The 57,671-nt window shown below is 41.8% G+C and carries 46 protein-coding genes and 3 pseudogenes (1 of these 49 running past the window's edge); 33 read left to right on the top strand and 16 right to left on the bottom strand.

What is annotated here, in order from left to right:
* Positions 1–626 precede the first annotated feature (626 nt).
* The 4 genes from RRG12_RS21335 to RRG12_RS21350 all read left to right on the top strand — a co-directional run bounded on the left by RRG12_RS21335 (position 627) and on the right by RRG12_RS21350 (position 4,974).
* Positions 627–1,814 carry a glycosyltransferase gene (locus RRG12_RS21335; RefSeq protein WP_420758821.1) on the top strand — a complete coding sequence of 396 codons (1,188 nt, stop codon included), beginning with the start codon at positions 627–629 and terminating at the stop codon, positions 1,812–1,814.
* Positions 1,815–2,065: 251 nt separating this feature from the next.
* Complete coding sequence (locus RRG12_RS21340) at positions 2,066–4,096, top strand: FAD-dependent oxidoreductase (RefSeq protein WP_420758820.1); 2,031 nt, start codon at positions 2,066–2,068, stop codon at positions 4,094–4,096.
* A gap of 216 nt (positions 4,097–4,312) precedes the next feature.
* Positions 4,313–4,639 (top strand): ATP-dependent Clp protease adapter ClpS, encoded by a 327-nt coding sequence (gene clpS / locus RRG12_RS21345; protein WP_069073336.1) that lies wholly within the window; start codon positions 4,313–4,315, stop codon positions 4,637–4,639.
* 5 nt (positions 4,640–4,644) lie between these two features.
* Positions 4,645–4,974: a DUF2103 domain-containing protein gene (locus RRG12_RS21350; protein ID WP_420758819.1), complete on the top strand. Its 330-nt coding sequence runs from the start codon at positions 4,645–4,647 to the stop codon at positions 4,972–4,974.
* Positions 4,975–5,059: 85 nt separating this feature from the next.
* On the opposite strand, the gene RRG12_RS21355 is transcribed toward RRG12_RS21350, so the two are convergent.
* From RRG12_RS21355 to RRG12_RS21365, 3 genes are all read right to left on the bottom strand, one after another.
* Positions 5,060–5,380 (bottom strand): hypothetical protein, encoded by a 321-nt coding sequence (locus RRG12_RS21355; RefSeq protein WP_069073338.1) that lies wholly within the window; start codon positions 5,378–5,380, stop codon positions 5,060–5,062.
* Between the two features lie 667 nt (positions 5,381–6,047).
* The gene (locus RRG12_RS21360; protein ID WP_420758818.1) at positions 6,048–6,476 is read right to left on the bottom strand and encodes a hypothetical protein; all 429 of its coding nucleotides are present in this window, start codon (positions 6,474–6,476) and stop codon (positions 6,048–6,050) included.
* Positions 6,473–7,327, bottom strand: a complete 855-nt coding sequence (locus tag RRG12_RS21365; RefSeq protein ID WP_420758817.1) for an FAD-binding domain-containing protein — start codon at positions 7,325–7,327, stop codon at positions 6,473–6,475. The genes RRG12_RS21360 and RRG12_RS21365 overlap by 4 nt, the downstream gene beginning before the upstream one ends.
* Before the next feature lie 104 nt (positions 7,328–7,431).
* On the opposite strand from RRG12_RS21365, the gene bcp reads away from it, so the two are divergent.
* The 4 genes from bcp to RRG12_RS21385 all read left to right on the top strand — a co-directional run bounded on the left by bcp (position 7,432) and on the right by RRG12_RS21385 (position 10,503).
* Positions 7,432–7,911 (top strand): thioredoxin-dependent thiol peroxidase, encoded by a 480-nt coding sequence (gene bcp / locus RRG12_RS21370; protein WP_420758834.1) that lies wholly within the window; start codon positions 7,432–7,434, stop codon positions 7,909–7,911.
* 70 nt (positions 7,912–7,981) lie between these two features.
* Positions 7,982–8,638 carry a type I restriction endonuclease gene (locus RRG12_RS21375; RefSeq protein WP_420758833.1) on the top strand — a complete coding sequence of 219 codons (657 nt, stop codon included), beginning with the start codon at positions 7,982–7,984 and terminating at the stop codon, positions 8,636–8,638.
* Positions 8,639–8,713: 75 nt separating this feature from the next.
* On the top strand, positions 8,714–9,340 hold the full coding sequence (locus tag RRG12_RS21380; protein ID WP_420758816.1) for a restriction endonuclease subunit R: 627 nt from the start codon (positions 8,714–8,716) through the stop codon (positions 9,338–9,340).
* Between the two features lie 5 nt (positions 9,341–9,345).
* Complete coding sequence (locus tag RRG12_RS21385) at positions 9,346–10,503, top strand: cysteine desulfurase family protein (protein ID WP_420758815.1); 1,158 nt, start codon at positions 9,346–9,348, stop codon at positions 10,501–10,503.
* Between the two features lie 25 nt (positions 10,504–10,528).
* Here the strand turns inward: RRG12_RS21385 and RRG12_RS21390 are convergent, their stop codons facing one another.
* A complete protein-coding gene (locus RRG12_RS21390) occupies positions 10,529–11,479 on the bottom strand; it encodes a 1-aminocyclopropane-1-carboxylate deaminase/D-cysteine desulfhydrase (protein ID WP_420758814.1) in 951 nt (316 codons plus the stop codon).
* A 210-nt stretch (positions 11,480–11,689) separates the two neighbouring features.
* Between RRG12_RS21390 and RRG12_RS21395 the strand changes: the two genes are divergently transcribed.
* The 3 genes from RRG12_RS21395 (at position 11,690) to RRG12_RS21405 (ending at position 16,050) form a co-directional block, all read left to right on the top strand.
* Positions 11,690–13,420 carry a diflavin flavoprotein gene (locus RRG12_RS21395; RefSeq protein WP_069071583.1) on the top strand — a complete coding sequence of 577 codons (1,731 nt, stop codon included), beginning with the start codon at positions 11,690–11,692 and terminating at the stop codon, positions 13,418–13,420.
* Between the two features lie 110 nt (positions 13,421–13,530).
* Positions 13,531–14,043, top strand: coding sequence for a phosphate-starvation-inducible PsiE family protein (locus tag RRG12_RS21400; protein WP_069071584.1), 513 nt, complete (start codon positions 13,531–13,533; stop codon positions 14,041–14,043).
* 270 nt (positions 14,044–14,313) lie between these two features.
* A complete protein-coding gene (locus RRG12_RS21405; protein ID WP_069071623.1) occupies positions 14,314–16,050 on the top strand; it encodes a diflavin flavoprotein in 1,737 nt (578 codons plus the stop codon).
* A 305-nt stretch (positions 16,051–16,355) separates the two neighbouring features.
* Here the strand turns inward: RRG12_RS21405 and RRG12_RS21410 are convergent.
* Positions 16,356–16,617: pseudogene (locus RRG12_RS21410) on the bottom strand (hypothetical protein); the annotation flags it as partial.
* 452 nt (positions 16,618–17,069) lie between these two features.
* Positions 17,070–17,942 (bottom strand): DUF4397 domain-containing protein, encoded by an 873-nt coding sequence (locus RRG12_RS21415; RefSeq protein ID WP_069071585.1) that lies wholly within the window; start codon positions 17,940–17,942, stop codon positions 17,070–17,072.
* An 845-nt stretch (positions 17,943–18,787) separates the two neighbouring features.
* Here RRG12_RS21415 and RRG12_RS21420 point away from each other — a divergent pair.
* Complete coding sequence (locus RRG12_RS21420; protein WP_420758813.1) at positions 18,788–19,789, top strand: ABC transporter ATP-binding protein; 1,002 nt, start codon at positions 18,788–18,790, stop codon at positions 19,787–19,789.
* Positions 19,790–20,602, top strand: a complete 813-nt coding sequence (locus RRG12_RS21425) for an ABC transporter permease (protein WP_420758812.1) — start codon at positions 19,790–19,792, stop codon at positions 20,600–20,602. It abuts the gene before it with no gap.
* A gap of 42 nt (positions 20,603–20,644) precedes the next feature.
* Here the strand turns inward: RRG12_RS21425 and RRG12_RS21430 are convergent.
* A pseudogene (locus RRG12_RS21430) lies at positions 20,645–21,019 on the bottom strand (four helix bundle protein).
* A 153-nt stretch (positions 21,020–21,172) separates the two neighbouring features.
* Here RRG12_RS21430 and RRG12_RS21435 point away from each other — a divergent pair.
* From RRG12_RS21435 to RRG12_RS21450, 4 genes and pseudogenes are all read left to right on the top strand, one after another.
* Positions 21,173–22,863, top strand: a pseudogene (locus RRG12_RS21435) (GldG family protein).
* A 285-nt stretch (positions 22,864–23,148) separates the two neighbouring features.
* Positions 23,149–23,772: a DUF4340 domain-containing protein gene (locus RRG12_RS21440; RefSeq protein ID WP_420758832.1), complete on the top strand. Its 624-nt coding sequence runs from the start codon at positions 23,149–23,151 to the stop codon at positions 23,770–23,772.
* Positions 23,773–23,905: 133 nt separating this feature from the next.
* Positions 23,906–24,760 carry a formyltetrahydrofolate deformylase gene (purU, locus tag RRG12_RS21445; protein WP_420758811.1) on the top strand — a complete coding sequence of 285 codons (855 nt, stop codon included), beginning with the start codon at positions 23,906–23,908 and terminating at the stop codon, positions 24,758–24,760.
* Positions 24,761–24,876: 116 nt separating this feature from the next.
* The gene (locus RRG12_RS21450; protein ID WP_420758810.1) at positions 24,877–25,722 is read left to right on the top strand and encodes a GNAT family N-acetyltransferase; all 846 of its coding nucleotides are present in this window, start codon (positions 24,877–24,879) and stop codon (positions 25,720–25,722) included.
* Between the two features lie 215 nt (positions 25,723–25,937).
* On the opposite strand, the gene RRG12_RS21455 is transcribed toward RRG12_RS21450, so the two are convergent.
* On the bottom strand, positions 25,938–27,224 hold the full coding sequence (locus RRG12_RS21455) for a hypothetical protein (protein ID WP_420758809.1): 1,287 nt from the start codon (positions 27,222–27,224) through the stop codon (positions 25,938–25,940).
* 141 nt (positions 27,225–27,365) lie between these two features.
* On the opposite strand from RRG12_RS21455, the gene RRG12_RS21460 reads away from it, so the two are divergent.
* Positions 27,366–29,933 (top strand): dynamin family protein, encoded by a 2,568-nt coding sequence (locus RRG12_RS21460; protein ID WP_420758808.1) that lies wholly within the window; start codon positions 27,366–27,368, stop codon positions 29,931–29,933.
* Positions 29,934–30,002: 69 nt separating this feature from the next.
* On the top strand, positions 30,003–30,686 hold the full coding sequence (locus RRG12_RS21465) for an ATP-dependent Zn protease (RefSeq protein WP_420758807.1): 684 nt from the start codon (positions 30,003–30,005) through the stop codon (positions 30,684–30,686).
* 146 nt (positions 30,687–30,832) lie between these two features.
* Here the strand turns inward: RRG12_RS21465 and RRG12_RS21470 are convergent, their stop codons facing one another.
* Positions 30,833–32,098, bottom strand: coding sequence for a glycoside hydrolase family 10 protein (locus RRG12_RS21470; protein WP_420758806.1), 1,266 nt, complete (start codon positions 32,096–32,098; stop codon positions 30,833–30,835).
* Positions 32,099–32,457: 359 nt separating this feature from the next.
* On the opposite strand from RRG12_RS21470, the gene bchI reads away from it, so the two are divergent.
* Both bchI and RRG12_RS21480 read left to right on the top strand, forming a co-directional pair.
* Entirely contained in the window at positions 32,458–33,582 is a 1,125-nt protein-coding gene (gene bchI / locus RRG12_RS21475) for a magnesium chelatase ATPase subunit I (RefSeq protein ID WP_420758805.1), read from the top strand.
* Positions 33,583–33,749: 167 nt separating this feature from the next.
* Positions 33,750–34,046, top strand: coding sequence for a hypothetical protein (locus RRG12_RS21480; RefSeq protein WP_069071595.1), 297 nt, complete (start codon positions 33,750–33,752; stop codon positions 34,044–34,046).
* A 327-nt stretch (positions 34,047–34,373) separates the two neighbouring features.
* On the opposite strand, the gene RRG12_RS21485 is transcribed toward RRG12_RS21480, so the two are convergent.
* Together RRG12_RS21485 and RRG12_RS21490 are read right to left on the bottom strand one after the other, a co-directional pair.
* The gene (locus RRG12_RS21485) at positions 34,374–35,468 is read right to left on the bottom strand and encodes a DNA polymerase beta superfamily protein (protein WP_420758804.1); all 1,095 of its coding nucleotides are present in this window, start codon (positions 35,466–35,468) and stop codon (positions 34,374–34,376) included.
* A gap of 179 nt (positions 35,469–35,647) precedes the next feature.
* Positions 35,648–35,881, bottom strand: coding sequence for a Nif11-like leader peptide family natural product precursor (locus RRG12_RS21490; protein WP_069071597.1), 234 nt, complete (start codon positions 35,879–35,881; stop codon positions 35,648–35,650).
* A 502-nt stretch (positions 35,882–36,383) separates the two neighbouring features.
* On the opposite strand from RRG12_RS21490, the gene rplU reads away from it, so the two are divergent.
* From rplU to RRG12_RS21510, 4 genes are all read left to right on the top strand, one after another.
* A complete protein-coding gene (rplU, locus tag RRG12_RS21495; protein ID WP_420758803.1) occupies positions 36,384–36,791 on the top strand; it encodes a 50S ribosomal protein L21 in 408 nt (135 codons plus the stop codon).
* A 34-nt stretch (positions 36,792–36,825) separates the two neighbouring features.
* Positions 36,826–37,122, top strand: a complete 297-nt coding sequence (gene rpmA / locus RRG12_RS21500) for a 50S ribosomal protein L27 (RefSeq protein WP_069071599.1) — start codon at positions 36,826–36,828, stop codon at positions 37,120–37,122.
* 432 nt (positions 37,123–37,554) lie between these two features.
* Entirely contained in the window at positions 37,555–39,180 is a 1,626-nt protein-coding gene (locus RRG12_RS21505; protein WP_420758802.1) for a pyruvate kinase, read from the top strand.
* A gap of 122 nt (positions 39,181–39,302) precedes the next feature.
* The gene (locus RRG12_RS21510) at positions 39,303–40,019 is read left to right on the top strand and encodes a molybdopterin-dependent oxidoreductase (RefSeq protein ID WP_420758801.1); all 717 of its coding nucleotides are present in this window, start codon (positions 39,303–39,305) and stop codon (positions 40,017–40,019) included.
* 13 nt (positions 40,020–40,032) lie between these two features.
* On the opposite strand, the gene RRG12_RS21515 is transcribed toward RRG12_RS21510, so the two are convergent.
* The 4 genes from RRG12_RS21515 to fusA all read right to left on the bottom strand — a co-directional run bounded on the left by RRG12_RS21515 (position 40,033) and on the right by fusA (position 44,870).
* A complete protein-coding gene (locus RRG12_RS21515) occupies positions 40,033–40,800 on the bottom strand; it encodes a Uma2 family endonuclease (protein WP_420758831.1) in 768 nt (255 codons plus the stop codon).
* Between the two features lie 62 nt (positions 40,801–40,862).
* Entirely contained in the window at positions 40,863–41,744 is an 882-nt protein-coding gene (locus tag RRG12_RS21520) for a GNAT family N-acetyltransferase (RefSeq protein ID WP_420758800.1), read from the bottom strand.
* 116 nt (positions 41,745–41,860) lie between these two features.
* The gene (locus tag RRG12_RS21525; protein WP_420758799.1) at positions 41,861–42,736 is read right to left on the bottom strand and encodes a GNAT family N-acetyltransferase; all 876 of its coding nucleotides are present in this window, start codon (positions 42,734–42,736) and stop codon (positions 41,861–41,863) included.
* A 64-nt stretch (positions 42,737–42,800) separates the two neighbouring features.
* Positions 42,801–44,870 carry an elongation factor G gene (gene fusA / locus RRG12_RS21530; RefSeq protein ID WP_420758798.1) on the bottom strand — a complete coding sequence of 690 codons (2,070 nt, stop codon included), beginning with the start codon at positions 44,868–44,870 and terminating at the stop codon, positions 42,801–42,803.
* A 288-nt stretch (positions 44,871–45,158) separates the two neighbouring features.
* Here fusA and RRG12_RS21535 point away from each other — a divergent pair, with 288 nt between their 5' ends.
* The 8 genes from RRG12_RS21535 to RRG12_RS21570 all read left to right on the top strand — a co-directional run bounded on the left by RRG12_RS21535 (position 45,159) and on the right by RRG12_RS21570 (position 56,657).
* Positions 45,159–46,370 carry an endonuclease gene (locus RRG12_RS21535; RefSeq protein ID WP_420758009.1) on the top strand — a complete coding sequence of 404 codons (1,212 nt, stop codon included), beginning with the start codon at positions 45,159–45,161 and terminating at the stop codon, positions 46,368–46,370.
* A gap of 568 nt (positions 46,371–46,938) precedes the next feature.
* Positions 46,939–48,861 (top strand): hypothetical protein, encoded by a 1,923-nt coding sequence (locus tag RRG12_RS21540; protein ID WP_420758797.1) that lies wholly within the window; start codon positions 46,939–46,941, stop codon positions 48,859–48,861.
* 180 nt (positions 48,862–49,041) lie between these two features.
* Entirely contained in the window at positions 49,042–49,815 is a 774-nt protein-coding gene (locus tag RRG12_RS21545; protein ID WP_420758796.1) for a nucleoside phosphorylase, read from the top strand.
* 785 nt (positions 49,816–50,600) lie between these two features.
* Positions 50,601–51,170: a retropepsin-like aspartic protease family protein gene (locus RRG12_RS21550; RefSeq protein ID WP_420758795.1), complete on the top strand. Its 570-nt coding sequence runs from the start codon at positions 50,601–50,603 to the stop codon at positions 51,168–51,170.
* A gap of 125 nt (positions 51,171–51,295) precedes the next feature.
* Positions 51,296–52,660 carry a tRNA (N6-isopentenyl adenosine(37)-C2)-methylthiotransferase MiaB gene (gene miaB, locus RRG12_RS21555; RefSeq protein ID WP_420758794.1) on the top strand — a complete coding sequence of 455 codons (1,365 nt, stop codon included), beginning with the start codon at positions 51,296–51,298 and terminating at the stop codon, positions 52,658–52,660.
* Positions 52,661–52,687: 27 nt separating this feature from the next.
* The gene (locus RRG12_RS21560) at positions 52,688–53,308 is read left to right on the top strand and encodes a hypothetical protein (protein WP_420758793.1); all 621 of its coding nucleotides are present in this window, start codon (positions 52,688–52,690) and stop codon (positions 53,306–53,308) included.
* Between the two features lie 573 nt (positions 53,309–53,881).
* Complete coding sequence (locus tag RRG12_RS21565; protein WP_420758792.1) at positions 53,882–54,646, top strand: N-acetylmuramoyl-L-alanine amidase; 765 nt, start codon at positions 53,882–53,884, stop codon at positions 54,644–54,646.
* A 442-nt stretch (positions 54,647–55,088) separates the two neighbouring features.
* On the top strand, positions 55,089–56,657 hold the full coding sequence (locus tag RRG12_RS21570) for a glucosaminidase domain-containing protein (RefSeq protein ID WP_420758791.1): 1,569 nt from the start codon (positions 55,089–55,091) through the stop codon (positions 56,655–56,657).
* A 49-nt stretch (positions 56,658–56,706) separates the two neighbouring features.
* Here the strand turns inward: RRG12_RS21570 and RRG12_RS21575 are convergent, their stop codons facing one another.
* Positions 56,707–57,671, bottom strand: partial view of a hypothetical protein gene (locus RRG12_RS21575; RefSeq protein ID WP_420758790.1) — the 3' portion only. Its footprint extends 382 nt past the window's final position; only the last 965 of its 1,347 coding nucleotides appear in the window; its start codon lies off the right edge, out of view — the gene reads right to left on this strand; the stop codon is at positions 56,707–56,709.

A 57,671-nucleotide genomic window follows, 5' to 3' on the forward strand; every position in this document is an offset into this window, starting at 1 on the left:
ATTTTTGGCTTAAGTTGACACGCATGAGCAATGTGCTTTAACCCCTACATCTGACCATCGAAGAACGATTAATAAAAGGCTGAAACGACCCATTCTCGTATATTCATACGATGATTAAGTTGTACAGTGCGTAAGTTCTAATATATATGACTATTTATTTGAAATACTAGTAGGGTAAGTCGTAGCTCTGGTTTTTGTAACAAAAAATTAACTACGAAAAATTAATTTATTTCAATATCATAAATAAGGTGTGTAGATTATCTGTCAATAGTTTAATGAGGGAGTAGGGAGTAGGGAAGAGGGAAGAGGGAGTAGGGATGTTTCTCCCAAGGGCAACTTTATTGCCTACTCGATCGCAACCCAGCTTTCGCCGTGGCCAATGACTGTAGGGATGTTCCTCCCAAGGGCAACTTTATTCCTACTCCCCACTCCCTGTTTTGGTGACACAGATTAAAATTACACTTTACAGCTTGATGTAGGGGAGCCAGCACGCAAGGTCTTTTCCCCATTTTGGCAAGAGGTGTGAGACGATTTAGTGCATAGCGCAGCCTCTTGCCATCTCGGCACAAAATAAAAGTTGGTCACTACAGCAAGCAAAAAATCCGAACCCAGAATTTATTGGCAATATGAAACTCAGTCTGTGCATGATTGTGAAAAATGAAGCATCAACACTGCCTAAATGTCTGAGCAGTGTCAGAAAAGTAGTAGATGAAATGGTAGTTTTGGATACAGGCTCAATCGATCGCACTCCCAATATTGCCCAACAACTCGGTGCAAAAGTCTATCATTTTAAATGGTGTAATGACTTTAGTGCTGCTCGCAATGCAGCTCTAAAATATGTCACTGGTGATTGGATTCTGGTATTAGATGCTGATGAAACTCTGAATCCAGCAATTGTACCGCAGTTACAAGAGGCGATCGCAAGAGATGAATACCTGCTAATCAACCTCGTTCGCCATGAAGTTGGTGCAGAACAATCTCCCTATTCTTTGGTTTCCAGGCTATTCCGCAATCATCCAGATATTCGTTTTGACCGTCCTTATCATGCCTTAGTGGATGATAGTGTGGCAGCAATTTTAACTAAAGAACCCCATTGGCAAGTGGGCTATTTACCAGGGGTGGCACTTTCACACGTAGGATATCAAAAAAGTGCGATCGCTCAAAATAACAAATATGCTAAAGCCGCTACGGCGATGGAAGGATTTCTCGCAACTCATCCTGATGATCCCTATGTTTGCAGTAAATTAGGGGCATTGTATGTACAAACTGGGAAAATTACCCAAGGTATGGAGTTACTGAGACGAGGAATCACCGTTGTTGAAGACAACTACGATATTTTATATGAACTCCACTATCATTTAGGTATTGCCTACAATCGGTTGAAAAAATTCCCACAAGCGATTTCTCACTATCAAGCTGCCATCAAATTGCCAATTTATCCCATACTCAAATTGGGAGCATACAACAACTTGGGCAACTTACTCAAAGCAGCAGGGGATTTCAACGGTGCAAAAACCGCTTACGCCACAACTTTGAAAATTGACCCTACTTTTGTTGTTGGACATTATAATTTGGCGATGACATTTAAGGCTTTGGGTTTATTTATAGACGCGATCGCATATTATAAAAATGCCATCGGGTTAAATCCCAACTATGCCGAAGCTTATCAAAATTTAGGGGTAGTGTTGCTCAAAGTTGGTAATCATCAAGATAGTTTAACAGCTTTTAGAAAAGCGATCGCCCTTCATGAAAGGTATAATCCCGAAGAAGCGAAGAGACTACGCCAGGGGTTAAAAGAGATGGAACTGATGTAGATGTGAGGGAGATGAGGTTAAAGGTTAAAGGGTAAAGGTTAAAGGGTAAAGGGTAAAGGTTAAAGGTTAAAGGTTAAAGGGTAAAGGTTAAAGGGTAAAGGGTAAAGAAACAAACCCCTTCCCCCTTCCCCCTTCCCCTTTACCCTTCTTCATAATTCCCAATGCCCAATGCCCAATTTAGCTTGTAATGAACATTTGCTGAATGCTACCTTCTACAAGGTGACACAGGATTTGGAGTGATTTTTTTTAATATGATACGTAGACACGAAGTAGCTTTTAGCTTGACATCGCTGATCAGTCTCAATTTAATATCTAGTTTAGTTGCATTTGATTCTGCGATCGCCACACCACCCAGAACCCCAGATAAAAGTGTAAATTGCGAGATTTTAGTTGTGGGTGGTGGACTGTCTGGTGTAGCCACAGCTTACGAGGGGTTGCTAGCAGGACGAACAGTTTGCCTTACAGAAATTACTGACTGGCTGGGGGGACAAATTTCTGCTCAAGGGACATCTGCATTAGATGAACGACCAACTCAACGTTCCCAACAATTTTATTCTCGCGGTTATCTGGAATTGCGAAACCGCATTCAGCGTAAATACGGAGAACTTAATCCAGGTGACTGTTGGGTAAGTGACTCGTGCTTTCTTCCCCGTGATGCTCACACCATTTTGACCCAGATGCTCAAAGATGCCGAAAAAAAAGGCAAAGGCAAGTTGCAATGGTTTCCCAATACGGTAATTAAAGATTTAGAAATCGCTGCTGATGGCAAAATAATTAATGGTGCGATCGCAATCCAACATCAACCACCAAAAGGCGCACCACCCCTCAATACTTTGACGTTATCTCAAAGTATTGAAGATGCCTATCGCTACGAAAACTCATCTCGGTTTACTAAAACTATTGTCCGTTTCATCCCCAAAGCCGCAAAAGAGAATGCTCCGAAATGGTACGTTGTAGACGCTAGCGAAACCGGGGAAATTATCGCCCTTGCTGATGTTCCTTATCGATTAGGCATTGATGCCCGTTCCTACCTAGAACCTTCTGCATCCAGCGCCAATAATGACCCCTATTGCACTCAAGGGTTTACCTACACCTTTGCAATGGAGGCAACCAAGGAAGCGCAACCGCAGACAATGCCCCCATTTTATTTACAATATGCGCCATATTTCAGCTATGAATTAGCACGACTAGCTAACTTTGATTTAGTTTTTACCTATCGTCGCATTTGGAGTCCAAACAAAGGCCAACCAGCAAAATTCGGCGGTGTAAGTTTTACTGCGGCGACACCAGGGGATATTTCCATGCAAAACTGGACTTGGGGTAACGACTACCGCCCCGGAACAGCCCAGGATAACCTAATTTACACTCGCCAACAGTTACAAGGTACTGGGCAATTACAGCCAGGGGGGTGGATGGGAGGACTGCGGACAGAAACTCTCCGCAGAGGTGAGGAAAATGCCCTATCTTTCTATTACTGGTTGGTAGCCGGGACTACAGATTCTCAACTAGGGGAGGGTGTAAAGCAGCAGCGAACTAATAATCGCTTTGTTTCGGGTTTAAATTCGCCAATGGGGACAGCACATGGCTTATCGAAATATCCCTATATGCGAGAAGGACGCCGCATTATTGGCCGCCCTAGTTGGGGACAACCAGAAGGCTTTGCTATCTGGGAAATTGATATTTCCCGCCGAGATTACAATGATGAGTATTATTCAAAGACTCTGCCAGCAGATATGTATCGTCGGCTACGAGCAGCAGTTGCAGGTTTGGAAGCAGTATCAGTAATTGACGGTCAAGTTACACCAGACAAAGCAATGCGACGGACTCGTTCTACCATCTTCCCCGATTCTGTGGGTATTGGTCACTACGCAATAGATTTCCATCCTTGTATGCTGAATAGTCCCCCAGAAGCCCCTGGTAATATAGAACGTCCAGGCGAAAGACGCGGTGCAGGTCAAGCTTATCCCTTCCAAATTGCTCTCAGGGCGATGATTCCCCAGAAAATCGACAATTTGCTAGTAGGAGGCAAAAGTATTGGTACTAGTCATATTGCCGCTGCTGCCTATCGGGTACATTCCTTTGAATGGTCGGCTGGCGCAGCCGCGGGGACTGTCGCTAGTTTTGCCATCAAAAATGCGATCGCACCTTACCAATTAGTCGATGACTTACCCAAACAAGAGCCACAGCTAGAAGCACTCAAACAGCTTTTACAAAAAAATGGCAACCCTACCGCTTTCCCAGATACATCTATTTTTAACCAAAACTGGGATAATTGGAAATAGGGCATTGGGCATGGGGCATGGGGCATTGGGCATTGGGCATTGGGCATTGGGCATTGGTTATTAATTCTTTTCCCCATTCCCCATTCCCCATTCCCCATTCCCCATTCCCCATTCCCCATTCCCCATTCCCCACTCTCCATTCCCCACTTCCCAGACAATAAACTAAACTAATTACTTATAGTGTAGTTTTGTAAAATACTCTTGACCAATTGTTGTATGGTTATGACACTTTCAGCAGATGTTTACGGGATGGCCACAGCACCAACTGTAGCTCCTGAACGGTCTAATCAAGTTACCCGTAAGACTTATCCGAATTACAAAGTGATTGTATTAAACGATGATTTTAATACATTCCAACACGTGTCTGAATGTTTGATGAAATATATTCCGGGGATGACTGGCGATCGCGCGTGGGATCTGACTAATCAGGTACACTATGAAGGTCAAGCAATCGTCTGGGTTGGGCCCCAAGAACCTGCGGAACTCTATCACCAGCAGCTGCGCCGAGCAGGTTTGACAATGGCACCTCTAGAAGCAGCTTAATTATCATGGGCAAACCCCCCGTAGATCCTCTCGGAACGGCTTCGCAAAAAGCAAAAGCTGCCAGACTGGTTTGGAATCACTCGACACACCTTTCTGGTCTTATCCCTATTTTAGAACGTCTTTGTCAGCACGATGGTATCCAAACAGTTACACCGGGAGTGATTGGGCGGTCAAAAGGTCATTGTCCAAAAATGCAACTGCGTGTCTCAGTTCCGATTCGGGGGGGCTATAAAGTCATTGCACGGCAGGGGAAAACAGTACAAGAGGTGTTTATCCTAACGACCTTATCCCAAGATCAACTAGAAACGTCATTAGCGATCGCCATGAGATGTTAATCATGCCCGATAGGAGTGCTGAATTGAGAATCTCACTTTTTACCCAATGCCCCATGCCCAATGCCCCATGCCCAATCCCCAATAACTATTCCTCAACCCGATGTACTGCAAATTTGTGTAGCGGCAGACTAACGATGCAAGAAAAAGTTAAGAAATATGACAGAGCCGTAGTTATTTTCAAAGTCATCAGCACAGATTCCCAATCGGGTAAAACCATTTTCTCTATGCCAAAAGCTACACAGTAAACCAACCAGTAACTAAAGCTCATTCTAAACAGAATCCGCTCTGTTTCTTCCATCTCATTTGTTTTTTGCTTACTATCCCACAGTAACACCAGTCCAATAATGCAAGCTACAAAGGAAACAGCAACTACAGATTCGTGACAAAATATATTTAACGAATGCATTTGTGTTTATCCCCACATTTTCCAGTTGAAACTCAGTCTAAAGGAATATTCCTTCCAGAAATACAAATTATTTACAAACCTCAATAGATTGAAGAGTGCTGAGTGAGAAATCTCACTTGCAACTCAGCACTCATAACTCAGTTAACCTTCAAGGCTAGTTGCCAAAATTGAAGTGTTTGCAACAATTGCTCCTTCATGTATAAGAAAGGTTTAAGTATTTCCAAGAAATGTATAAGCAATTACTGCAAATGCTTAATACTTTGCAACAATTGCTCCTTCATGTATAAGAAAGGTTTAAGTATTTCCAAGAAATGTATAAGAAGTTGCTGCAAATGTTTAATACTTTGCAACAATTGCTCCTCCATGTATAAGAAACGTTTAAATGATTGCAGCAATTGTTGTAATTAACTTATGAGTTAATCTTACTTAAAAAATCAATCAAAATCTTTTAAGTAAAATTAATTGCCCTCAACTCCCTTCTCTCAATTTGGGCTACGGTGTACACACAAGTTATCGAATCACTACAAGTTCTCAAATTACCCCACCCTAACCCTCCCCTTAGAAAGGGGAGGGAACTAGATTTTCTTGTTTCCCCCCAATGCATCGGGGGGATTAAGGGGGGTAATTATACTTGTGTGTACACCGTAGCCCAATTTATAAGAGGAATTTAGGGTAAGGGCTTTTGATAAACATAATTTTGAGCCACTTTCCAATAGCGCGAGAAACGTTTCAAGTCAATATAGCCGTCATAGTCAAAAAATGGTTCTACCTCTAGCACTTCCATTGCTATAGAACGCTCCATTTGATTACAGATATCATCAAACCGGGGACTGGGACTATCGGCTGTGACAACTAAATTGGCATCATGTTCTTGAGCAAAAGCCAAAATTTCCAGTGCCACATTGCCACGGCGAATAACAACAGGTAACTCTAGTAAACATTCGTAGATAAAAGTCAGACGTTTAAGACTCAATTGCCATTCCTCTATCAAAGCCTCATCCCAAACCCAGATAGCCGGGGCATTGGGGTATTTTTGCAATGTGGGATTATATGGACTGAGACAATCTCCATGTACCCAAACAATTGGTTTATTCATTTTTTACCTTTCTTTCCACGCTGCCAACTTTGGCTATTAGGTTGTTTACTAAATTCACCTTTAGGAAAAAGTCGCTGTTCTAATTCTTCATAACTGCCTTCAAAATCACAATGACCGTAAAGGGGACATTTCTGGCAATAAACGCCTTTGGTGTAGCGTTCTAAATTTTCACGGTTGAAAAAATATGGTTTATGACTAAAAGTGCTGGCAACCCACTGCCATGACATATTATTACTAGCAGGATCTCCATCTAAAAGATGCTCAAGAAACCACTTGGCTCCTGCTTGCCAACGAATACGCCGCCAATGAATAATATAAGCCGCTAACCACATTCGTGCGTGGTTATGTAAATAACCAGTTTCTCTCAAATCACGACTGAAATTGTCAATGCAAACTCTGCCTGTAGTTCCTTCTCTCACATCTTGCGGCAATTCGGGTGCATATTCAGCCACAGTGTAACCAGTTTTGTACTCTTCCTGGTCTTTCCAGATTTCATCCCCCAACTTCATATACAACCGTTGCCAATAGTCGCGCCAGCCTAATTCGTTAATTAGTTTTGTAGCATCATCTTGGTGCTGTACTTGGTTGAGGATATAATCTCGAATTTCTCGCAAACTCAAAACGCCATAGCGGATGTAAGGCGAAAGTCGCGTGACTGCGCCTGTGAAGAAATTACGTGTTTGGGCATAGCGAAGGGGATCGATTTTTTGCAGCGCTGTTTGTGCCGCTTTGCGTCCCCCCAGAGTTTCGCTGATGTGGCGATCGCGTTGTGCTGCACCTGGGAATTGTTCGCGCAAGTAGGCTACCAACTCATCGCGGTTGGTAAATTCGCGTTGCATATCTTTAGTCATTGTCAGCAAATAGGAATGGGTGCGTAGGCATAGCTCAATCTATGTACAATTGTAAAGCGATATCTACGATGGGCTACGTCTACACAATCTCTCACACCCTCATCATGAGCAACATTCCCCAAGTCGGACAACCAGCGCCAGATTTCTCCACCCCTGACCAAAATGGCAATTCGGTCACTCTCGACGACCTCGGCAGTCAGTGGGTTGTCCTCTACTTCTACCCTAAAGATGACACACCGGGCTGTACCACCGAAGCGAAAGATTTCACCGAGTTGTATCAAGACTTCAGCGCACTGGGAGCGAAAATCTTAGGCGTAAGTCCAGATTTGGCTAAGTCCCATTGTAAATTTATCAGCAAACATAACTTGTCAATCACCCTTTTAAGTGACCCAGAACATATTTTAATCGAAGCCTACGGCGCTTGGCGCTTAAAGAAGTTTATGGGCAAAGAATATATGGGTGTTGCTCGGTCAACCTTTCTAATTTCACCTGATAAAATCATTGTATATACTTGGCCTAATGTGAAAACCAAAGGTCATGCTCAGGCAGTTTTAACTAAATTACGGGAATTAGCAGCTACGTAACGCGGCTGGATGCTAGAAACTGCGTGATAATTAAAGTCAGGAATTAGACTTTTTGCAAGTTGAAATAAATATGATTCAAGTCATCCAAGCGCAAAATGTCACTCTTGCCTACTTAAAGAAAAAATTTGCTCTCTATAAATCTGAAGATGATAAATTTTTTACAGAGTGGTTTGACTATATCCCTGAAGTTTCCGAATTAGAAAAGCAATATTTAGACAGAGTTAAAAATAACTATCTTAACGTCCTTGAAAATGCTCCTCTTTTAGAAGAAGCAGTAAAATTGGTAGTATTATCTCCGTTGTTAGATTTAGCTGGTTTTTATCGTCCTCCTTTTTATATTGCTACTAAAGAAAGTGTAGAAATTAGTGAAGATTTTATCATTGATGATGAAGTAACTACCGAAGATACTAAAGAAATTATTAAAGGTAAAATTGATGTCTTAGTTCTCCAAGATCAGCTATGGTTACTGATAATTGAATCTAAAAGGTCTAGTTTTTCCTTGGCAAAGGCGATTCCTCAAGCACTAACTTATATGCTGGCAAATCCTCAGCCTGATCGTCCTACATATTCCTTGGTAATGAATGGAGAAGATTTCCAATTTATCAAGTTGATAAAACAAGATAAACTAATGTATGCTTTATCTGATAGATTCACTTTATATAGATGTGAAAATGAATTATATAAAGTTTTGAATATATTAAAAAAGATAGGTCAACTTTTAAGTTAATTTTCTTTGCTATTTTTATCTAGATTAATACTAGAACAGTTTCGTAATAGTTATATTGCATCTTGTAAATAAATTATGGTTCAATTTATCCAAGCACAAAATGTCGGGCTTGCCTATTTGGAGGAAAGATTTAGCCTACAGCTAGCCGAAAATGAGGCATTTTTTACAGAATGGTTTGAAAATTTACCGGAAATTACAGATTTAGAAAAGCAAGATTTAGACAAAATAAAATTTCATTTTCTCCGTTTAGTCAAGCGTCCTCCTTTGTCAGAAGAAACGGTGAAATTAGTAGTTTTATCTCCTTTACTCAATTTAGCTGGATTTTATGATGAGCCTTTTTATATGAGAGGCGAGGAATCAATAGAAATTTCTGCGGAAGATGAAGGAGAAATCATTAGAGGTAGAATTGATGTTTTAGTTATTCAAGAACAATTCTGGTTGTTAGTAATTGAATCTAAAAGGGCTAGCTTTTCTCTTTTAGAAGCTATACCTCAAGCACTTGTTTATATGCTGGCTAATCCTAGTCAAGACAAACCTACTTTTGGATTAGTAACAAATGGTAGTCATTTCATTTTTATAAAACTGACTAAACAAAATATACCAAAGTATGCATTGTCTGATGAATTTAGTCTGTTGAGGAGAAAAAATGAACTGTATCAAGTTCTAAGCGTATTAAAAAATTTGAGTCAAAGTTTGAGTTAATAATTATGTCGATTCGTCCTATCTACCTTGATTGTCACGCTACTACACCCGTAGATGAACGGGTACTGGCAGCAATGCTTCCCTACTTCACAGAAAAATTTGGCAACCCAGCAAGTATTAGTCATGTTTATGGTTGGGAAGCAGAAGCCGCTGTGAAGCAAACACGAGAAATTTTAGCAGCAGCAATTAATGCTAAACCAGAAGAAATTGTGTTTACGAGTGGTGCAACAGAAGCAAATAATTTAGCTATTAAAGGTGTTGCCGAAGCTTATTTTAAAAAAGGTCAGCATATTATTACTGTTGCCACTGAACATAATGCAGTTATTGATCCTTGTAATTATTTAAAAAGTCTCGGTTTTGAAATTACTATTCTCCCTGTCCAAAAAGATGGACTGATTGATTTAACTGAGTTAAAAAAAGCTTTCCGTCCTGAGACAATTTTAGTATCGGTGATGGCTGCAAATAACGAAATTGGCGTATTACAGCCTTTGGCAGAAATTGGAGAAATGTGCCATGAACACGATATCATTTTCCATACCGATGCAGCCCAAGCTATTGGTAAAATTCCCTTAGATGTGCAAGCGATGAAAATTGACTTGATGTCGCTAACAGCACATAAAGTATATGGCCCCAAAGGTATTGGAGCGCTGTACGTCCGCAGACGCGATCCCAGAGTAAAACTAGCTCCCCAGCAACACGGCGGTGGACACGAGCGGGGAATGCGTTCTGGTACATTGTATACACCGCAAATTGTCGGCTTTGGCAAAGCTGTAGAAATCGCTTTGGCTGAACAAGCAACAGAAACCCAACGCCTCACCCAGTTAAGACAAAGATTGTGGGAACAGCTTTCGCAAGTTGAAGGAATTCATCTCAACGGACATCCGCAACAGCGATTGGCGGGAAACTTGAGTATCAGTGTTGAGGGAGTGGATGGTGCGGCACTTTTGTTAGGATTGCAGCCAGTAATGGCCATATCTTCTGGTTCTGCTTGCTCGTCGGCAAATACTGCACCTTCCCATGTTCTCACAGCATTGGGACATTCAGAAAAGCTAGCTTATGCCTCAGTGAGGTTTGGCATTGGACGCTTCAATACCCAAGAGGAGATTGATATTGTGGCGAAACATGCGATCGCTACCATTCAAAGTTTACAAAATAAACGGTAAGAACCCTAGCAGAGATGTAGCATTGCTACGTCCATGAGATTTTAGTAAACTTCTGAAAACGCTCCTCCATACCGGCATTGCCTTGTAAGCCGCCTGTATGTACTAGCAACAAGCGATCGCCTTTACAAAAAAATCCCTGCTTTAGTAAATCCATCACTCCGTAAAACATTTTGGCAGTATATACGTAATCGAGAGGTACGCCATGTTCCTGTGTAAACTGCCGGCTGAATAGTAGTAACTCATCGTTCACTTTTGCATAGCCGCCAAAATGGTAATCACATACCAATTCCCAGGAAGCGGGAGAAGTATATGGTGCAGGTAAATCAGAGGTGAGGTAATTTGTCAATAAAGTTTCGATTTCTTGGGCAAGAAATGCCCCATTTTTCAATACGGGAAATGCGATCGCTCTTTGTGTTTGATCCAACGAAAGCGCAATCCCCGCCAGTGTGGTAGCCGTACCGCAAGCAACGCATATATGATTAAATGCAATCGCATCACCAATAATTATCTCTGTGCAGCCGCGCACACCATTTAAATTACTCCCGCCTTCGGGAATCATAAACACCTCGCCGAAACGTTGTTGCAGATATTCCTGTAATGCTGGTGTGTTGCGCTGTCGATACATCTCGCGGTTCAGGTACACAAGCTGCATACCCTGCTGTACAGCAAAACTCAGCGTTGGGTTTAATGGTAGCCTCTCCTCCCCACGAATTACGCCGATGGTGCGAAAACCAAAAAGATTACCAGCCGCCGCAGTTGCATAGATGTGATTAGAATAAGCACCGCCAAAGGTTAACAGCGTTGTGAAATTTTTCTCTCTGGCTTCTAAAAGATTGTATTTCAGCTTGAACCACTTATTGCCGTTAACCCACGGGTGCATGAGATCCAAGCGCAGCATATACAGAGTAACACCAGCCTGGAGAGCAATTTCGCTGTTGATTTGTTGTATGGGAGGAGGAAAAAATATTAACGACATCCATAAACATTTTAACTTAGTATTTATATCTTCTCACATTCATTATTGAAGATAAAAGTAATGATAAACATTGAGCAATTCAATGGTAAATGACGAATAAAACTTTCTGATGATTAGCTTTAGAAATTGGCATTTTACTAATTGAGTATTTCAAGTAAACATAAGAAACATAACGCTCTCTTCAGACAAAAATATTTTTGGAGAAAACAAATGGTTGCACTCATAGAGCTTACTCAAGCTACTCCCAACCCAGGACGTTTGACGATTCAAACTGTTGAAATTGCTCCTCAAACAACTGCTATTCGTTGTCTCGACTGGGATAGAGAACGTTTTGATGTCGAGTTTGGTTTACAGAATGGTACAACCTATAATTCTTTCTTAATTCAGGGAGAAAAAGTTGCCTTAGTTGACACATCTCACCGGAAGTTTGAGGAATTATATCTTGAGGTAGTGGCGGGATTAATTGATCCGGCTAAGATAGACTATTTGATTATTAGCCACACGGAACCAGACCATAGTGGGTTAGTGAAAGATATTTTACAATTAGCTCCCTCAATTACTGTTGTTGGTGCAAAGGTAGCTATTCAATTTCTAGAAAATATGGTTCATCAGCCGTTTAAATCAATGCAGGTGAAAAGTGGAGAGCGATTAGATTTAGGCAATGGACACGAATTAGAATTTATATCTGCACCTAACTTACACTGGCCTGACACAATCTTGACTTATGACCACAAAACTAGCACTCTCTACACCTGTGATGTGTTTGGGATGCATTACTGTGATGACCACACTTATGATGAAAATATCACCTTACTTGAGGAAGACTTTCAATATTATTATGATTGCCTGATGGGGCCTAATGCTCGGTCTGTCTTGACAGCTTTAAAGCGGATTGAAAACTTAAAAATAGAAACAGTTGCCACGGGACATGGCCCTTTATTACAACACTATATCTCTGAATGGCTGGGGCGCTATCAAAATTGGAGTTTAGAACAAGCAAAAACAGAGACATTAGTGGCTCTATTTTATGTTGAAGATTACGGGTATAGTGAGCATTTAGCCCGTACCATAGCTCATGGATGTGTGAAAACAGGTGTGGCAGTAGAATTAGTTCCTCTTAATAGTTCCGAGCCTCAAGAAGTTCGAGAATTAGTTGCACAATCTTCTGGTTTAGTAATTGCAATGCCACCCCAATCTCTGGTGATAGCTCAAGCGGCTTTAAGTACGATTTTAGCTGCTGTTCACAAGAAGCAGGCAATTGGTTTATTAGAGTCAGGAGGTGGAGAAGATGAACCTGTTTATCCTTTACGTAATAAGTTTCAAGAACTGGGATTAACTGAAGCTTTTCCACCTATTTTAGTTAAGGAAATTCCTACCCAAGCAACGGAACAGCTTTGTGATGAAGCGGGGACAGATATGGGTCAATGGTTGAACCGCGATCGCACCATAAAACAGATAAAATCTATCAATACCGAGTTAGAGAAAGCTTTAGGGCGGATTAGCACAGGATTATACATCATCACCGCCAAAAAAGGAGAAATTCAGAGTGCAATGCTGGCTTCTTGGGTGACACAAGCAAGTCTTGAGCCTTTGGGAGTGGCGATCGCAGTATCCAAAGATCGGGCAATTGAATCCTTGATGCACGTTGGCGATCGCTTTGTTTTAAATGTTTTAGAAGAAGGCAAATATCAAGGATTAATGAAACACTTTCTCAAGCGTTTTGCTCCTGGTGCAGATAGATTTGCTGGAGTGAAAACATATCCAGCTAAAAATGAATCGCCTGTTTTAGCTGAAGCTTTGGCTTACATGGAATGTGAAATTACTAGTCGCATGGATTGTGGCGATCATTGGGTAATTTATAGCACTGTTCAAACTGGAAGAGTTGCCAAGCTAGATGCACTTACCGCCGTCCATCACCGGAAAATTGGCAATCATTACTAATTTGTCATTTGTCATTTGTCATTGGTCGTTGGTCATTTGTCATTTATCATTAGGCTCCCCTGTTCCCCAACAGACGCGATGAATCGCGTCTCTACAACTCCCAAAAAACTATGTATAAATCTGTTGAGAACACCCCGATTAGTATGTATGAAATCAATCGGGGGCGCGTTGTGCGAACCTTGGAATTTATCCAAGATGTGATTGTGATTTGTTTGTGTATCGGTTTATTTAGCTTCATGGTGCTTCAGGTGAGAGATATGTTTCTCTCCTTGCTTCCACCTCTAGATTTTCATGCTGTTACTGCCGATATTCTCTTTTTACTTATCTTAGTTGAGTTATTCCGACTACTGATTATTTACCTACAGGAACATCGAGTATCTATTGGGGTAGCTGTTGAAGTTTCCATCGTTTCCGCTTTGCGAGAAGTCATTGTTAAAGGTGTTTTAGAAACAAGTTGGAGTCAAGTTTTAGCAACTTGTGCCTTTTTATTAGTGCTGGGAATACTACTGTTACTCCGAGTTTGGCTACCCCCTACTTTTGAAGGTATCGATCCCGAACAACAAGTATCTAAACGCTATAGAAGCCGAGTTAAGTCTGAATTAACACAAACCAATGGTCATTAAAAATAGGGAGTGGGGAGTGGGGAGTGGAGAGTAGTTAGGGAGATGAGGCAATACGGTTCGGATAAGCATTTTTCATTTTCCTTGTGGTCTGGGGAAAGGGTAAGGGGTAAAGGGTAAAGGATGTATTCAAAACCTTTCCCCTTTTCCCTTTCCCCTTTAACCGAACCGTATTGGGAGATGAGGGAGACAAGGATAATAACCAATGCCCAATTCCCCATTCCCAATTCCCAATGCCCAATTCCCAATCCCCCATTATTAACAGAGGTTATTATGTCTGCAAATACTTTAACTACCAGTCATCCTAGAGATGTACAAGTTGCTGAAATTGGTAAAAATACTCTGATTCTGCGATCGCGGACTTGGGACAGATTAAAATTTGAGGTGGAATATTCCCGCCAACGAGGGACTACAGCAAATTCTTATCTGATTCAAGCTGATAAAAAGGCTTTAATTGACCCTCCCGGCGAATCTTTTACCGAAATTTACCTTGAGCAACTTGCACAACATCTAGATTTCATCTCCCTCGATTACATTGTTCTCAGTCATGTCAACCCGAACCGCAGAGCAACCTTGCGAGTATTGCTCTCTCTGGTTCCTCAAGCTACTCTCATTTGTTCTCGCCCCGCCGCCAATGCTCTCAAAACCGCTTTTCCCGAATTTGAATCACCTATTCAAGCGATGCGATCGCAGGATACTCTAAATTTAGGACAAGGACATCTTCTATCATTTATCTCTGTACCGACTCCCCGCTGGGCGGATGGACTTTGTACCTACGATGCCGCTACAAAAATTCTCTACACTGATAAACTTTTTGGCGCTCATATTTGCGAAGATACTTTGTTTGATGAAGATTGGAAGGGATTAGATGCGGAACGTCGTTACTATTTTGAATGTCTCCATGCGCCCCAAGCGAAACAAGTCGAAGTAGCCTTAGATAAAATATCGCTTTTGGGAGCCAGATGTTATGCTCCAGCACACGGCCCGGTTGTTCGTTACAGCCTGAGTCGTTTTACCTATGATTACCGCCAATGGTGTCAAGGACAAAAATCTCAAGAATTAAGTGTCGCTTTGCTTTATGCTTCTGCTTATGGAAATACAGCAATTTTGGCGAATGCGATCGCTCAAGGTTTAGTCCAAAATGGAGTTAATGTAGAATCAATCAACTGTGAACTAGCCGATTCTGCGGAGATTAACCGCATTGTCGAAACCTGCGATGGCTTGATTATCGGCTCACCTACTTTAGGCGGCCATGCACCAACTCAAATTCAAACTGCTTTAGGAATAGTTCTCTCTGTGGCGGCTAAAACTAAGTTAGCAGGGGTGTTTGGTTCTTACGGTTGGAGTGGCGAGGCAATTGATTTACTAGAAAGCAAGCTCAAAGATGCAAATTATCAACTAGGGTTTGAAACGATTCGGGTGCGTTTCAGTCCGACTCCTGAGATTCTCCAACAGTGTCAAGAAGCAGGTGCTTTTTTTGCCCAAAACTTGAAGAAAACTAAAAAACTGCGGACTTCCCGCCAGATTGTCACAGAAACCCATGTAGATCGTACCGAACAAGCGGTGGGGCGGATCATTGGTTCTCTGTGTGTTGTGACAACTCGTGATGAAGAAGCCCACAAAGGCGTTTTAACTTCTTGGGTATCCCAGGCAACTTTTAACCCGCCAGGAATTATGATTGCGATCGCTAATGAGCAGAATGCAGATTTAATGCATCATCCTGGTGATAAATTTGTGCTAAATATCCTCAAAGAAGGAAGAAATGTCCGACGCTATTTTTCTCGTCATAGCACTTTAGGCGATAATCCCTTTGCAAATCTTGCCACAAAAACGGCTCTAAATGGTTGTTTGATTCTGAATGAGGCATTAGCCTATTTAGAATGTACAGTGCAAAATCAGCTTGAATGTGGCGATCGATGGTTAATTTATGCCGTCATCAATCATGGTGAAGTTTTGGAAAACGATGGTGTCACTGCTTTAGAGTATCGGAAATCTGGCAGCTATTATTAATCTGACTTTTTACGGTATTTGAAAAACCTCTCTCTAAATCTCTCTCCTAAAAGGAGAGAGACTTTGAATTTTCCCCCTTCCCGCGACGAGTTGGGGGTTAGGAAGTTTTTCGTGAGGGACTTCCAGAGAATAAAATATACAGTTAATAAAAATGATAATCATTCTGAAAGGGAGAGAGCAGTTGCCGACAGCAACTGCTCTCTCCTAACAAAATATATGCAAGATAAATGTCTGCACTCAACAATAAAAGAGCGCAGTGAGGAGAATGGCTATTGCACGAAAAACTGTTATTTAACTTCTAACAATTACGTTGCTCCGTAACAAATATCAACAAACCACTTGCCTACGTTTGGTAAATTCTCTTGACCCAAATTAGTCAAACGTGAAATTTTATTTTCAATTTCTTGCATAGCTTCTTTAGTTAAACGCACCCCATTAGCATAAGTTTGAGTGACTAACTTATCGCCAACGTTGTGACTTTCAAAAATCCTCTAAAATATCAACTATAAGATCACTAGTTGCTTTAGATTCTGTAAAATATAAAAATAGTTCATCTAACTCTGGAAGATTTACCTCTAAGATTGATTTGAAGAATATCAGCTAATTTTGTGATTCCAGTATCTGCTGATATTTTGTTAGCACTCAACCCCAAACAAGCAGTAATTAGAGTAACTGCAACGGCGATGTGGTCAGTTGCTTGGCAGTCACATTAATAACTACTAAAGCGGGTCTGATTGAATCAGCCGCTTCCGCTTCAATAGTTATACAGTTTTTTCAAAAATTAAATAAGTAGGACTTACGCATTGACAGAAAATACCAAATATGGGTTCTTTGAAAAAGCACGTCTGTCGTAGGGGTTTAGCATTGCTAAACCCCTACAGATGACCATCGAAGAACGATTAATAAAAGGCTGAAACGACCCATTTTCGTATATGCATACCATGATTAAGTTGTACAGTGCGTAAGTCCTAATAAGATTGATTCCTATGGCTAAAAATGCCTCACTAAGTTGATATTGCTTACTGCACAATCTGATAACACCCATTGGCATTAGGAGGCGCTGTTTGTGTTGAGGCAGTTGTGAGTAGCAGTGAGTTAGGTGCTTGGCCTAAGCCATTACCTGTAGCAATTACATCAAAAATGACTCCGGGCGGGACTTGTTGATTCGCAACTTCTACTGTGATTGGTGGGTTGAAGGCATTATTGATCAATGGGTCAAATTGGTCAGGTAGAACTGGATTGAAGTTATATGTACCAGCCGTAAGTTCTGGGTAAGGAATAGCAGTTTTGGGTGTTAGGTCTGTGATACGAGTTTCATCCACATTTGGGCTAGAGGATTTGCTAATACGGAAATCTATAACAGCGCTAGTTTCCGAAAAGCGATACCAACGTCCTTTAAATTTACCTGGATTAGGCTGTGTTAAATCCTCTGGAATCACAAAGGGTGATTGATTAAATAATGGTTGACCTGAGGGACCTTGTAGTGTTCCTGTGATCGCTACTGTATAAGCACTATTAGGCGCTCCTGTAAAGGTTCTAGAAGCAATTGTACTGGAAGTACCAGATTGCACAAAACGTACATTAATATTTCCTGGTGTTACATTTACATATTTACTAGCTTGACGAAAATCTACATTCTCCAAAACTTTTTGACCGTTGACAATCACATCAACTGGTGATGCAGTAGGAACCGCAGCGTTAATAACTCTTAATTTGGCAGGGCATCTATAAGGGTTTAGAAGAGAATCTAGTAGACTTAGGCTTCCAGTGGGCAATTTTTGTGAAGGCTCTGTAGATAGTTGAGAATAGGCTAAACCTTTGTATGGATAACTAGTCAAACTAATTAAAGATAATGTCAAAGCACCTAAGAATAATCGTCTTGTTAGAAACATATCTTCCTCCTATCGTGAGACAAAAATAACAAATGATCAAGCTTTGTTTTGCATAAAAAATGATGCGATAATCATCACAAAGATTTTTTATGTATGGGGATATAGATGCAGGTTTTGTCAACGTAAAAGACAACGGGCGCACAATAACGTTCGCCTCAAGACATTAGACTTGGGCAGAATATCATTGCAGCAGCACATATAGTGGCTGGCTTCAAGTGTCCAACGTGACAAATGCTTTGGTGGAGGCTGCTTGAAGTTTGTTGATAGCGCACTTCATAGTTCTAATATTTCACGATTTTTAGGAGAATGCAAGGACAATTAAGCGGTTAATAGCTGTCATTTAACCATTTAATAATGTATTAGTTGCTTGATAACGAATTTATATGTGTAGTTATATATGTAGGTAGTTGACATAGTGAGCAGTATTTACTTCTGCACCCCAAACCGCCGCATCATCTCCTGCAATTCCACCGCCTCCCCATCCGGCGTGTACACAACCTCACCCGACATCGCAATCACAATTCTCTATGAATTCTGAGTCTCATAGCTAAAGTCCACTCAAGTGGACTAAATGATCAATTCAGTCCACTTAAGTAGACTTCAGCTATCAGCCCTGAACTTCAGTTCTGGGCGGGATGTCGGTGAGTGTGACGGTTTCACTTTAACAAAGCCTTACAAGGAGAAAGGCTTTAATTTTTCCCCAACCCTTGTAAAGAAGCTTGCTCGGTAGTTAGATTTTCAGGAACTTTACCCGTTGTCGGCTAATCTTAGTGCCAGTCCCCCATACCCAATATCGTGATCTAAGATTGTTGGGTATTCTATAAATTGCGATCGCCACTATACGGATGATTGAAGTTGAACATCTGAGTAAAATATACGGCTCTACCCCAGCGATTACTGATGTCACTTTTAGCGTCGAGCCTGGGGAGATTTTAGGCTTGTTAGGCCCCAATGGCGCTGGAAAAACCACAACCATGCGGATTCTGGCTGGTTATTTACCGGCAACCAATGGAAATGCCCGGATTGCTGGTTATGATGTCCATGAAAATTCCCTGGCTGTACGCCAACGCATTGGTTATTTACCGGAAACACCACCGTTGTATCCAGATATGACGGTGGAGGGATTTTTGCATTTTGTCGCCCGAATTAAAGGAGTTTCAGCAGGCGATCGCCCCAACAAAGTAACAGCCGCCATCGAACGCTGCAACCTAGAAGATAAGCGAAAGGTAATTATCCGCAAACTCTCAAAAGGATACCGCCAAAGAGTCGGAATTGCTCAAGCGATCGTCCACGATCCACCAGCAATCATTCTCGATGAACCCACCGTTGGACTCGATCCTCGACAAATAATTGAGGTGCGGAATTTAATTAAAAGCCTTGCTGGGACTCACACAATTATTCTTTCCACCCACATTCTGCCAGAAGTGAGTATGACTTGTAGCCGTGTCGCCATCATCAATCGCGGCAAAGTCGTAGCAACTAATACACCAGAAAACCTAATGACCCAGTTGACAGGTGGTTCAGGGTATGAATTGGAAATAGAAGGAGAAGCTGCTCTAGCGAAACAGGTATTGCAAAAAGTCGCGGGTGTGAGTCTGATAGAATCAATTCCGACAGCCGGTCATCAACCCCAGGCAAATCGCGCTTACCTGCGGGTAATATCGCAACCGGGAAAAGAACCAGGAAAGGATATTGTCACAACATTAGTGCGTGCAGGATTTGGTTTACATGAACTGCGGCGAGTAAACGCTACCTTAGAAGACGTATTCTTGCAACTGACCACAGAAGAAAAGAATTTCGAGACTGAGGTAGACTTAGCAGCAGATAAAGAAGGAGAGGCAGCGTAAATGGGTGTAGTACTGAGTAATATCATTGCCATTTATCGCCGGGAGTTGCAGAGTTATTTTGTATCGCCATTAGCTTATGCGATCGCAGGTATATTTTGGTTTCTCGCGGGGTTATTCTTCGTGATGATTTTGCTAGGGCCAGATGGCATTTTGTTAGGAGTTGCGGCAATAGATGCACAAGGGCAACAGATGGGAGTACCAGTACCGCCGATAGATGTCCCTTACGAATTTGTCCGAGCATTTTTGGATCGCATGGGATGGCTATTGTTGTTTATCCTGCCAATACTCTCAATGGGACTCTATGCCGAAGAACGGAAGCGGGGCACTTTAGAACTATTAGCCACCTCACCAATCACCAATTGGGCGGTGGCGGTAGGTAAATTATTAGGCGTGCTAACATTTTTTACCACGATGGTTTTACCCATGCTAGTGTTTGAAGCGATCGCTATTAGTGCCTCAAATCCACCAATGGCGCCTTCAATTCCCTTACTGGGCCATTTTGGATTAATCTTGCTAGCAGCAGCAATTTTATCTGTAGGAATGTTTATTTCCTCATTAACAGACAGCACAATTCTGTCTGCCGTTCTTACCTTTGCAGTAATTTTATTATTGTTATTGATTGATTTAATCGGCAAAATTGTCCCTGGCCCCATCGGCGAAGCTTTAGGTTATCTATCTTTGCTGAAACATTACAACACATTAATCCAAGGCATTTTTGATACCAGCACCTTCATTTTATTCGGCAGTTATATTTTTTTGGGCATCTTTCTCACCGCTCAATCAATTGATGCACTGCGCTTTCAAAGGCAATAGTCATTTGTCATTGGTCATTGGTCATTGGTCATTTGTCATTTGTCATTTGTTATCTGGTACATTGCCAATTGAGTTTAGGTAGGAGTTTAATTTTGGTGCTAGTTCGTTAATGATTGTTTTGATTGCATTTATCTGTTCGGTAGTTAAAAGGTTACGAGTGTAAGCTCGTCTTAACCAATGTTGAGTTTCATTGAGAGAGCCTCTTGCTATTTTTATGAAACGTCTATTTTCTTGAAAACTACCTCTTCCTACACCTTCTGCTATATTCGCACCGATACTATCTGCCGAACGTACAATCTGTTTACCAATCGTATCTTTTGCAAAAAAATTCCATCCTTCAACAATTTTCCAAATGTCATCAGCTAATTGTTCTGATAATTGATAAACCTGTAATTATTGGAAACGCTTTGTTGCCATTTATTCAGTTATCTTGCTTACTTTACTTATTTTTAGTCACTCAATTCTCATCCATATATTTTTACTTGTCACCATTTTTAGAGAAATGACCAATGACCAACAAGCAATGACCAATGACCAACGACCAATGACAAATGACAAATGACAAATAATATGAAAATAGTTGCAAAAAATAAACTGTGGAAATATTTATTTTGGTTAGGCCCATTCCTAATTACTGTCGGCTTAACAGTTGGATTAGTCTCTGAACAGTGGGGACTAATTCCATTAATATTTTTAATTACGGGAATTGTGATTAGTGGGTTGGGGATAATATGGCAAAGCTATCAGACTAACTGGTGGAAGCGTCGTTCTACCCAAGCTGGGACTAATGCCCTAGTGGCAACTTTAGCAGTATTGGCAATATTGGGATTGATTAACTTTTTGGGAACTCGCTATCACTGGCGGGCAGACTTAACGGAAGCTCAATTATTTACCCTTGCGCCCCAGTCACGGGAATTAGTAAGTGCATTACCAGAGCCGGTTAAGGTGTGGGTGTTTGATATTAACCAGAATCCCCAAGACCAAGAATTGCTAGAAAATTATCAACGACAAAGCTCAAAATTTAAATATGAGTATATTGACCCCCAAACAAGACCAGGACTAGCAGAAAAGTTTGGCGTCAAAGATTACGGGGAAGTTTATTTAGAATCTGGCGATAAACGGCAATTAGTGCAAACAGTCAATCAAAATGAGCGTCTGTCAGAAATCAGATTAACTAGTCGCCTGCAACAACTAACAAGTTCAACCACAGCCAAAGTTTACTTACTCCAAGGTCATGGCGAACGCCAACTTTCGGCTGGTAAAGATGCAATATCACAAGCAGTTCAGGGATTAGGCGACAAAAACTTTACAACATCTCCGCTGAATCTAGCAGAAACCTCCAAAGTTCCTCAAGATGCCGCTGTCGTCATAGTAGCTGGCCCCAAGCGAGGGCTGTTTGAGGGCGAAGTCAAAGCTTTACAAGAATATCTGAATCGTGGCGGTAACTTACTGTTGATGATTGACCCTAATACCGATCCCAAACTTAACAGCTTGCTACAAGAGTGGGGTGTTCGTTTAGATAATCGTTTAGCAGTCGATGTTTCAGGTGAAAGCGTGATAGGACTTGGCCCTGCAACGCCCTTAATTACAGAATACGGACAACATCCAATTACCAAAGATTTCGGTAACGGTAATTCTTTTTATCCAGTTGCACGACCACTAGAAATTACCTCTGTACCTGGTGTTGAGGCTACTCCACTACTACGAACCAAACCCTACCCCAGCAGTTGGGCAGAAAGCGACCTCCAAAGCGAAAAATTGGAGTTTAATGCAGATAAAGACCTTCCAGGGCCTCTTACCTTGGGTGTTGCCTTAACAAGAAAACAAGCAGCTAAATCTGCTACCACTCCCCAAACTTCACCAACACCTTCACCCCTACCATCACCAACCACCCAAGCTCAAACTCCCCCCACCCCCCCCCCCTCCCCCACTCCCCCTCCCCCCCCCCTCCACACATCTCCCCATCACCCACACCCTCATCTCAAACAGCTACCGAGTCAAGGTTAGTAGTTTTAGGAAATTCTAACTTCGCTACCGATGGCTTGTTTCAACAGCAACTAAATGGAGATGTATTCCTCAACTCAGTTACTTGGCTGAGTCAACAGGATCAGCAACCCCTTTCCATTCGCCCCAAAGAACCGAAAAACCGTCGAATAACCCTGACTACTACCCAAGGCAATCTTTTAATAGTGTCGTCTTTATTGGTTTTACCCTTAATTGGGTTTGCGATCGCAGTTCTTCTCTGGTGGAAACGACGGTAAAAAGTGAGTTAGGAGGTAATTGGTCTTTGAAGACGCGATAAATCGCGTCTCTACATGAGGGTTTTGTTGCTCATTCTGAACCGTATTGATGTATAAATATTAACTCCTCACAAATGACAAATGACCAATGACAAATGACAAATGACAAATGACCAATGACAAATGACAAATGACAAATGACCAATGACAAATGACAAATGACCAATGACCAATGACAAATGACAAATGACAAATGACAAATGACCAATGACCAATGACAAATGACAAATGACAAATGACCAAAAAATGAAATTGCCACGAACGACTTTAATTTTGATAGTGTTAGCCTTGGGTTTAGGTGGTTTTGTTTACTTCTATGAAATTCGGGGCGCAACTGTACGAGAAGAAGCAAAGGAGCAAAAGCAGAAAATTTTCTCTTTTGCAGAAGATGATGTCCAGTCCTTAACGGTCAAGACAAAAAAACTCACCTTAAATCTGGAACGTAGCCCTGAATCTAGTAACCCCAAGTGGTTAATCAAATCTCCGATATCTGGCCCAGCAAATGACGCTATTGTTTCTTATTTAATGGATTTGCTGGTCAAAGGTAATAGCGATCGCACTTTATCAACTCCAGCAAAAGAGCTTGGACAATTTGCCTTAGATCAACCCCAAGCAACTATCAATATCACCCTGAAAAACCGACAAAGCCATCAATTAATTTTAGGAAAATCTAACTTTAACGGTCGTTTCTTATATGCTCATACTGACCCAGCTACAAAACCCGATGGAAATATAAATGTACTATTGGTATCTACAGATTTTGCAAATGCCGTGAATCGGGAATTATCAGAGTGGAAGCAACCTGTAGATAATAGTCAGAAACTACCTGGACTCAGCACCCCTTTACCAACTCCGACCAATGGTAAATGAGCAATTACGCTTTCTGTGGTATGTTTCGGTAACGCCCAGTCAACTTAGAGCCAAGGCGAATAGAATTGGAGGTTTATAGCCGTCTTTTTAACGTCAAGTTGACTTCAAATCTCACTAGTTTTTCTAAGTTACTATGACAAATCCGACAGCAACACTGCTAATTTCCTGCCCCGATCAACGGGGATTGGTGGCGAAATTTGCCAATTTCATCTACTCTAACGGTGGTAATATTATCCATGCAGATCAGCATACAGACTTTGCCGCTGGGTTATTCCTCACGCGCATTGAATGGCAGTTAGATGGGTTCAATTTACCGCAAGAATTTATTGCCCCTGCTTTTAATGCGATCGCCCAACCTTTAGGTGCTAAATGGGAAATACGTTTTTCTGATACAGTACCACGCATAGCTATCTGGGTAAGTCGGCAAGACCATTGTCTATTTGACTTAATTTGGCGACAACGTGCCAAAGAATTTATTGGTGAAATTCCTTTAATTATTAGTAACCATAGTAATCTCAAGATAGTTGCAGAGCAATTTAATATTGACTTTAAACACATTCCTATTACTAAAGACAATAAATCAGAACAAGAAGCCCAACAACTAGAATTACTACGCCAGTACAAAATAGATTTAGTTGTATTGGCGAAATATATGCAGATTGTTAGTGCAGAGTTTATTAGTCAATTTCCACAAATTATTAATATACATCATTCATTTTTACCAGCATTTATCGGAGCAAATCCTTATCACCGAGCTTTTGAACGTGGGGTAAAAATTATTGGCGCAACGGCTCATTATGCCACTGCCGATTTAGATGCAGGCCCAATTATTGAACAGGATGTGGTGCGAGTCAGTCACCGTGATGAGGTTGATGATTTGGTGAGAAAAGGCAAAGATTTGGAGAGAGTTGTATTAGCAAGAGCGGTGCGATCGCACTTACAAAACCGTGTATTAGTATATGGGAATAGAACAGTAGTATTTGAGTGATTTTATATGCGAATGAATGTAATTTTACGAGAGATGAGTATAAAAATATTAAGAGTTATCGCTGGGTTTGCGAAAGCGAAGTTAAATAGTTAATAGCCTGACAGTATGAAGATATTATGATCCGTGACAACTTCATCGTCCGCAAAATGAACAGGTCGGAAATTGATTTGGCGATTACTTGGGCAGCAAGCGAAGGTTGGAATCCAGGAAAGTATGATGCTGAATCTTTTTATCAAACTGACAACAATGGTTTTTTCTTGGGCGAGTTGAATGGTGAGCCAGTGGGGTGTATTTCTGCTGTTGCTTACGATCAAAACTTCGGCTTTCTCGGTTTTTACATTGTGAAACCCCAGTTTCGTGGGCAGGGGTTGGGTATGAAAATTTGGAAGACTGCAATGGATTATCTAGGTGCTGACCGTAACATCGGCTTAGATGGTGTAGTAGCTCAACAAGATAACTACAAAAAGTCTGGTTTCCAAATCGCTTATAAGAATATTCGTTATCAAGGGGTGGGTGGCGGTGTTATGCCTGCTGGTATCATCGAACTGAAAACTGTGCCTTTTGAAGATTTGGTGGCTTATGATTGCCAAATTTTTCCTTCTAAGCGTCCACAATTTCTGCGGCATTGGATTGAACAGCCGGAAAGTACTGCTTTCGGATTTATCAAAAATGGATATCTTGTTGGTTACGGAGTTATCCGGCCTGCCCATACAGGTTTTCGGATTGGGCCACTGTTTGCTAATGATGAACAGATTGCTGAAGTATTATTTCAAGCCTTGCTTGCAGAAAATCCTCATGCCCCAGTGTTTTTTGACGTGCCAGATGCAAATGTACAAGCTATTAACCTAGTTCAACGTTGCCAATTGCAGACAGTCTTTGAAACGGCTCGGATGTACACTAAAGAAATTCCTAATTTACCTATTAATCGCGTCTTTGCTGTGACAAGTTTGGAACTAGGTTAGAAACTGACAAACTAATGAATGTGTTTAGACACTTAGTATACAATTTTACTGTAAGCGCGTGAGTTTTTCTATGAGTCTATGATAATAGAACAGTAGTATTTTGTACCTTACGTTGGCGTACCCTCTCGTAGAGAAGTTTAAATCTGCTGTATATACAAACAAAGTCCGCGTAGGCGGACTTTAAAATAGTTATTTCAAGAATTGCCGTTGCTGTTTTACTTAGCTGAAACTAACTCTGTCTCATCTTTCGATTTATCTCTGATTTTAAAGTAGTAATAAAGATTACCAACAGTTAAGTCTGATGCCTGTTGCAAATTAGATGTAACTAAAGTTTTATAACCAGTAATTCCAGCTTGTTCACTAATATAAAATTCGTACTCTCGACGTAGTTCAGGCTCGAATAAAAATAACAACTGGTCACGAAGTGAATAGAAATGGGATTTTTCGGTTAAATTTTCATATACTAATTGTTCTGGCGGTTCTACTAAATTGATTGTGGAGTAGTGAGTATCTGTACTATTAAAATCAGCGCTACTTAAAAGTTTTAAATCTGATGAAGGAAGCGATCGCATCCAATCAACATGATTTTGCCACGAATCCAATACCGCTAAATCATGATTTTTAATGCGGATAATTTCGGGAAAGAGAAAATCAAGCTCATCATGTGATTCGCAGCGATTAATCACAGTGAGAGCATCTTCACAGATTTTATCTTGGAGTAGGATAAGGCGATCGCTCACTGCTGAAATCTCATTCTGCACTTGATAAGTTGCAACAATCGCCTGTTCAATTGCCCAAGCGCATTCAAGTCTGCGTAATTGACCAGCTGCACAGGTTTCTTCCAGTAAATGGGGATTGCTGTAATCTGCTAAAGCCGTAAACAACATTCCCCTAACGCCATCAATCTCAGCGTTTCTTCGGCTGAAATCTTGCAATTGCATCGCTGAACGGAAGCGGTTTATCGCCTGGATAAACACTCCATACGCTCTCACTAAAGCTGTGCGGTGTTGTTCAAATTTGATGTCTTGGGCTACTTGTTCGATTATTTGTCTAATTTCTACTCCTTGGTCTTTTAAGGCTTGTTTCAAGTCAATAAAGCCGTTTTTAACTTCCAGCCTCATTTGTTCTACTTCTTTTCTTAATTTCATTGTTTGGTGTAGGTTTACTGCTGTCAGTGCTACACCTGCTATTGTTCCCACACCTATCAAGGCTGTAGTTGCTTGCAGCACACCCAAGCTAGTCTGTATAGTTTGCAATCCATTCAGTACTGCTGTAAAGCCTTGCTGAGTTTGATACATCTGCGCCCCACTAGTAACAAAATTTGAAGCAGCTACCAGTGGTGATAAAGGGCTGTTGTTGACAGTAGCACCAATAGCATGACCAACAAACTGTCCGGTAACTGTATCTCTAGCCATGCTTAAAGGCACTCCATTGCTCAAGACTTGTAGATATTTACTACTTTCAATACCAGCTTGAATTGCAGGCGCAAATTGGAAAAGCATATTTTTAGGTTGCTAAAAGCTAATTTTCTTGAGCCTAACTGGTATAAAAAAGTAAATATAACCGTATTTATTCGGTATATTAATAAATTTTGTCTAAATCTGGGCATACTAAGCCTGAAAACTTATTGCCTTACATAGTTTATGGATACTTCACTAGTTACCTCTCAAACTGTTGAGCTATTGTCGCAGATTACTGGACAAAAACTGGCTCAAAAAAATCTCACGCCGCCCGTAATATTTCTGGCAAATTTAGTCACGGTGCTGCTAGGAGTAATATTTGTAGATGGCACAGTAGCAGAGTCAGAAAAGCAACGTTTACTAACAACCCTTTATCGATTTAGTCTTCCAGAAAGTGATGTGCGTAAGTTGACACATTTAATGATTAAGGGTGTCAAAGATAATCAAGTTTATAAGCAAGTTAATAGCTTACTAGCATTGGCGGCTCCACTTTCAGAGTCAGAAAAGCTTTTGTTAATTGGATTTGGCTATGAAATGTCAGCAGCAGATGGAGAAATTGACCCCCACGAGAAAAAATATTTGGAGATACTTGCCAAGCATTTAGGTATTAAACCACAACATTTAGCAATTTTAGAAGCTGGCTTTACTCATCAAGAAAATGCCGAACCTCTTGCTTTAAATGAAGTGCATTTTTTACTCAATCCTGCTCGTTTTCAAGAACTGGATACTATATTTGTTAAGGCTGCTAGTGATATGTTATCCACTCTACCTGCTAAACCAAAACACAAAATAACTAAACCGTACAAAAATGTATCTTACGGAGAATTGAAAAAGTTCCAAGAATATCGCAGAAAAGTAGACAATTGTTGTTATCAGCTATTTCAGATAATCCAAGACTGTACCAATCGTGGCTTCTTGCCTCACACTTTGATAGAGGAGTTAGGGCAAGTCTCACAAAAAGTACAATACCAGCGCTTTCGGATATCAGTACTAGGGGAGTTTAGTCAAGGAAAATCAACTTTACTTAATGCCTTACTAGGTGAAGAAATTCAACCTGTGAGAGAGATTCCTTGTAGTGGTATGGTAACAGTTTTAAAATATGGAACCCAAAAGCGGGTAGTCTGTCGTTATAAAGATGGACGGGAAGAAGAAATTCCTTTTGAGCAATATCAAATAAAAGCAACAATTTCAGAAGATGCAGCACTTGGATGTCTCAGTGATGAACTAGCACATGATGAAATTGATGAAATTGTTTTTGAGCATCCTGATTTAGAGTTATGCAGTAGTGGGGTAGAAATCGTAGATTCTCCAGGATTAAACGAACATCCTGACCGCACCGCCATTACTCAAAAACTGCTGAAGGATACGGATGCAGTTATATTCCTAACTAATGCCTCCCGTTCTCTAACTCAGGTAGAACGCGACTTACTCCAGGATGTGAGAAATCAACTAAATCATGGTGAAGAAAATGAACCTGCTAACAATCTTTTTGTAGTAGGAAATTTTATAGATTTAGTCCGTAGCGAAAAGGGACGTGAGCAAGTTCGACAGAGGATCGAAAGATTTGTACAAGGTCAAAATCCTATAGTTGCAGGTGAAAACCGTGTTCATTTTATTTCTGCTCAAGCTGCCCTGGATGCAATTTTACGGGGAGATGAAGATGAGTATTTCAACGCGTTCCAAAATTTTACCCAGTCTATTGAAAACTTTTTGACGTTTGATAGGGGAACAGTCAAAATTAAACACTCTATTAATCAAATAAATAGAGTTATCGAAAAAGGTTTAGATGGGCTATATAAATCGAATGGTACTTTAGATGGAAAAATTCAAATTTCTGAAGCAGAAAAGCAGAAAATTTTAGAAAAAATAGGAGAAGCTAGTGGACGCGATGTCAGAATCCGTCTATTGGCAGATCACTTGATAGACAAAGTATTTGATCAAACTGCTGAATCTTGGGATGAGTGGCGTGAAGGATTGGGCGATCGCATGGCTCAAAAGAGCCAATATTGGAATTCTGAACACAGCCCTGTTTTTAGCCAAGATAAGCTCATTAGAGATTATACAAATCAATTTATTAGAGATTTGTCAACAGAAATAGACCAATGGGGAAATGAAAAACTTAAGGAAGTCATTTTAAAAGAAAATATTAAGTATTTAGATACTAGTATTGCTTATGAATTAGATGCAATTCAAGGCGAATTTAACAGCCTAGACCAAAACATACAAACCAATTTTAGCAAGCAACTTCAAATTTCTATTGATGGTATAAATGATGACTTTACAGGTATGGGAGGATTTGGCAGTGGTGTTGGAATAGGTGGTGCTTTAGCAGCTGGATTAATAGTATTTACAGGACTTGGTTTTATTGCCGTAATTGTTGCAAGTGTAGCTGCTGCAATTGCAGGTTCGTTTGGTTTTGGAATGCTAGACTTTGATGGACTTAAAGACCAAATAAAAGGGAAAGTTTTTGAACTAGGATTTGAAAAATTCGATGAGTCAATGGATAAAATATTCGATAAATTAAATGAAATAGTTAACTCAGTCTTTGAAAACCGAGTTGAATCAGCTAGTCGAGTCATCGCACAAGCGATCGCACTTTACGAAAATCTCCTCGAACAGCAGGAAAAGGCTCACAACGAAACTTTGGAACAACGTGAGGCTGAAAAGATGTGGATTTACCAAAAGCGCCAAGAACTTGAGCAAGTACAGGATGGGCTGGAAATCATTGTCAGTAAATGCACGATTGTTTAATCACATTCCTTTTGTAACTAATCTCGCCTCATAATAAAGAAAGATTAAGCTGCACTCAGAAAACTCTCAATGAGCCAAACTAGCCTAAATTTAGTTGCAATATCTATCTTTCTCATGACCCTATCGGTACTGCTGGGGCCGTTCTTAAACTTATCACCGGCAGTACCGGCACTTGCTACCTTCACCATCTTAGGCATAGCGACATTAGATAGTTTCAGCTTGCAAGGCAAGGGTGGTACTATCTTTTTGGATTGGATAGCTGGTTTTTCAAGTGAACACCGCGATCGCATCGTCCACCACGAAGCTGGGCATTTCTTAGTTGCTTACCTGTTGGGTATTCCCGTTACCGGCTACACACTCAGCGCTTGGGAAGCCTGGAAACAGGGGCAACCTGGGCAAGGCGGCGTTAGCTTTGATGATGGCGAATTAGCATCTCAACTAGAAGCAGGTAAAATTAGTGCCCAAATGCTAGACCGCTACTGCACTGTTTGGATGGCGGGTATTGCTGCTGAAACCCTAGTTTTTAATAATGCTGAGGGTGGATCTGATGATAAAAACAAACTGATAGGAGTCTTGACAATTTTAGGCTTTTCTGAATCAGCTTATCAGCAGAAACTACGGTTTCATACCCTCCAGGCAAAAACTCTACTGCAAGAAAATTGGTCTAGCTACGAGGCTTTAGTTAATGCCATGCGACAACGCACTTCGGTAGAAGATTGTCATGCTGAGTTAGGAGTAGGGAGTGGAGAGTGAGTACAGGCTGGCGAATGATGGATTATACCTTTTAGAATTACAGGTGATCGCACTACTACAATGTCTCAGCTAGTTTTGAGAGTTTGTAGTAAGGACTATAGTGCTTAGAAAATCAGGACTAAAGTCCTTACTACGAACTTGCTTCTTCAATCAACTCTGGCGCGGAGTGCGGGAGATGGAAAGAGAGTTTCAAATCCAGCTTGTCGCTCGTTTAAGGGTTCTAAAGCATCATTCCAAAGGCTTTCATAATAAAAGAAGGTTACGCCTAAACCGCGTTCTTGAGCAGCACGCACTTGAGATTTAATTTGCTGCATGGGAACTGGGTTATTTCGTAACCCGGTCATAATGCCAATTCCAGTTGGAATTGTTTGTTGCGCTTCCTGAATTTCTGGGCGGGAAATATTTGCCACAAAACTTTGCAGATCGGGACGATAAATTTGCACAATTAACTCGTCCACAATATTTTGTCGCATCCAACTTAGCCAATCTTGCAGGTGAAACTTGTAAGCAAAATCATAGTAATTGGGAGAAACGGAGAAAATCGCCTGGGGTTTTCTCTGCTTTACCGCTTGGTTAAGTTGTACCATGAACGCCGTAATTTTATCTGCCCGCCACTTTATCCATGCCTGATCTTGAGGATTAGTTGGGGGAGGATTCTTAGTTTCTTTGGTGTATAAAGCAACCGTATATTGGTCGTAACCAAACTCGTGAGGCAAACTCATGTGATCGTCAAACTGAATGCCATCGGCATCATATTGAGTAACAGTTTCCAGCACAAGATTGGTGATGAACTGTTGCACTTGGGGATGGAAGGGATTAAGCCACATCACCTCACCCGCTGCACTGATTGAAGTTTGGCTACCATCCCGCTTTTGTGTGAACCAATCTGGATAATTCAGTGCAAGTTCCGAGGTTGGGGGAGCCATAAAACCAAACTCAAACCAGGGAATTACTAGCAATCCTTGGCGATGTGCTTGAGTAATCAGGTCTGCAAGAATATCATGTCCATCTGAACCTTTGTAGACAAAAGGTTGAATACCTGCACGTTGCGCGATCGCACTGGGATACATCACATACCCAGAATTCCATACCACCGGATAAACTGTATTGAAGTTCATCCGCCGCAGTTGAGTTACCGCATCCTGCACTTTGGCGCGATTCTTGAGGGTGTCAAAATCATTAGTAGTCATCCAAACCCCGCGAATTTCCTGACGGGGTATCTGTGCGATGGCAGGAGTGAAACTGTCTACCAGTAATACCGTAACAAAGGATATTAAAATGAGAATCGGAAAAAGAGACTTGAGCGCTCGCCGCCAAATTTGAACAATAAAAGGTGATTTCATAGATTTGAATGATGCATTAGCTACCCACACACGCCATTGCTCGTTTTTATGATTGAATCTACTAACCATATAGTTTACAAGTATTTATGCTTACTACAGGATTGATGAGTTGGTAGTTGTTCGTTCCCTGCTTATGGAACTTTTGCACCAGAAAAACTAAAGCAGACAAATTAAGATAGTTGACGCAGCTAATAAGCATTTGTGCCCAATAGATATTGGTATGGGGAATTGGGAATAGGGAATTGGGCATGGGGCATTGGGTATGAGGGAAGAGATAAGGAAGGGGTACAAGGTAAAATTTTCTCCTTTATCTTTCCTTGCCTCCCCTGCTCCCCTGCCTCCCCTGCTCCCGATCTTCACATTCCCCCATGCCCTACCTGTGTCACAATAAAGAACTGTAATAAGAAAAATATTGTTAAGGTAATTTAGTGAGTCCAACTGCTCAATCCACGGCAAGTGCGCGTCGCGTAGTATTTCCTTTTACGGCAATAGTGGGCCAGGAAGAAATGAAACTGGCGCTGCTATTGAACGTGATTGACCCCAAAATCGGGGGTGTAATGATTATGGGCGATCGCGGCACCGGGAAATCCACAACTATCCGGGCGCTGGCGGATCTGCTGCCAGAAATTTCTGTGGTTGCCAATGATCCCTTCAGTAGTGATCCTAGCGACCCCGACTTAATGAGCGATGAAGTCCGCCAACTGTTAGAACAAGGGGCGGAAATTCCTGTAGCTCACAAAAAAGTCCAAATGGTAGACCTGCCACTAGGAGCCACAGAAGACCGAGTTTGTGGCACAATCGATATCGAGAAAGCTTTATCTGAAGGTGTCAAAGCTTTTGAACCGGGACTACTGGCAAAGGCTAACCGAGGCATTCTCTATGTGGATGAAGTCAACTTACTAGACGACCACCTTGTAGATGTGTTACTCGACTCCGCTGCCAGTGGATGGAACACTGTAGAACGGGAAGGTATTTCTATACGTCACCCAGCACGTTTCGTTCTTGTGGGTTCTGGAAATCCAGAAGAAGGTGAACTACGCCCCCAATTGCTCGATCGCTTTGGGATGCACGCAGAAATTCACACAGTAAAGGAACCGGCTTTGCGGGTGCAAATTGTAGAACAACGGGCGGATTTTGATCAAAATCCTCCAGCATTTCTCGAAAACTACAAACCCCAGCAAGAAGCATTACAACAGCAAATTGTCAATGCTCAACAGCTTTTGCCAAAAGTGAACATGGACTATGATCTACGGGTGAAAATTTCTGAAGTCTGCTCAGAACTGGATGTAGATGGTTTGCGGGGTGACATTGTTAGTAACCGCGCCGCCAAAGCCTTAACAGCTTATGAAGGACGCACTGAAGTTACAGTTGATGATATCCATCGCGTAATTACGCTATGCTTGCGTCACCGACTGCGGAAAGACCCCTTAGAATCGATTGATTCTGGCTATAAAGTCGCCAAAGTTTTTAGCCGTGTTTTTGGCGTCGAACTACCAGAAAGTGATACTGCACAAAAGAACGGCACAGGTCAAAAGTTAGGAGCTAGAGGTTAAAAGTTAGGAGCGGAGCCGGAAACGCTCCGCCTCCGATGAAGAATTAATAGTTAAGAGTTTTGAATGGAAAGCTGCTTCATATCTCACAACTTTAATTCCTCAATCAGCACTGACTATAAATCACAACTCCTAACTCTTAACTCAGCACTTAGCACTCAGCACTGAATATGAGATTTTGGTCTTTTTGGTTCAACAGCTTTATTCTATCTAGCCAATACGATCCGCCCAGGTTTGTAGAGTTATTGATGCTCTTATTAGCGATCGCTATGCTGGCAATAGGCAGTATTTTACCCGACAGGCCGTATTTAATCTTATGCCTGAGCTTATTAGTGGGGTCATCTATTTCTATCTTAGTGCGGGAAGCGATCGCCCCCTCACCCCAGACACGAATTACCCAACTAACAGCATCTCTATTGCTCATCATCAGCCTCTATGGCTTTGCTGACTTAATGTACACTCTTTAAAATTAGTCATTTGTTATTTGTCCTTTGTTATTTGTTAGTTATAAGCCAATACGGTTGAGTTAAGGAAAATTGTAAGTTTGGTTAAGCAAAGCGCAACCCAACAAAGCCCCGAAAATGTTGGGTTTCATTCCTCAACCCAACTTACAGATTTCAAGATTTTTGGCGCTAACCCAAGCGTATTGGATAACTCAATACGCTTGGGTTAAGGTTTATTGGTGTAGGTAATTGGTCTTTGAAGACGCGATAAATCGCGTCTCTACATGAGGGTTTTGTTGCTCATTCTGAACTGTGTTGAGTTATAAACACCAATAGACCAATGACTAATGACTAATGATTCCATTTTTGCATTTCCACCAATTCCATACACAACTCATTAATTTGCTCCAAATCAGGTTTATGAGGTAGGGCAGATTGTTCGCAAACAATTTCCATTTCGGCAACCAAATCTTCTGCCATTTTCATTACCTGCTCATAAGAATACTCACCCTTTAAAATAGCTTTTAAATCCTCAACATCACCAGCTATTCTTCTATCTACAATCACTTCACCGTGCCGTAATATTTCTACTCCACTGCGTAACAATCTAATGCAGTGCATCCCATGTTTGAGGTCAAAACCCGATTTTCTTTCCATTTCTGCCCTAGCCGGATTCCTATTCTCCTGCCAAGATAAGTAAGCCTTCCATTCTCTTAAAGCTATTTGATAGCTTTGGCTTTTCTGAAGCAGACGAATAAAATCTTTACGGCTATTGGTTAACTTTTGGGTATATTCCAAAGTCTCATCGGGTAAAGTATATTGTTTTAAGACTCCTTTAAAATCAATATCTGCTGTCAGCAATTGATATAATTGTTCTGCTTCTTCCAAAAACTCAATCCGTCCTCTGATTAAGTTATAAAGATACTCCAGAAAAGCATTTAGCTCATCTTTGCTCAGAGGTGCTTCGTCTTCTATAGCGAAGTCAGATGGTATTGGTTTTTTTTGCGGTGGTTTTAATAGCCACTTACGATGAGTTTCCATCTTTTTAATTTGGGCAAAGGCATAACCAGTGTAAGTATGTTTTACCTTTTTACTCAAAAATAACTGTTTATGATTAATTAAATTCTGTCCTACTGTGTTTAAAAAAGGATAGTTATTTAACCAGAGCAATTCTAAAACATTGGGATTTGCACCCGCTAATAACTGGAGGATTTTTCTTAATTCATATATAACTGTGTCTTTATTACCATCAACGAATGGAAATATTCCTGGTTCATCCCAACCAGTATCTTTTTGTTCTATGCGATCAAATCCCAAGTAGTACCTTTTGGGCGCGATAAATACTCCCCGATAATCCAAGTCTGAATCAGGACGATTTAAACCATAGCCGTGACTACCTGCCAAACCAATTAAAATAGTTCTTTGCTCAACTTCTATTCTTTTCATATCACCTGATTAAAATATAGTCATCCTAACTCATGAGTTAAGCAGGTGGGAAGATAGCAATTCGAGTTACTTGGTTTAACAGAAATGCTCCTAAAGGTGATGATGCAACGGTATCTCCTTGAGGAGCATAATTTGTCAATTCAGTTGTTCCTATACTTTCGATATTCCCAGAACAGGAATTATCTAGGATTAAGGTGGCGTCTAGTCCCCCATCCTGGATTGACAATGGCGGCTAAATCTTCTTCAGATAATTTGTTGATTTCGCTATCCAGTTCTTCAACGGTGAAATCATAGCCACGCTCTTGAGCAATCTTGATAAATGCTTCTGGATTAGCTGTTGCTTTGAGTTTTTGTTGTAATGCTTGATCTGCTTTTACGGCTTGAAAAAGTCGGGCAGCATTTTGCTGTGTCATGACAATCCATCTCCTGTTTGAAATATCAGGTTTGAATGTGGTAATTTAATTCCTGGGGATTCACTAACTTTTGTAAAGATGTAAAGATTTTATAGATTTAGCATCTAATTACAATTTTAAAATAAAGAAGAAAAATGTGTTGATTTTGACAAGAAAGTATAACTTTTAAGTTAAAAATAATGTTACTTTTTGCAAAATTCAGCCCTAAGATAGTAGTAATTTTTATCTAAAAAGCATTTATTCTGACTTTTAAAATTTTAGATATTGGGTTTTCCCTTCTCCCTCCATCTCAAGAGTTTCCTTGTCCTCTTTGCTGACCAGACGCCGATGCCAAATCCAAAAAGCTTATTAAAGCTTGACTTAATACCTGTGAATAAAATAGTATGTTAGATTGTCTGTCTAATTCCTGCTCGGATCAGGTAGACATATTACAAAGGCTGGCAAAAGCGTCTCTACAGAGATAAAAACCAGCTACCTGTACGGCAACCTCAAGGACAATTCCATGACCTACGCGATTATTGAAACTGGCGGCAAACAAATACGAGTAGAGCCAGGACGGTTTTATGATATTGAACTGCTTGCGATCGAACCAGACGAAAAAGTTACAATAGACGCTGTATTACTCGTGCAGCACGATGGTGAAGTCACCATTGGACAGCCACTAGTGACAGGTGCGACTGTAGAAGGGACTGTAATGCGACATTACAGAGGTCGTAAAGTCCTGGTATACAAAATGAAGCCGAAAAAGAAAACCCGCAAAAAGCGGGGGCATCGTCAGGAAATTACCAGACTTATGATTGACTCCATCACCCTTAACGGTGCAGTGTTTGCTGCCCAAGGTGAAGCGGAGAAGGAAACCCCCGTTTTAGATGAGACTCCTGCCGAAGAAGTTGAAACTGTTGTTGAATAATAATAATTAAGAAGAAGATACAAAAGAGGAAATCATGGCTCATAAGAAAGGAACAGGTAGTACACGCAACGGTCGTGATTCTAATGCTCAACGTCTGGGTGTAAAGCGTTATGGCGGTCAAGTTGTGCGTGCAGGAAACATTCTCGTGCGTCAGCGTGGTACTAAATTCCACCCTGGTAACAACGTCGGTATTGGTAGCGATGACACTCTGTTTGCTCTAATCGACGGTGTTGTAATGTTTGAGAGAAAGGGCAAAACCCGTAAAAAAGTTAGTGTTTATTTACCCATAACTGCTGTTGAAGCAGCTCCTGCTGAGGCAGTAGCAAGTTAGAGTGGGAGGGTGGGTAATAGCGCCCACCCTAATTGCTAGTTAGCGCTGATGTGATAATCAGATTTGCATGAATATTCCCAAGATATTCACAAGATATTCCCAAGATTTGCTTAAAATTCCCTTTGTTTCTCTGTTTTCCATAGATTAATATCAGGATCACAAAGGGCAGATATTCTTCAAAACAAAATATTACACTAAGAAATTGGATTGCGTAGCTTGCCGTTGTAGGCATTGCATATCAAGTCTTACTTCGGATGATTGCACTAAATGTTCCAAAGTTCAGGATAGCCAGTCAGAGATATGTTTGTTCGGAAACTCTGTCTATTAGGTGATGTGGTCTTTTGGGTCTAGTGATAAAACCATCAGTGCAATGAAGACATTGCTTATCATACTAAGTTGCGTTTATTCACTAGGGTAACTAGAAAGACTTTTATGCAGTTTGCAACTTCAAACTCGAATGCTAAGATACCGAGCAGTCAGCCCATTCTGCATCAGCATGGTCGAGGAACTCAGCCGTTGGGCACACTTCTTAATCTATCAAGTCCACAAGATTTGCTATCAATTCTGCAAGAACTTCGCCAGAACGTTGAAAGCGAAGGACAAGCGACCTTTAACCAGTGGCGATCGCACATTCAGCGTCCTGAGTTTCTTTCTAGTGCCTTGAATTTAGCTGAATATCTAGCTTTACGTCGGTACGATCTTCGCTCCCTCCAAGCTGCACTAATGCCTTGGGGCTTATCCTCATTAGGACGGATTGAAGCACGGGTGATGCCCAATCTTGATGCTGTCATTACCACCTTGGAAGTTATTTGCGGCTCCGAGTCTTCCCAGCACCTTAACCGTCCACCTATCGAGTTCTTTTTTGAGGGCGATCGCTTACTACAACAGCACACCGAAGAATTATTTGGTCAGTCTCCAGACCAGCGTCGGGTCAGGATTATGGTAACACTACCCACTGAGTCCGCCACTGACTACAAGATGGTGCGAGAAATTATACAACGCGGGGCAAACTGTGTGCGAATTAACTGCGCTCATGATACAACCGAATCTTGGGAGCGGATGATCGACCATATCCGTCAAGCAACACAGGAAATGGGAATGCCTTGTAAAGTCATGATGGACTTAGCTGGTGTGAAAATCCGCATAGGACAGGTACTTGCACCACTTCATAAAAAACGGGTATTTAAAGGAGATCATATTCTGCTGTCGCGATGTGAGCCTGAACTCGGAAATGAGTCAGAGACAGGAGAGTTCATCCCATCATCCGTAGAGCATTTCCAAACTTGGTGTACGGTTCCCGAAATTCTCGATTTGTTAACTGTTGACACCCCCGTATATATCGACGATGGCAAAATTCGGACTCGCGTAGTTGACACCCAGTACTCATTACCCGATGGACAACCGCGACTTTTACTACAAGTGACTCATGCTAGCCCAAAAGGAGTTAAACTCAGACCTGGAAAGGGATTGAATTTCCCAGAAACAGTCTTACCTCTTAGCCCACTGACTGAAAAAGATTTATCCGACCTAGATTTTGTGGCCACTCACGCAGATATTATTGGTTACTCTTTTGTACAACATCCTGCCGATATTGAGTTACTTCAACAAGAATTGGACAAGCGCTCTGAGGGACGATTAAGCCGACCGGCGATCGTGGCAAAAATTGAAACTGCGATCGCAGTTTCCAATCTGCCAGAATTAATCATCTACGCAGCGGGGAAGCAATCATTTGGTGTCATGATCGCCAGAGGTGATTTAGCCGTTGAAATTGGATACCAGCGTTTAGCAGAGATCCAGGAAGAAATTCTCTGGCTTTGCGAAGCGGCTCATGTTCCTGTTATTTGGGCAACTCAAGTACTAGAGAGTTTGGTAAAAGATGGCACACCTTCGCGGGGAGAGATGACCGACGCCGCAATGGCTGAACGTGCTGAGTGTGTGATGTTAAATAAAGGGCCGTTTATTTCGGAAGCGATCGCCATTCTGGATGATGTTCTAACACGCATGGAAGCCCATCAAGTGAAAAAAACGCCACAGTTACGAGCGCTTCATTCGTGGTAATTTTTTAACCTGAACTCATTTTTCTTCGACGGACACATATACCGTCGTTTCGCTCCATTTTTCTACTCAAGCTATGTGAGACAGCAGTATTATCTTAATGATCGCTAGCGGACTGTAAATCTATGAGTCTGATTCTTCCCAAACATACCCTATCCCGTCGTCGGTTACTTCAACTATCTGGACTTTCAGGGGTAAGCTTTCTTCTAGGTGGCTGTGGGACAAATTTGTTCTCAGATAATGTACGGCAAATCTCTGAGCCACTAAACCAAAGTCTTGAAGCACTCCTGCTAACTCAAAAACCCATACCTGAATTTCCTATCAATGCCATAGAAGCAGACAAATTGCTGGTTAATACCTTTGACTTCACTCCGCAAATTGATCCAGCACAATTTCGCTTAATAATTGATGGTGAGGTCAATAATGCAATGCAATTGAGTATGGCAGATATTCAAAAACTTCCCTTGACTTCAATGGTGATTCGCCACGTCTGTGTTGAGGGCTGGGCTGCGATCGTTCAATGGGGAGGTGTGCGATTACGAGATTTAGTAGCGCTGGTACAGCCTAAGTCAAACGTCCGCTATGTCTATTTCAAATCTGCTGATGGCTATTATGAAAGCTGGGATATTGCCTCTGTTATACATCCTCAAACTCTCATGGCTTATCAAAAAAATGGACAACCCTTATCAGTTGATAATGGTGCGCCTATGCGCCTAGCATCTCCAATTAAACTAGGTTACAAGCAAAGCAAGTGGGTAACTCAAATTACATTCGTCAGCAATTTGTTACCTACTAAAGGATATTGGGAAGATCAGGGCTATGAGTGGTTTGCAGGGCTATAAGGCAGGCAAAAAGCTAATCTATATCGGGTTCAACGCCTAGCGATCGCAATTGTGCAATCAACCGTTCGGCCCGTAGTCTTTCTTGTTCAGCTCGTTGACTTTCTTGTTCAGCCCGTTGACTTTCTTGTTCTGTAGAAGTCAATACCCAGCAGCCTGTCCAATCATACCACCGTAACCAAGGCTGTTCTACATTTTGATAGCGTCCCTGCCAGACACCCAAGCCTAGTTCTAGTTCTGGTATCCAGAAGCGCGACTCTGACAGTGTTATCTCAGCATAACGACCACCGTCTAATTTAAACACCCTTAATTTATATTTGTACCGATCAAATACTACATAATAAGGAACACGTAGAATCCGTTCATATACTTCCCATTTTCCTGGTGGTTGCTTGACATCTCGCAATGTCTGCCCTAAGTCTTCCTTTTCAGTTCCGGGAGACAGCAATTCAACCACAATAAAAGGCTGAACTCCCTCTTGCCAAAGGACATAACTTAAGCGTAAATCTCGTTGTTCGTAGAGACGGGAAACACCTAAAACGGCAAACCAATCTGGTCGTTTATGCCACAGTGGATGGCGCGGGTCATAATAAAGATTTAGATCGCTAGCAACAAATATCTCGTCGCTAGGATAATTTGGTGGACGAAAGGTTTCGTCTAACAGACGAGGTTGCAATAAATGAAACTGATCGGGCAAACCAGGCTCCTCTGGGTCTTCACTGGGAAGATCATACATGGTCGGCAATACATCTTTTGGCGATCGCGGCGGGTCAGTTTGATACATCATAAAGCAATCCTAATGATGAAACTCTCAATTCTATTATGATTCAATTGTTTTTGAGTGACTCAACACCTTGCAGAACGGGATAGCATAAATTTCTCGCCCTCCGCCGCAAATTTGCCGCGAACCATCAGCACAGTTTCATCAAAAGTATGGGTGAATGCTTGCACATCTTTGACATCCAGAAGTTCTGGACTAAAGTAAATCACCGCTTCTTCAATGGGTTGAGTTATCTTACTAATAATATTCTTTAAAGGCCATATCTGCGTTGTCACTAAATCGAAAAGATGAAGTCGGTTATCTTCTATCTCCATACAGGCGATTAAATCTAAATCTTCTGCATAATATAAGGGACGACTTCCTTCATTGACACAGAACACAGGTTTTTCGTTGACTACGCCAACTATATTAGAGACAGGAATGCGTGTTTCTAAAAGTCTATGTAGCAATGTGTAATCTTTAGTATTGGTAAAATCCAGTATTCTGAAGCTATCAGTGCTACTTGTGGGGTAACACTTAACTTTAAAGATGTGTTCTTCGACAACACGAAAGCCAAAAGGTAAGTAAAACTCTGGTTGTGGTGTCGTCAGTACCAGGGTTTCGTAAAGGCGATCGCGATCGCAATACCCTAGCACTTCCTCCATCACTTCCCGGTAATACCCTCTCCGGCGATACTCTGCACGGGTAGCTACTCCATGAACTCCTCCGACAGTGAGCCTTTGTCCCATAATTTGCATGGGAATTTGTAACACTCCCACATGGGTAATCGCTATATCATCATGAAAGCGCATAAACGGAGTTGAAGCTGTTTCCCAGGATGCACCTAGTTTTCTTGCACATTCTGCTAAACTGCTGAGTCCGGGAAATGTGACTTCCATCAAGTCAAAAAGCTTATCGCTTAAGCTGGGATCATCAGAGAATGACTGTTTGAAACGATACTGGCTCATAATTCAAGTATTACAATCAATTCAGTAGAGACTACAAAATCAATTCCAGCAAATCCAGAAAAAATAAATGAGTCATGAGTAATGAGTCATGAGTAATGAGTAATGAGTAATACCCATTACTTATTGCTTATTACTTTAAATAAGACTAAGCCATACTTCTCGCCAGTAGGCAAAAAGCCAATTCCTCGATAAACTGCTTGGGCTGCTTGGTTATTATCACCTGTAAACAGGATGGCACGTTTTACTCCTTGCGATCGCGCATCTAACAATGAACCTGCTACCACACTTTTGGCGTAGCCTTTACCCCGCAGCCCTGGCGGTGTCCAGACTCCACCAATTTGCACAATATTAGGTAAGCTAGCATTGAAAGCAGAGTAAGCAACTGGGGTATCTCCTGCTACCAAAACCCAATGCATAGCCGTAGCTTGACGTGCCTCAATTATGCGATCGCAATCAGGTCTTAAACTGGGAGTATCGGTTTTTCCTAAAGCTTCCACATTATAAGTAACGCACCACTCGCTAAGTAATTCCAACTCTTCTGGATATGGTAAACGACACTGCACCTTTGCTGATACTAAGGCTTGAGGTATTTGCAAATCTCCCAGTGCTAGAGAAAACAATATCTCAGCCTCATCAAGCTGAGTTGGTCGGTTGCTAAGTCCCAAAATGCTTTTTGTCGCTTCAACTTGTGCTGCTGGGCCACTAATTCCAGAGATGACACGTCCAGATTGTGCCACAACTGCTTGTACCACTTCTGGCAGATGTACAGGGGCTTGGACTACGATCATCCCATTCCAAAAATGGGCTGCAACTGCCACTATAGTTTCATCTATGTAGGCTGCTATATAAGTTCCTTGAAATCTTGCACCTTGGTCAAGCAGTCCCGCAGCTCGCCAATTAGAGCGCAAAAACATAGAAGTATCGGTGTGTTGTAAGAGAAATGCTTCCAGTGATACTTCATCTCCAGGTTGCAAAGTTCTCAAAATAGGCACAAAAACCTCCTAATAATTGAAAGGGACACAGCCTAACTGTGTCCCTAAAAGCTACTTCAAGATGCTAGGACTGGCGATAGCAGGCAAACTCCATTGTAAAAGTAGCCATACCAGAAGTAAGCGATCGCAATTCTGTAGAATACCCAAACATTCGCGCTAGCGGTACTTCTGCCCGAATCACCGTGTATCCCTGCATTGTCTCGGAACCTAACAACAAAGCCCGACGCGAGGATAAGTCCCCCTGAATCCTTCCCATGAACTCGTGGGGTGTTTCCACTTCTACAAGCATGATGGGTTCCAGGATGTAGGGTTTTGCTTTAGCGATCGCACCCTCAATTGCTTGATGAGATGCTGACCGGAAAGCCAACTCTGAAGAGTCAATTGGGTGATATGAACCACCATCCAAAACGACTTTCACCCCAGTTACCGGATAGCCTTGCAGCTTTCCTGATTGCATCGCCTCACGGAAACCCTTCTCGCACGCCGGGATATATTCTTTGGGAATCGCACCCCCAACCACTCGATTCTCAAAGACAAACGGTTCGTCTGTGGGTTCAATCCACCCAGTAATATGGGCGTACTGACCAGGGCCGCCTGACTGTTTCTTGAATCGGTAGTCAAAGGTAGCTTGTTGTCCAATGGTTTCCCGGTACGCCACGGCGGGAGTACCGACGTAGACCTCGGCATTATATTCTCGTTGGATGCGCTCCAGGTAAATTTCCAAGTGGAGTTCGCCCATCCCAGAAATTAGAGTTGCTCCTGATTCGGGATCGATGCTCAACCGGAAGGTAGGGTCTTCCCTTTGAAAGCGATTGAGTGCTTTGGAAAGGCGATCGCTATCTTCCTGTTTTTTGGGCGTAATCACCAGCGTAATCACTGGTTCCGGCACAAACATCTTCTCTAGAGATACCAGTGGTTCCCCAGAACAGAATGTATCACCAGAAGCACAATCCACACCCAACAGAGCCACAATATCCCCAGCAACGGCAACTTTTACCTCTTCTCGCTTATTGGCGTGCATTCTCACCAAGCGACCAATTTGCACCCGCTGTTCAGTCCGCGAGTTGTAGACGGTATCACCGGGTTTGAGCGTCCCAGAGTAAATCCGGGTATAGGTCAACTGCCCAAAGGATTCAACGGTGAGTTTAAATGCCAATGCCACCAAGGAAGCATTGGGGTTAGGGGAAAGAGCGATCAGGGATTGGGTACTGGGTACTGGGGATTGGGAATTGCTTGTCCTAGTTCCCAGTCCCCAATCCCCAGTCCCTAGTCCCTTGACGACTTCCCTATCTACGGGAGATGGTAGATAGAGCGTAACTGCATCCAATAAGTTTTGTACTCCTTTATTTTTGAATGCCGAACCCAGCAGTACAGGCGTGAATTCTAGACTCAAAGTTGCTTGTCGGATGGTTTCCCAAATTAATTCTTTAGGAATCTCCTCACCCGCCAACAACATCTCGGTCATCGATTCTGAGAACAGCGACAAAGTATCTAACAGCTTGTCGCGTGCCTGTTGCGCTTCATCCCTAAGAGGTTCGGGAATTGCCTTTTTCACGAAGTTTTCCCCGTTTTCACCCTCAAAGTAGTCAGCAGTCATTTCCACCAGGTCAATTACTCCCTGGAATTGGTCTTCACTGCCGATAGGATACTGGATCAATACTGCATTTAGTTGCAAGCGATCGCGTATTCCCTGTACTACGCGAAATGGGTCTGCCCCCGTCCGATCCATTTTGTTGATGAACGCCAAACGCGGCACACGGTAGCGCTTCATTTGCCGATCCACCGTAATTGATTGGGACTGCACACCCGCCACAGCACACAGCACCATCACCGCCCCATCCAATACTCTTAGAGCGCGTTCTACTTCAATCGTAAAATCTACGTGTCCAGGTGTATCAATCAGGTTAATTTGAGTATCGTGCCACTGGCAGGTGGTAGCAGCGGAAGTGATGGTTATACCATGCAGCTTTTCTTCTGGCATAAAATCCATCGTTGCACCCTTACCGCCTCCCCGCACTTCCTCAATAGCGTGGATTCTGCCCGTGTAGAAGAGAATTCGCTCTGACAGCGTAGTTTTACCAGAGTCAATGTGGGCAGAAATACCAATATTTCGGATGCGTGTTCGGGGAATCATAAAATTTCCTTTTGTTCAAGCGACAAACAGTCACCACCCAAGTGGTGATATAGTTTGTATTATATTTGTACTACAAAGAAAAGACAAGGCTGATAATACAGAAAAACCGTTCTGGCTTTTCACGCTATCTGGAAAACCTCTCTCCTAAAAGGCTACGGTGTACACACAAATCCATCTCACCCCCTCTAACTCCCCTTTCAAGGGTAGGTATTTAATAAAGGCGTATTTTTGCAGGTAAAATACTATCTAGCTTTTATCAGCAGAATTACTACGGGTGCAGGAGGGTGAATGCAAGTAGGAAAAAGCGAGGAATTAAGAGAATGGACTAGAAAAGTAATTGAAAAAATGCCAAATCTCACAAAACCTCAAGCTGTTGTACTGGCAATGTGGACTTTTGGGATAGTAATGACCCAATCAAGTGGACTGACAACGGTTTCAGTATTTTTAGCAGAACTACTGGGTAAAAAGGAGAATACTATACGTCAGCAACTGCGGGAATGGTATCGAGACGCAGAAGATAAAACAAAAACTGGTCGAACTTCATTGGATGTGACATCTTGTTTTAGTCCACTACTATCTTGGATTCTAAGTCTTTGGCCTAAAGGTGAAAAACGTCTAGCATTGGCAGCAGATGCTTCAACTTTAAGCGATCGCTTTACTGTATTAGCAATTAGCATTGTTTACCGTGGCTGTGGAATTCCAATTGCCTGGAAAATAGTTGAAGCTACCATTCCTGGAAGTTGGAAACCTCACTGGGAAGAATTATTTCGCCATATAGACAAAACTGTACCACCAGATTGGTTTGTAATTGTCACCACAGATAGAGGGCTTTATGCTGAGTGGTTGTATCAACAAATCTTGAACTGTGGTTGGCATCCTTTTATGCGGATTAACCTTCAGGGGCAGTTTCAAATTAAAGGTACTGTTTCTTGGCTACCTCTAAATACTCTTGTTCGAGAAGTTGGTCAGTCATTTGAGTCATTGGTAACTTGTTTCAAAAGTAACCCGATTGAATGTACATTGTTAGCCCGTCATGACGAGGGCTATGCCGAACCTTGGTTAATTCTCACCGATTTACAACCCGAAGTTGCGGATGCTTGTTGGTATTCGATGCGCTCTTGGATTGAATGTCTATTTAAAGACGGTAAAAGAGGTGGTTTTGCTTGGCATCAAACTAAAATGACAGATACCAAACGAGCCGAGAGACATTGGTTAGCGATCGCAATCGCTACTTTATGGCAGGTTAGTGTTGGAGGTGCTATTGATGCCAATTTGCCTATTAGTAGTTTAGACGAATTACCACAAACCCACGTTGCACGACGCAATTTGAAAAATAGTGTCTTCCATCGTTGTCTCTCATGTTTCCGTCGTGGATTTTTAGTGATTAAGGCTGCCGTTCTTAATCGTCTTCCCCTACCTCAAGGTAGCTTTTTCCCTGAACCTTGGCCTTCCTTGACTCCACAACTCCATGTCTCTCAAATCACCCTCTCTACTGCCTGATTTTTAAATACCTACCCTTGAAAGCTCTAACTCCCCCGATGCCTTGGGGGAGAACCGGGTATTTCCCCCCTTTCCAAGGGGGGATTAAGGGGGGTAAATCCAGGGTTTGCGCTTCATTACCAAGATGTGTGTACACCGTAGCCTAAAAGGAGAAATACTTTGAATTTTCCCCCTTCCCGCATCGGGAAGGGGGTTAGGTTTTTCGTGGGCCTGACAAACAGTTGATAACCCTGATTTTACTGTTGATTTATTTTGATATCTGCAAATTTAATTGCGTTGTTTTCGCTAATTAACGTTAAATTAACCTTCTTAACCCGAATTCACGTTAAATTTAGGCGAATAAATCTTAATACTCAGGTGAAAGATAGAATGGTAGGTTTTTTACAGTTTATCTATCCATAGGTACTGGATAAAAATTTCCAATTAGCTTTACTTCCTCCTTCCAAAGACGAGGAAGAATTCCACGCGGCAGTACTTCTTACAGTAGAAATCCTTCTATTCTTTTTCTTGTCATTCTTTCCTCATTTATCTGTTCCCTTGCGTCCATCGTCTTTCCCTCCTTTGAGTAATGATAAAGACTCTACGCTCCCTTCTTTCCTATGCAGCTTTAACTACTATAGTTTTCGTAGCTGTAGTCACAACCCAGTTAGTAACTACGCAAAAAACTCCTGCGATCGATAACATTACACCTACCGTTATTCACTCGTTTAATAGCAGTAATAAGTCCGATGGTTCGACTTCAGAGGCAATATCTGTAGAAAGCAGCGATAGTAACCTTTACGGTACGAGTTACGGGGGAGGCACAAATGATAAAGACCTGATTTTTAAGATTCCTCCTAATAGTAGTAATTTCAACCTTTTCTATTTGTTTAGGGAGAAGGATGGTCAAAGGACTAATCTTAAAGTCGCGGCTACCCAACCTACCACGAGCTTATACGTCTATGTGTCTCCCACGGGAAGCGACACTAAAGGCGATGGATCGCTAGGAAAGCCATTGAGGACGTTGGCATATGCAGCAAAACGAGTTCAACCGAATAAAAACTACACGATTTATTTGAACCCAGGTGTTTATAGGGAGACGGAAGCGATGGTACTTCCGCCGGGAGTGAATATCGAGGGAGCAGGTGAATCAAGGGTGACTATCACTAGCAACGGTGCAATTCCTGCTCCAGGAGTAAACACAGGTAGTAGCAACTGGAGTCTTTTGCATCATGGAAGTATTATTCAGCTTGTCTCGCCTAGCTACTCCGGCTCAAGCCCTCGGTACGGATCTCCTTCGGAGATGATTGGGGCAACAGATGGTAATCAGACGTTAGGCGGCTTCACCATAGACGGGAACGGCAAAACCATTAAAGCCGGCATCTGGGTAGAAAATCGTAACAACGTGACTGTGCATAATGTCACATTCAAAGATTTCCAGCACAGTGGTGCAGTTTTTACTCGTGGCGATATGTGGTGGTTCGTGCCGCTTCCAGAGGGAAAGTGGATGAAAAACACAACGATACATGATTGCACATTTATCAACTCCGCAGCGGATTGGGTATCGGGAGGATCTACCGGGAACCTGAGACTTGGAGGGCTAGATGGTGCCAACATCTACAACATTACTATCCGAGAAAATAAAGGATACGGCATAAAGTTCATGCATGTAGGTCATCTACGTAACGTGAAGATTCACGATTGTGACATCCAGGTTCCAGAAGTTGATTCCCAGTGGAGCGAGGATGCTTCCATTGAACTTTGGAATTTGAGTTATGGAAACGAAATCTACAACATTACCTGTAATACGTGGTTATCGATGGTCAATCATTCAGTAATCAATGAATACCAGCCGACAGCTAAACACCCAAGTAATCTCAAGATGCGAAATGTCCGAATAAAAGATATTGACGGACAGAGTGTTAAGGAGTCAATCGAAGTTGCCTTGAGCGGAGTCGAGATATCCAACTCCTACTTTCAGGATAAGGGCTTCGGTATTGCGATCTGGGGAGGGAAAGCATGGGGCGGAAGTATAGAAAATTACGACATCAACATCCACAATAATATTTTCGCCAATGTTGCTCGTAAAGTTCAATTTAGTTTCGGGAAAAGTGCTGCCATCTTCATTCCCGATTCAGCTTCCAACATCAATATTCACAACAATGTGTTCGATAACTTAGGGAATAGTCTACAACTCGACTCCGCAGACAGGATATCGATCAAAAATAATGTGTTCTTGAACTCTCAAGGAGACGATGTGCAAGGAGGTAAGAACATTGCTTTCACTAATAATCTCCGCAGAAATACGAACTCAGCAAAGCCGAGTTGGCAGATCCAATTCGCGGTTAATGCGACAAACATCCAGGGTGATCCAAGATTTACAAGCACGGGCGACCGTTGGAACTCTTACTACAAGGCGGCTTCGTCACGCAGTCTTGTGGTGGATAGAGGAACTTATGTAGGACTTGCTTACTCCGGTTCGGCACCTGACATCGGTCGATGGGAGTGGTAAGAGACGTTGAAGGAGGCAGGAGGCAGGAGGAGGCAGGAGGCAGGAGGCAGGAGGCAGGAGGTTTGACCTCAGTTGGGAATTGAAACCCCACCTGAATAAGTAGCCCCAAATTTTCAATTTGGTGGGGGTCTTAAACCCAAGTTCGCTTTGGTCACAGTAGGAAACAGATAGCGCAGCGTAATGGCAAATAAACGTTTTTATCACATTGGTTTTGGGCAAGATGATTTAGGTTCATCGCCTCCCAGCATTGCTCTATTATCTGGCGATCCAGAGCGATCGCGTCTAATTACCCAAACTTATTTACAAGATGTACGCGTGTTGTCAGAAAATCGCGGACTCAATAGCTATGTGGGATACTTACCGAATGGTCGCACCATCTTATCAGCTACTAGTGGTATGGGTGCGCCTTCATTAAGTATTGTGGTCAATGAGTTGGTACAAGTGGGAATCCGGCAAATTATTCGCATTGGCACTTGCGGTTCCATTCAAGCTTATATACCAGTTGGTAGCGTTGTTATTAGCAGTGCAGCATTGTGTCGTCAAGGTGCAGCTTATGACATTGCACCTGTGGAGTATCCAGCCGCAGCCGATCCTTTTTTGACAGTCGCTTTAGTTAAAGCCGCACGAGAATTAGAGATTGAACATTACATCGGAATTACGGCATCAGTTGATACTTTTTACGAAGGACAAGAACGCACTGATTCAGCAAATCCATATTTAATGCGATCGCTGCATGGCATCACAGAAGAATATCGGCGCTTGAATATCTTGAATTACGAGATGGAATCCGGCACACTGTTCAAAATGGCAGGAGTGTATAATTTTGCAGCAGCAGCTATTTGCGGTGTAGTTGCTTCGCGTACAGATGGTGAAAATATCATTTTGGAACAAAGAGATATTGCTGTGAAAAATGCGATCGCAACTGCTGTAAATGCAGCAGCAAACCTTGAGTAAGCTAACAAATTGCTCTGATATGACTTTTTATAAGAAGAATTCAGAACTCAGGAGTCAGAATTCAGAATTGAATTGGAGTCCAACTGGGTAATGAATATTGGTTTAAAACCTTGCCCGCAAGTGGCGCGAAAAAATTAAAATATTCTTGCCTTAAAACCTGGAGTTTATGGGTAGAGTATTCTGAATTCTGAATTCTGAATTCTGACTCCTGCTTTATTATGCCAGATTTAATATGCTCTAAGTAGTTTTATCATGTCTTTACCTAATCTTTAATTTATAATCAGTAATTATAGGTAGAATGTATTGAGTAGAGATGCAATTTTATCTGATGAAACACATATATAAAAAGCTGTTTTATGGCAGTTATCGTTTGTATGCAATGCATTTTGACCTCTCTCCAAACCTCTCTCCTAAAAGGAGAGAGGCTTTAAATTGTAGGTTGGGTTAAGCAAAGCGCAAAAGTAGCGTGAATATCATAGAAAATTATAGTAATCAAAAACAATAAAAGTTAAAATTATTGTTTAGTTTCAATTAATAAAAGTTGCTGTTATAGATTAAGTACTTGAGATTTTAATACCATATTTTGCAGCAATTAAGTAAGTGGACAAGAATAAATAAAACTATATTAAGTAATGTAAGATTCAATTTAATTAGCTCGTAGTAAGGGCTTTAGCCCTTAAGAGAGGACTAAAGTACCCACTACAAACCTTTAATTATTTACGCCCACTTACTTACGATGAGTTTAGCTATTAAAAAATATCACAAAAATTGTAGGATAATATAATATGAATAATGCTTGGAAGCGTTGGAATACGACCGTTAACCTGGCTGCGATTGCACTCATGCCGGCGCTGATATTTTTAGCATTCTCTCATCGGGCAACGGCTGACGATCCAGGAGCATGTTACATGATAAACTCCTCTGGCAAAACCGTTGGATTGGGAAGGCTTTGTGGCAATAGTAGTAATATAGCCGCACCTTCAGATAACAAAGTTTTTCGAGTCTCAATCAAACGCCGCTTTGGTGGAACTCCTGTAATTGATGTCACCTTCAACGACAAAAAAACCTTTGAAATGATTGTAGATACAGGTGCTAGTGGAACCATTATCACTCAAGGTATGGCGAATACACTTGAACTACAGGCTACAGGTTCAATGCAAGCCCAAATTGCCGATGGTAGCGAAGTAGAATTTCCAACCAGTAAGGTAAAATCTATAGCAGTCGGTGGAGTGACAGCCAATAATCTTCAGGTTGCGATCGCACCAAAAGGAAGCATCGGCTTACTAGGCCACGATTTCTTTGGGAAATATGATATCAAGATTCTGGAGAAAGAGGTCGAATTTCATTACCGCTAATCCTTGCAGGTAGCAACTTATTGAGGTTTTTATTCAGCAGTCAGCACTCCTGAAGCAGGTTAAGAGCGTTATAGAATAAAAGAAATAAACCTTAAATACATTACGCTGATTCAGCAGAATTGCCCATGACCACTTCTAAACGCCAATACCACATTACTACTTTCGGTTGTCAGATGAATAAAGCTGACTCAGAGCGCATGGCTGGCGTTTTGGAAGACATGGGCTTTGAGTGGTGCCAAGATCCGAATAATGCAGATGTGATTCTCTACAATACCTGTACCATTCGGGATAATGCTGAACAAAAAGTATATTCCTACCTCGGCAGACAAGCGAAGCGCAAACATGAGCAGCCTGATTTAACCCTTATTGTTGCTGGTTGCGTTGCCCAGCAAGAAGGAGAAGCACTGTTACGGCGAGTACCAGAATTAGACTTGGTAATGGGGCCACAACACGCCAACCGTCTGAAAGATTTGTTGGAGTCGGTATTTGAGGGCAACCAAGTTGTCGCAACCGAAGCAGTTCACATTATTGAAGATATCACCCAGCCGCGACGGGATAGTACAGTGACAGCTTGGGTGAATGTGATTTATGGCTGTAACGAACGCTGCACCTATTGCGTAGTTCCCAATGTGCGCGGTGTCGAACAATCTCGCACGCCGTCAGCTATCCGGGCTGAAATGGAAGAATTAGGACGGCAAGGTTACAAAGAAATTACTCTACTCGGTCAAAATATTGATGCTTACGGCAGAGATTTACCTGGAGTCACACCAGAAGGTCGGCATCTGAACAACTTTACAGATTTGCTGTATTACGTCCATGATGTGCCGGGGATCGAAAGGCTAAGATTTGCTACTAGCCACCCCCGTTATTTTACTGAGAGATTAATTCAAGCTTGTGCCGAGTTGCCCAAGGTGTGCGAACACTTCCACATTCCCTTTCAATCTGGGGATAATGAACTGTTAAAGGCAATGTCGCGGGGTTATACTCATGAAAAATATCGTCGGATTATCGATACCATTCGCCGATATATGCCAGATGCCTCCATTAGTGCCGATGTAATTGTTGGTTTTCCTGGGGAAACAGAAGCACAGTTTGAAAATACCCTGAAACTGGTAGAAGATATTGGCTTTGATATGTTGAATACAGCAGCATATTCGCCGCGTCCAGGGACACCAGCCGCGTTGTGGGATAATCAACTGAGTGAAGAAATTAAAAGCGATCGCCTGCAAAGGCTCAATCATCTGGGAAACTTGAAAGTAGCAGAGCGATCGCAACGTTACTTTGGACGCATTGAAGAAGTTTTAGTAGAAGACCAAAATCCTAAAGATCAAACTCAGGTGATGGGACGCACTGGCGGTAATCGTTTGACCTTTTTTAATGGCAATATCCAAGAACTCAAAGGGCAGTTGGTAAAGGTAAAAATTACCGAAGTTCGCCCTTTTAGCTTGACGGGTGAACCGATTGAAGTGAGGCAAACGGTTTTGCAGTAAGAACTAGTTGAGGATTACTCCTGACTTATGATGAAGTTACCGCAAAGGATTTCAGTTCTTCTTTTTGGGGCTAGCTTGGCTGTACTTTCCCCTGAACTTTGTACTGCTTTCACTGTTCAAGAAGTAGCTAACCTTGCCCAAGCATCAAACGATTTGCCAGTAGTCAAATCAGCAGGACTGTCCCCCGATATGAATGTGCCTTGGTCGAAACCCGTGAAAATCGTTGACCCTTTTGAAGGAGAGTTTCTTGGGGTTTTCGACCGAAACTATTTAGGTGGTAATTTATACCGTGGAGGTTCAAAGCAAGTTATTAGTTTGTGGACTCCTTCGAGCATTCGAGTATTGATAACAGTAAATTCTGGTCAAGCCAGTTCTTATTTTTACACCGCAGGTCATGTATATCCCAGAACTGACTTTCTTGGGTTTGCCACTACCAAAAAAGTCGATAAACTTTTGCTCAAGGTCAGGGAAAAAGTTTTTCAATTAGACGGGTCAACCGGCACGTTTGCTGTCAGTCAAGAATTAGCCACTGCTTTAAAAAATGCTCCAGATGAGAACTTAGACATCAGACTAGTCTTGGAAGGAGGTCAAACTGTTGACAGCGAAATTGGCAAAGAAACGGTGAAAGCTTGGCGAAGCATTTATTAAGCGATCGCATTTTTTACCGAAACAGAATTCAGGAGTCAGGAGCCAGAAAACAGACATGAATTTTGTGCGACTAGTGGATAGCGCAGCGTTAGCGAGTATTCGAGCGTCTTCATTCTGACTCCTGTTAGCGGTAGCGGGGCGTTTAGCCCATTCTGACTTCTGAATTCTGACTCCTGAATTCTTCTTCAACCAAATATTATCTTTTATTAATCAAGGAAAGATTTCTCTCCTCTCATCAGGAATCTATCTGGTCAAACTTGTTTATATATTTAGACTTCTTTACAGTCCATACTGTAGGACTTACGCAAAACTATACGCGCTTTGGGGTAATACCCTGCTTTTCGGCTATTGTTTTGCGTAAGTCCTGTACTCACGTGTTATCACTCACAGCCCTGACTGTCTAAGCAGTATATTTGCGTTTATCCCTTAACGATTATGGTAAGTTTCCAGCTTTCAACTTCGTTATTGTATACCAGTAAGATAGGTAGGGGCTGACAGTGCGATCGCATCTGGGTTAATACAGTGTAGTGAAATCATTTATACATCTCAAGCTCAAAAAAGGAAATCAACCAGATGAAATTTGGTATTGACATCGGACATAATTGCCCTCCTCACGATACAGGAGCAACAGGTATCAAACAAGAAGATGCTTTAACTAAAGCAGTTGGGACATTACTGATTCAAAAACTCAAAGCAGCAGGTCATACCGTTGTTGATTGCACTCCTACAAGCGCTAGTAGTGTAAATGATTCTCTTAGAAAGCGAGTCAATAAAGCAAATAATAATAACGTTAACGTCTTTGTATCAATTCACTTTAATAAATTCAACACTAAAGTCAATGGTGCAGAAATTTTCGCCACTAGCAATACATCAAAAGGTATTGCTCAATCAGTTTTAAAAGAGATTCTTAAGCTTGGATTTAATGATAGAAAAGTTAAAAATGCAGGTTTTTTTGTTCTGAAGAATACACAAATGCCAGCTATTTTAATTGAATGTTGCTTTTGTGATGCCAAAGTAGATATGGATCGCTTTGATGCTGAAAAAATGGCAGAGGCAATTAAAGATGGATTAATTGGTGACTCAGATGATGATGAACTCAAATCTGATAAAAAATACGTTTTGGAAATCACAACAAAAACTGTTTTAAAACCTTCTACAGAACAAGCATCAGAACTGCCAAAAGATTCTGTATTTGATATTGAGCCAGGTAGTTACCCAGTTTTAGATGTCCGTTTTGAGGAAAACCATTATTGGGTTAAGTGGCCTGATAAAAGTAAAGGAAACAGAGATGAACATTTTGTTTTTGCCGGATATAGTAAAGTTATAGAAAAAGATTAACTAATTACATCTAAGCTCGACTTTTTCCATTTTTTGACAACGCTCAAGCTGATACTGAAACCTTTGTGGGGCAATAGTTTTACTTTTTATATTTCACCGATAATCTGTGACGTGGAAAAAGTATTTGCCAAAAAAACAGGGTTTTGCCGGATAAAGAAAATTGAGTTCTTAATTTTGGATAAAGTCGAGTTTAGAGGTTGTTTAAAAAGTGTTTCACTGTGAATTTAGGCACTTTTAGATTCCCCATGACCACCCTTAAAAAGTGTGTAGCCGTAATCAAAGTACCCCTTTTTAAGGGGAATTTATGGGGATCTAAAACGTTTTGCTACCGACCAGAGGACTTTTCAAATATCCTCATAAATCATTTATTGACACCTAGAATATATCCCTGACATCTTAGAGAAGTCGGGGATTTACAAATACTTTTTAAGGGAACAAAGCTATGTCATTACTAGATGATTTAATCAAAACCTATTTTATTAAAGATTTAGCAACAGTATTTACACAAGTTGGGATTGAAAGTGCCAAAGTTACCGATATCAATCGGCAAATTCTCAAAGAAGTTACTCTGGCTCAATGGTTACTAGAGTCTTCTAGAGGTCAAAGTGATCTTGCTGTCAACGCTAACAATTTTGCCGGATTAAAATGGCGAGATCCTGACATGAAAGGTTTTGCCGAACCGTTAAAAATCAAAGTTCCTTCTGAGCTAGAAGAAGTGGAATTTTGTAAGTTTCAAGATATTGATGCCTTTATTGTTGGTTATTGGAAGTTTTTAACCCGCACTCCCTATAAAGGTTTAGAAGATTACACCAATACACCAGAAAATTTCCTTGGTTTTCTCAAGGGTAAAGGCTATTCATCTGATCCTAACTATGTTAATAAAGTTGTAAATCTGCTTCCAGAGGCGCAGAATTTATTGGCTAATGCAGGTGTGGTTGTTATTGCCCCGGTAGAAAAACTACAGCTAATTCGTGCCCCTCAAGAAGTGGAAGTAGGACAAAGTTTCCGGGTTGAAGGTATAGCTCGTTTAGCTGACAGGGGCAAAATTTTATCGGTGATGATCGATAACAGATTTCCAGCTCCAAGTGTAGTAATTAGTCAGGATGGCAAATGGCAATTTGATTTAGTCTTTAAACAAGAAGGCGATCGCACCATGATAATTGCTGTTGAGGATCAAACTCTAGAGATTAAAATTAAAGCTATCGTTCCTTTCGATCACAAGGACGATGAGAACACTCAACAACCTACAGCATCCAGTTTACCAGGAGCGAAGGTAATTAAACTCGGTGGTAGTGTAGGAATTGGCGGAGTCAATAAAGATGATGATGTTAAGGCTATTAAAGCGCGATTGTATGAGCTAGGCTATAAATGGGTAGGTGATCCTAACAGTGCAGACAGAGACAGAGGACTATTTGACGCGATCAAATTATTTCAATCAATTATTGCTGGTCGCAGTACTCTTAAAGGTGATGGCCGAGTTGATGTTGGTGGCATAACTCATCGATGGTTGCAAGCAGCTAACGCACCACGGTGGGAGTTGATGCCAAAAAGCGACCCTAGTAATGGTTTCGTAAACGGTGAACTGGAAGACACCCAAGATAACCACGATTTTGGAACACACTGGTTAGCTGATGTGGTCAAAGAAATTGCCCAAGACTATCAAAATAGTTATCGCAATACTCATCCCAAAGCTGCTTTCTTTGCAATTAACGATGTTAGTCTGCCTCATGGAGGCGATACTCCCGACCATCAAGGGCATGAAACTGGCATGATGTGCGATGTTTACTTACCCAAAAATAATGGGGCTTTTGGTGGCATTTTTTGGTCGAGTTCTGAATATGATCAAGATGCTACGCGAGCTATTCTCAAGTCTATTCGTAAGCAAAAGTTGGTAAAGGCGGGGGCAGTTTTCTTCAACGATAAAAAGCTAATTCAAGAGGGGCTTTGTACCCAGATGATTGGTCACGATCATCATATTCACTTTGAAATTAACCCACCAGTCAGAAGCTAATAGAGAGTCCGGTGTTTGGTGCGTGGAAGAGTTGCTGACAGAAGAACTTTTACAATTTCTGCCCTGCATAAATTGATCGCACTTCTCCATTACGCCGGATGACAGCTTCGCCATTACTAACATCTACTAATGTCCAACCACTTGAGCCGATACTTTCACCCATATTGATGCGGCGAGTCACGCCATCGATTTTAAACAAAGCGGCGGATTTATTGCCCAACTCTAGCAATCCTTCTAAGGTATTAGTGGGAGCCTGTGCGATCGCAGTTGGCGGATATACTTGTTCCTGGGTAATAGTTGGTTCTGACTCTGGGGCGAGGGCTGCACGCAATGGAACTACTGGTAATGCAGGCAAAGGCTTGGGTGTTTGCCGCACAGTAATGGGTGCAGTTTTCCCAGCCACAGGTTTAAGTTCGGCTCGTACAGCAGCAGCTAACATATTAACGCTTACAGGCTTGCTAGCTTGTCGCACTGTATTCAGGGCATTTTTCACCACATTAGGCTGAGAAGCCTGTAACGCACTGGCAACTTGTGGTAAAAGTTTAGGAGTCCCAGGAATCGCTGGTAGGGCGTAGCGCATTGGCGACGGCGCTTGATAAACGGGAACGTAGATGCGCTCAACAACGTTTCCAGAACGGTTAGGGGCTGGTGGTGTATTGTTAGCTAGAAGTGGAATTGCTGGTAGATTACCAGATGCTTGCCCGTTACCAAGGGCTATTTGGTTAGTATTTGCCTGAGTGGAGAATCCCGGACTGACAGATTTTTGATTGCTTTTGGCTTCTTGCTTATCTATAACTGCCAGCGCTCCCAGCATGTAGTCAACTAACTCTGCCTCAATTTCTGTTTTGACGGGCAACTGCGATTGCGGTTGCTGCACTAAAAGCGCGGACTCAGGCAATTTGCTGTTTAAAAGATATACGACTCCAGACTGTACCAGGTAGATCATACTAGCGATCGCCACGCCTAAAGTTGTTCCGACAATCAGCAGTTTGCCCAAAGCAGGACTAGTTTTCT

The sequence above is a fragment of the Nostoc sp. CALU 546 genome, assembly GCF_048836525.1.

Coding starts and splice junctions, on each gene's coding strand:
- RRG12_RS21335 (WP_420758821.1), top strand. CDS start 627: ATGAAACTCAGTCTGTGCATGATTGTGAAAAATGAAGCATCAACACTG.
- RRG12_RS21340 (WP_420758820.1), top strand. CDS start 2,066: ATGATACGTAGACACGAAGTAGCTTTTAGCTTGACATCGCTGATCAGT.
- clpS (WP_069073336.1), top strand. CDS start 4,313: ATGGTTATGACACTTTCAGCAGATGTTTACGGGATGGCCACAGCACCA.
- RRG12_RS21350 (WP_420758819.1), top strand. CDS start 4,645: ATGGGCAAACCCCCCGTAGATCCTCTCGGAACGGCTTCGCAAAAAGCA.
- RRG12_RS21355 (WP_069073338.1), bottom strand. CDS start 5,380: ATGCATTCGTTAAATATATTTTGTCACGAATCTGTAGTTGCTGTTTCC.
- RRG12_RS21360 (WP_420758818.1), bottom strand. CDS start 6,476: ATGAATAAACCAATTGTTTGGGTACATGGAGATTGTCTCAGTCCATAT.
- RRG12_RS21365 (WP_420758817.1), bottom strand. CDS start 7,327: ATGACTAAAGATATGCAACGCGAATTTACCAACCGCGATGAGTTGGTA.
- bcp (WP_420758834.1), top strand. CDS start 7,432: ATGAGCAACATTCCCCAAGTCGGACAACCAGCGCCAGATTTCTCCACC.
- RRG12_RS21375 (WP_420758833.1), top strand. CDS start 7,982: ATGATTCAAGTCATCCAAGCGCAAAATGTCACTCTTGCCTACTTAAAG.
- RRG12_RS21380 (WP_420758816.1), top strand. CDS start 8,714: ATGGTTCAATTTATCCAAGCACAAAATGTCGGGCTTGCCTATTTGGAG.
- RRG12_RS21385 (WP_420758815.1), top strand. CDS start 9,346: ATGTCGATTCGTCCTATCTACCTTGATTGTCACGCTACTACACCCGTA.
- RRG12_RS21390 (WP_420758814.1), bottom strand. CDS start 11,479: ATGTCGTTAATATTTTTTCCTCCTCCCATACAACAAATCAACAGCGAA.
- RRG12_RS21395 (WP_069071583.1), top strand. CDS start 11,690: ATGGTTGCACTCATAGAGCTTACTCAAGCTACTCCCAACCCAGGACGT.
- RRG12_RS21400 (WP_069071584.1), top strand. CDS start 13,531: ATGTATAAATCTGTTGAGAACACCCCGATTAGTATGTATGAAATCAAT.
- RRG12_RS21405 (WP_069071623.1), top strand. CDS start 14,314: ATGTCTGCAAATACTTTAACTACCAGTCATCCTAGAGATGTACAAGTT.
- RRG12_RS21415 (WP_069071585.1), bottom strand. CDS start 17,942: ATGTTTCTAACAAGACGATTATTCTTAGGTGCTTTGACATTATCTTTA.
- RRG12_RS21420 (WP_420758813.1), top strand. CDS start 18,788: ATGATTGAAGTTGAACATCTGAGTAAAATATACGGCTCTACCCCAGCG.
- RRG12_RS21425 (WP_420758812.1), top strand. CDS start 19,790: ATGGGTGTAGTACTGAGTAATATCATTGCCATTTATCGCCGGGAGTTG.
- RRG12_RS21440 (WP_420758832.1), top strand. CDS start 23,149: ATGAAATTGCCACGAACGACTTTAATTTTGATAGTGTTAGCCTTGGGT.
- purU (WP_420758811.1), top strand. CDS start 23,906: ATGACAAATCCGACAGCAACACTGCTAATTTCCTGCCCCGATCAACGG.
- RRG12_RS21450 (WP_420758810.1), top strand. CDS start 24,877: ATGATCCGTGACAACTTCATCGTCCGCAAAATGAACAGGTCGGAAATT.
- RRG12_RS21455 (WP_420758809.1), bottom strand. CDS start 27,224: ATGCTTTTCCAATTTGCGCCTGCAATTCAAGCTGGTATTGAAAGTAGT.
- RRG12_RS21460 (WP_420758808.1), top strand. CDS start 27,366: ATGGATACTTCACTAGTTACCTCTCAAACTGTTGAGCTATTGTCGCAG.
- RRG12_RS21465 (WP_420758807.1), top strand. CDS start 30,003: ATGAGCCAAACTAGCCTAAATTTAGTTGCAATATCTATCTTTCTCATG.
- RRG12_RS21470 (WP_420758806.1), bottom strand. CDS start 32,098: ATGGTTAGTAGATTCAATCATAAAAACGAGCAATGGCGTGTGTGGGTA.
- RRG12_RS21480 (WP_069071595.1), top strand. CDS start 33,750: ATGAGATTTTGGTCTTTTTGGTTCAACAGCTTTATTCTATCTAGCCAA.
- RRG12_RS21485 (WP_420758804.1), bottom strand. CDS start 35,468: ATGAAAAGAATAGAAGTTGAGCAAAGAACTATTTTAATTGGTTTGGCA.
- RRG12_RS21490 (WP_069071597.1), bottom strand. CDS start 35,881: ATGACACAGCAAAATGCTGCCCGACTTTTTCAAGCCGTAAAAGCAGAT.
- rplU (WP_420758803.1), top strand. CDS start 36,384: ATGACCTACGCGATTATTGAAACTGGCGGCAAACAAATACGAGTAGAG.
- rpmA (WP_069071599.1), top strand. CDS start 36,826: ATGGCTCATAAGAAAGGAACAGGTAGTACACGCAACGGTCGTGATTCT.
- RRG12_RS21505 (WP_420758802.1), top strand. CDS start 37,555: ATGCAGTTTGCAACTTCAAACTCGAATGCTAAGATACCGAGCAGTCAG.
- RRG12_RS21510 (WP_420758801.1), top strand. CDS start 39,303: ATGAGTCTGATTCTTCCCAAACATACCCTATCCCGTCGTCGGTTACTT.
- RRG12_RS21515 (WP_420758831.1), bottom strand. CDS start 40,800: ATGTATCAAACTGACCCGCCGCGATCGCCAAAAGATGTATTGCCGACC.
- RRG12_RS21520 (WP_420758800.1), bottom strand. CDS start 41,744: ATGAGCCAGTATCGTTTCAAACAGTCATTCTCTGATGATCCCAGCTTA.
- fusA (WP_420758798.1), bottom strand. CDS start 44,870: ATGATTCCCCGAACACGCATCCGAAATATTGGTATTTCTGCCCACATT.
- RRG12_RS21535 (WP_420758009.1), top strand. CDS start 45,159: ATGCAAGTAGGAAAAAGCGAGGAATTAAGAGAATGGACTAGAAAAGTA.
- RRG12_RS21540 (WP_420758797.1), top strand. CDS start 46,939: ATGATAAAGACTCTACGCTCCCTTCTTTCCTATGCAGCTTTAACTACT.
- RRG12_RS21545 (WP_420758796.1), top strand. CDS start 49,042: ATGGCAAATAAACGTTTTTATCACATTGGTTTTGGGCAAGATGATTTA.
- RRG12_RS21550 (WP_420758795.1), top strand. CDS start 50,601: ATGAATAATGCTTGGAAGCGTTGGAATACGACCGTTAACCTGGCTGCG.
- miaB (WP_420758794.1), top strand. CDS start 51,296: ATGACCACTTCTAAACGCCAATACCACATTACTACTTTCGGTTGTCAG.
- RRG12_RS21560 (WP_420758793.1), top strand. CDS start 52,688: ATGATGAAGTTACCGCAAAGGATTTCAGTTCTTCTTTTTGGGGCTAGC.
- RRG12_RS21565 (WP_420758792.1), top strand. CDS start 53,882: ATGAAATTTGGTATTGACATCGGACATAATTGCCCTCCTCACGATACA.
- RRG12_RS21570 (WP_420758791.1), top strand. CDS start 55,089: ATGTCATTACTAGATGATTTAATCAAAACCTATTTTATTAAAGATTTA.